Origin of the sequence: Corallococcus exercitus (assembly GCF_003611585.1) — a bacterium.
In the GTDB taxonomy this organism is placed as follows: domain Bacteria; phylum Myxococcota; class Myxococcia; order Myxococcales; family Myxococcaceae; genus Corallococcus; species Corallococcus exercitus.
Genome location: NZ_RAVW01000009.1, coordinates 1 through 53,020 on the forward strand (window position 1 = coordinate 1; position 53,020 = coordinate 53,020).

Sequence of the window (53,020 nt, forward strand, 5' to 3'; positions counted from 1 at the left end):
TTTTTTTTTTCAAGCAGAATACGGCATACGAGTTCTGCGCATGTCTCGTGGGCTCGGAGATCTGTATAAGAGACAGCCCAGGTGCCGCCGCCGGTCCTGCCCGACGACCCGATGGTGCCGCAGGAGGAGCCCCAGTCGATGCGGCGCTTCGTGCCCATCGCCGTGGGCGCGGCCGTGCTGCTCGCGGCCGTGGGCGTCGTCGTCGCCACGCGCGGTGGCGCTGAGACGCCTCCGCCCGTCGTCGCCACGGCGCCGACGCCGCCTCCCGCTCCGAAGGTCGAACCCACGCCGCCTCCGCCCGCGCCGCCGGTCGTCGTCGCGCCCGTGCAGGAGACGCCTCCCGCGCCCATCGCCGAGCCGCCTCCGCCGCCGGCGAAGCAGGCGCCGGTCGTCGCCAGGACCGCCGCCGCGAAGCCCGTCCGCGAAGGGCCGCCCAAGCGCACGGAGTCCGTGAGTGAAGCCACCGTGCGCAATCAGATCCTCGCCACCGTGAGTCAGGTCGAGAGCAGCGACCTGTACGCAGGCAACAAGGTCCACAAGGGGCTCACCCGGCAGGCCGCGCGGAACTACCTGGACCAGCAGCTCAAGCGGCTGGAGAACGCGGACGACGCGGCGGGCCGCACGGAGATCCTCGACGACCTCCGCGGCTGGAAGCTGCACTACCTCAAGTAGCCCTCACGCCATGACCGCACCCCCAGGCCCTGCGCTGCTCGCGGTGGACCTGGGGCTGCGCAGCGGGCTCGCGCGCTTCGGCGCGGACGGGCGGCTGCAATGGTACCGCTCGCAGAACTTCGGCACGCACGCGCGGCTCAAGCGCGCGGTGCCCGCCGTGCTCCAGGACGCGGCCCCGCTCGCGTGGCTCGTGCTGGAGGGCGGTGGCCCCATCGCGGACGTCTGGGAGCGCGAGGCCCTGCGCCGCGCCCTGCCCGTGCTGCGCGTGGCCGCGGAGGACTGGCGCCACCGGCTGCTCTACGCGCGGGAGCAGCGCAGCGGCTCGCTGGCGAAGGACGCCGCGGATGGACTGGCGCGGCGGGTCATCGACTGGTCCCACGCGCCCCGCCCCACCTCGCTGCGCCACGACGCCGCGGAGGCCATCCTGCTGGGCCTGTGGGGCGCGCTGGAGGTGGGCTGGCTTGCTCAGGTCCCCGCCGAGGTGCGGCGCTGACGGCCCGCTACTTCACCGACAGGCACGCCACCGGCTGCGCGATGGCGTTGCGCGCGCGCTCCTCGCTCACCAGCGAGTAGCCCGCCAGGTCCTGCAGCAGCAGGTCGCGGTTCTGCCGGATGAGGCTCGCGTTCTTGCACGCCTTGAGGTCGCCGTAGAACCCGTACGGCGGCAGCGCGAGCTGCAGCTCCGCCAGCTCCGACAACTGGAGCTCCCCCAGCTCACGGCCGAAGAGCTTGCGGGCCGCGTCTTCCACGCCGATGACGCCGCGCTCGAAGCGGATGGTGGACAGGTCGTAGGCGACGAGCTGGTCCTTCTGGAAGAACGCGTGCAGCCGGTGCGCCGCCACGGACAGCTGCAGGTCGCCCTCGATGCCCATCTCCCGCGCGATGCGCATGGCCAGCCACCGCTCGCAGGAACCGTCCCCGGGGGGCGCCGTGCCCAGCGTCACGCCGGCGAACAGGCGCCAGGCCCACGCGCGGCCGTCCTCGCGCGGCGTCTGGAAGTAGGTGGGGCACTCCATCTGCCGGATGTAGAGCGCCACCAGGTCCTTGGGCATCCGTGAGAAGTCCGGCCGCGTGAAGGTCACCGCCGTGCGCTCCCGGCCGCCCTGGTCCATCCGGCCGGCCAGCACGCTCATCCGGTCGCCCTCGATGCGATGGCGCAGCTGGCTCTCGACGTCGAATTCGCTCTCCAGACGCGGCAGCTTGCTGGCCGTGTACAGGTACGTGAGCGGAATCACCACGCCGGCCAGGCCGACCAGGAACATGAACAGCCAGAAAACGGTCTTCACAGGGCCGACTCTAGCAGGGGAGGCACGCGTCAGGAGGACCGGTTAGAAAGCCCCCATGAGCGACTGGCACACCGCCACCGTCACCGCCCGGAAGGCCGCGGCGGATGGCCTCACCGACTGGGTGCTCGACATCGGCGGGACGCCGCTCGTGGGCTCGCACGCCCACCCGGGCCAGTACGTGCAGCTGCGCCTTCCCGGTGGGGAGCCGGGCATGTTCGCCATCGCCTCGCCGCCCGCCCCCAATGGCACGCACTGGGAGTTCCTGCTCAAGGATGACGGCTCGCTGCCGTCCGAGCTGCTGCGCCTGCCATTGGGCGCGCGCGTGGAGGTGATGCGTCCGCAAGGCCCGGGCTTCCCCATGGAGAAGGCGCGCGGCCGGGACCTGCTGCTGTTCGCCAGCGGCTCCGGCATCTCCGCCATCCGCCCCGTCATCGCCGCCGTGCGCCAGGACCGCGGCGCGTATGGCCAGGTGACGCTGTACTTCGGCGCGCGCACGGCGGGCGGCTTCGCGTACCAGCATGAGCTGGAGCAGTGGCAGGCGGACGGCGTGCGCGTGCTGTGCACGGTGAGCCGCCCCGGCGCCAGCGGCTGGCAGGGCCTCGTCGGCTACGTGCAGGCCCACCTGGGCGAGGAGCGGCTGGAGCACGCCATCGCTTTCGTGTGCGGGCCGACGGACATGGTGCAGGACGTGATGGCCCAGCTGGCCCGGCGCGGCGTTCCGAGGAACGCCGTGTTCCTCAACTACTGAGCCGCCGGAGCCGCGCGCGGCTCCACGGTGGGGGAGGCGTAGCGCACGCCCACCACCACCGCCGCCGGGTCGCTCTCCTGGCTGCCGGTGGCCTTCTGCGGCGTCCACGCGGCCACGCCCACCTGGCGCCCATCCGGCGCGAAGCGCACGCGCCGCACGGACCAGCCGAACTCCAGCTCGCCCTTCGCCTCCGGCGCACCGTCGGTGAAGAGGTACACGCGCCGGTCCCATCCGCCCGACGCCAGCGAGCGCCCATCCGGCGCGATGGCCGCGGTGGACACCACGCCGTGGTGCAGCTCCCACTTGCGCAGCACCTGACCGGAGGCCGCGTCCACCAGCGCGCCCGCGTTCCACGGGCCCCGCGGCTCCTCCACGCCCTTGCGCTCGCGCTCGTACACCGTGCGGTTGCGCTCCGCCTTCTCCTGGCTGAAGGCCACGCCCAGGCGCTTGCCCCGCGCGTCCACGGTGACGTCGTTGACGTGCGCCGGGAAGGTGAAGTCCAGGCGCGGCGTGAGCGCTCGCGCCGTCGCCGGGGTGGCCCCTTCCGGCGCGCCGCCCTTGAGCGTGAGCACCGCCTCCGCCGTCGTCTCGTCGAACACCGTGTCCACGCGCTCGCTGAAGGGCGCGCCCAGCACGCCCTGGCTGCCCTGGGGCACGCACGCGTCGCACACCGCCACGTCCACGCCCGGCAGCGTCATCGCCTTGAAGCGCAGCGTGCGTCCGCGCGCCAGCCGCGCCACGGTGTTGCCCAGCGCGCCCGGCACGGTGACGGTGTCCTTCAGGAACGCCACGTCGATGCCGGACGCCGTCGCCGCCGCCGTGGTGAGCACCACCACCGGCGTGCGCGAGTCCAGCGCCAGCACCACCGGCGGCCCGCTGTCCACGCGCCCCTGCACCGCCGCGAAGCCGCCGCGCCGCTCGAAGTGCGTGCGCGCCACATCCGGCCGGAGCGCCTGCTCCGGCGTGTCCGACGCGCGCACGTGCCCGTCCCAGCCGCCCGAGTACAGCGTCCCGTCCGCCGCGAACGCCAGCGCGCTCACCGGCCCCGTGTGCAGCCGCGCCTCCGCGCCGAACGCCAGCTCCGGCACGGACAGCAGGGACACCAGCCCCTGCGCGCTGCCCACCGCCAGCCAGCGGCCATCCGGATGGAAGGCCACCGACACCAGCGGCTCCTCCGTGGCGAGCGCCCCCACCTGCGCGCCCGTCGCCGCGTCGAAGAGCTGCACCGCGCCGCTGCGGCTCACCGTGGCCACCTTCGCGCCGTCCGGCGAGAAGGCCACGCCCTCCAGGTCGTACTGCTGCACGTTGACCTGCGGATCCGCGCGCATCACCGGCGCGCTGGCGTCACCCGACTGCGCGGAGGCCGGCGCCAGGTCCCAGATGGAGACGTGGTACGCCTTGTCGCCCAGGCGCGTGTACGCCACACGGTGGCCCTTCGGCGCGAAGTCCAGCGCCCAGATGAAGTCCTTGCGGTTGAGGACGGTGGGCTCCCCGTCGAAGCCCTCCACCGCGCCGGAGAGGAAGCCTCCGGACGTGGACGCCAACCGCGTCACCGTGTCTGGCGGAAGGCCCGCGGCCGTGTGCGCGCAGCCCGTGAGCGCCAGCGCGCCCGCGAGGACGAAGCCCCCGGCACGCAGGCTCATGAACCCGAGCCGCGGACGGCGGCCTTCTCCTTGTCCACGTTGATCTCGTTGACGCCCTTGCTGTCCACGGACAGCAGGAACAGCTGCTTGTCCGCTTCCCGCTTGTCGTTGAACGACGTGCGGCCGGTGGCGCCGTCGAAGTCCTTCAGCCCCGCCAGGGCCTCGCGCATCGCCGCGCGCGTGTTGGGGCGCTGCTTGTCAATCACCTGCCGCACCATGCGCGCCGAGTCGTAGCCGATGGCCTCCAGCAGGCCCGGGTCACGGCCCGTCTCCTTGTACGCGTCGCGGTAGGTCTTCACGAACTTCTGCGTCGCGGGCCGCTGCGAGTCCACGAAGAAGCCGTCCACGTACACCGAGCAGGTGACGAACTTGCCGCCGCGCTCCAGCAGCTCCGGCAGGCCCGAGCGGCCCTTGGGGCTGGACCACTGGTTGGTGCCGAAGAGCGTGACGGTCTTCAGGTCTTTCTTGCCCGTCGTCTTGCGGATGCGCTCCAGGTCGCGCGGGTCGCACGCGTTGGTGACGATGTCCTCCACCGCGAGCGCGGGCGTCACCAGGCTCACCCGGCGCCAGTCGTCCGGGATGAAGAGGCCCTCGAAGTCGATGATGGGCTCCACGCCGCTCTTCGCCTTCTCCATCGCCTTGCGGCGGCGGTACGCGTCCGTGATGTTCTCACCCTGCACGTCGCGCACGGCCTCCGCCCAGTCGCCGCGGTCCTCCAGGTAGTAGCGGCCCACCAGGCGCTTGGCCTCGCCGGTGAACGTCGTCTGGTCGTACGAGTACGACTCCGCGCCGCGCACCGCGCCGCCGCGCGACACCACGTCGTCCCAGAACTCGTTCGCCAGCTCCACGCCGTAGGGGATGTTCGGGTAGAGCACCGCGAAGCGCTTGTAGCCCTTCACGTTCATCGCGTAGTCCGCGATGGCGCGCGCCTGCGCGGAGTTCGTCAGCATGTTGCGGAAGACGTACGGACCAATGTCCGTGATGCCCTCCTGACGGCTCAGCGTCAGCAGCGGCACCTGGAGTTCCTCCGCCAGCAGCGCCGCGCGCTTGGTGTCGTCCACCAGCAGCGGGCCCAGGGCCGCGATGGCGCCGTCGTCGAACGCCAGCTGCTCCATCGCCGTGCCCGTCTTGTTGACGTCGCCCTGCGTGTCCTTCACCACCAGCTCGATGTCGCTGCCCTGCAGGCCCAGCTTCACGCCGCGCAGCACCGCCTCACCGATGGGCTGGTAGCGGCCCGTCATGGGCAGGAGCACCGCCACGGTGCGCGGACGCACCTCCACGCGGCGGGTGGCGCGCGCGAGCAGCTCCTTCGCCTGCGGCGCGAAGGTGCTGTTGGGCGCCTCGCGCAGGTACGTCTGGAGCGTCTCCTCCAGGCGGGTCCAGTCACGCAGGTGGTAGTAGATGCGCGCCAGCTTGAACTGGAGCACCGGCCACGCGGGGTTGGACGGGGACAGCCCCTCCTGCACGCGCGCGATGTCCAGGAAGCTGGCGCGGCCCTCCACCAGCTGCTCCACCTTCTGCACCGCGGCGGTCTTCTCCTCGGGCGTCTGCGCGTCACCGGCGTCCTTCACCGCGGACGACAGCGCCTGCGAGAACAGGCCCGCGCCTTCCGCCGCGCGCGCGGCCTCCTTCAGCAGCTGCTCCTTCTCCGCGCCCTCCGCGCGCTCCGCCAGGCTGGTGAGCGTCTGGTACGCGTCGCGGTAGGCGCCCACCTCCATGGCGGAGACGGCCAGCTTGTGCTTGGCGTCCTCGGCCTGGGCGTAGAGGGGGTTCTCGAAGAGCAGCTCGTTGAAGGTCTTGCGCGCGTTCGCGTAGTCCTTCGACTCGAAGTAGAGGACGCCCGCGTTGTAGAGCGCGTCCTGGCCGGCGGTGGTGGCGGGGTACGCCTTGCGCACGGACAGGTAGGCCTCCGCGGCCTGCTTCTTGTCCGGGTTCCCCTGCGCCTGGGTGCGGGCCTGGGCGAGCGCCGCGTTCGCGGTGGCGTCCTGCTTCACCTCCACGCGCGGGCGGTTGTTCTGGGTGGTGTCGTCCCCGGAGGTGTCGTCCCGGCTGTCGGTGCGGGAGGGCGACTTGGGGCAGGCGGTCAACGTCAGGGCCAGCGCGGCGACGAGCGCGCGGCGCGATGCGGAGAGGACTTCCATGGCGAGGTGCATAGCAGCGCGGGTGAGGCTCCGTCGACACTTGAGCGGGGGGAAGATTCCCCTGGAACGTCCGCTTCAGTGCACCGCGCATGCCCGCGTGCGTCACCGAGGGGAGCCGCCTCCCCTCCCCCGCCGCGTGCGGCCCCGGAGCCACGCTCGCGCGCGGCCCTGGACGCACGCCCGGCCTCCTAGCCGAAGAGCTCCTTCACCTTGTCGAAGAAGGTCTTCGACTGGGGATGGGTCTCCTCGCCGGACACCTCCGCGAAGCGCTCCAGGAGCTCGCGCTGCTTGGACGTCAGCTCCGTGGGCGTTTCGATGATGACGCGCACGTGCTGATCTCCGCGCTGCTGGCTGTGCAGGTGCGGGATGCCCTTGCCGCGCAGCCGGAACACCTTCCCGGACTGGGTCCCCTGCGGGATGGTCATCTTCACCTTCCCGTCCAGCGTGGGCACGTCGATCTTCGCGCCCAGCGCCGCCTGCGTGAAGGACACCGGCACCTCGCAGAAGACCTCGTACTCCTCGCGCTGGAACAGCGGGTGCTCGCGCACGATGACCGTCACGTACAGGTCACCCGGAGGTCCGCCCCGGTCGCCAGGCTCGCCCATGCCGGACAGCCGCACGCGAGTACCGTTGTCCACGCCGCCCGGGATGGCGACCTCGATGACCTCTTCGGACGGCGTCTTCCCGGAGCCCCGGCACTTGGCGCACGGATCCGGGATGGTGGCGCCCGTGCCGCCGCAGTCGCCGCACGGCCGGGACACCGCGAAGAAGCCCTGCGAGTAGCGCAGCTCCCCGCTGCCGCCGCACGCCGCGCAGGGCCGTGGGGCCGCGCCGCTCTTGCTGCCGGAGCCGGAGCAGGTCTCGCACTTCTTCGGACGGGGGATGGTCACCTTCGGGCGGCAGCCGAACGCCGCCTCCTCGAAGCTGATCTCCAGGTTGTAGCGCAGATCCGCGCCCCGGCTGTTGCGCTGCCGGCCACGCCCGCCGCCACCCCCGAAGATGTCTCCGAAGATCTCCCCGAAGATGTCGTTGATGTTGACGCCCTGGAAGCCGCCGCCCGCGTCCCCGAAGGGGTTGCCCGCGTGTCCGAAGCGGTCGTACTTCGTGCGCCGGTCCGGATCGCTCAGGACCTCATAGGCCTCCGAGGCCTCCTTGAACTTCTCCTCGGCCTCGTGGTTCCCGGGGTTGCGGTCCGGGTGGTACTGCAACGCGACCTTCCGGAACGCGCTCTTCAGGTCCTGCGCCGTAACGTTCTTCTGGACGCCCAGGACCTCGTAGTAGTCGCGCTTCTGCCCTGCGGCCCCTGCCATTGAATCGAACCCCTGGAATTTGCTGGCGTTTTCAAGCTGCGTAGAGAATCGGAGTCACTATAACGCAGCGAAACTCGCCAGCAATCCAGGCCCGGGCCCAACCCACGTGAAGCAGGGCGCCGGGCTACACGGTCCAGACGCGGTTGACGGTCAGCTCCATGCGGGCGAGCCGGCGCTTGAGGGCCGGGTCCACGGGCCCGTTGATGGACCACTTGGGGACCACGAAGTGCAGTTCCGCGTTGTAGAGCTTCGCGGCGCTGGCCAGGAGGCTCCAGCGGTTCTCCGCGGTGGGATCATCCACCATGCCCGGGGTGACGATCTCCAGGATGATGGGCGTCCGGGCGGAGTCGGACTGACGACAGGTGAAGTCCGGCCGGTGATCCTCGATGGTGCCGGAGAGTACGGGCGGCGGCATGAAGCCAGGGAGCCGGGCTTTGATGTCCGAGTAACCGATGGTGCGGAAATACTCGGCCATCAGCCAGAGCAGACGGCGGCGCTCTTCGTCATCCACGACCGACTCGCAGCCGGGATTGAACAGGACTTCTTTCTCGGAGTTGGTTTCCATGGCGCCTCTCAAGCTGTCCGCATGTGTGGGATGCGGCAACGCAGGCGGGCGCGAGCGCTCCCTGACCGGCCGTGGGGCAGGCGGCCATGCACGCCTACGACCCACGTCCCTTTGGCTTGGACGCCACCGTCGCCTCGGTGACAGAGTGCGCCCCCTCCGTGGCACCCCGTCCCTCCGCGCACGTCTATCGCCGGCTCCTGGGCTACCTGAGCCCCTACCGCCGGTTGCTCCTCGCGGGCACGCTGGCCTCGCTCACTGCCGCAGCCGCCACCGCCGCGTACGCCTGGATCGTCGGGCCGCTGCTGCGCGCCGTCCTCACCGGTGCCCCCGTCACCGTCTTGGGGATGACCCTGTCGCCCGAAGCCCTGCTGTCCCGGCTGCCCCTCCTGGTTGTCGCGGTGGCGCTGGTGAAGGCCACCGCCCAGTTCCTCCAGGGCGGCCTTATGCAGCGCTTGGGCCAGCGCGTGATGGCCGACCTGAGGGGCTTTCTCTACGGCCGCCTGCTCGCCCAACCGCCGTCTTTCTTCGAGCAGCGCCATTCCGGCGAACTTGTCTCCCGGTTCACCTCGGACGTACCCCTGGTGGAGTTCTCCGTCACCCAGGCACTGTCATCGTACGTGAGGGATGGGCTGCAGATCTGCTCACTGCTGACGACCTGCTTCCTCATCGACGCGAAGCTTTTTCTCTTCACGTTCGTCGTCGTCCCCGTGACCGTGCTGCCGGTCAACCGCTTCGCGCGCTCGCTCAAGAAGGTGGCGACCCGCTCGCAGGCGAACCTGGGCGCGCTCAGCGCCATCACCGCCGAGCAGCTCCAGAACCTCCCCGTGGTGCAGGCGTACGGGACGGTGCCGCGCGCGCTGGAGTCCTTCGACCAGGAGGCGGAGGCGTACCTGAACGAGATGCGCCGCTCGCTCTTCATCCGCGGCGCGTTCAGCCCGACGGTGGAGCTGTTGGGCATCGTGGGCGTGGCGGCGGCGGTGGCGTGGGGCGCTCGCGCGGTGTCCATGGATCCATCGCTCGCCGGGCGGCTCCTGTCCTTCATGGCGGCGGCGCTGCTGCTCTACCAGCCAGTGAAGTCGCTGAGCGGCACGCTGTCCCAGGTGCTCACGGGGCTGGCGGCGGCGGAGCGGCTCTTCGCGCTCGCGGATGCGCCGGTGCCGCCGGACGTGGGCGCGGAGGCTCCGCCCCTGTCGCGCGCCCTGGAGCTGTCCGGCGTGCGCGCCACCTACTCGGATGGACGGGAAGCGCTGAAGGGCGTGGACCTGACGATTCCCGCGGGCTCGCGCGTGGCGCTGGTGGGCCCGTCCGGCGCGGGCAAGACGACGCTGTTCTCCGTGCTCCTGGGCTTCCTGCCCCCGAGCGGCGGCGAGGTGCGGTGGGACGGCCTGCCGCTGTCGTCGCTGAAGGCCTCCAGCGTGCGCGGCCAGGTGGCGTGGGTGCCGCAGGAGCCGGTCCTCTTCTCCGGCACCGTGCGCCACAACCTGCGCCTGGGGCAGCCGGACGCACCGGATGACGCGCTGTGGGAAGCGCTGCGGCTGGCGCACGCGGAGGACTTCGTGCGCGCGCTGCCCGGCGGCCTGGATGAACCCGTGGGCGAGCGGGGCAGCCGGCTGTCCGGCGGACAACGCCAGCGGCTGGCCCTGGCGCGCGCCTTCCTGCGCCGCCCCTCCCTGCTGCTCTTGGATGAGCCCACGAGCGCCCTGGACGCCACCAGTGAGGCGGCGGTGGGCGCGGGGCTCGCGGCGCTGATGAAGGGCCGCACGGTGCTGGTCATCGCGCACCGGCTCAGCACCGTGCGCGACGCGGACCTCATCGCCGTGGTGGAGGGCGGCCAGGTGGTGGAGGCCGGCACCCACGAGCAGCTGCTCGCGCTGCGAGGCCGCTACGCGCGGCTGCTGGGCGAAGGCGCCGTCGCCGCCTGAACGCCGCCCCCAGGGACCATGGCTTTCGCGGCGGGAGGTGCGTGAGCCTGGGCCCCGTGCCCGTCCGCCCTGCCCCATTCCCGGCCTTGCACGACCGGGCACGCCCTGCGAGCCTTCCGCCCTGGCCCATGCCTCCGACGCCACCCCGCGAACGAGAGCCGCTGTCGCTCAACGCGCTTCTGCTGGTGCCTGCCCTGCTGCTGGCCGCGGGCGCCTGCGTCGCGGTGGCCGCCCGGCACTTCGCGCTGGCCTCGGCCTTCACCGGCACGCTCGTCCTGGTGCCGCTCGTCTTCCGGCTGTGGACGCGGCCCTGGTACCGGGGGCTCGTGCTGCGCGGCCTGGGCCTGTTCATCGCCGGCATGCACGTGCCCATGCTCGCGGGCGGCGTGCTCGCCTACGGGCGCATCGGCTGCGAGGGTCCTGACTGCGGCCAGACACTCCTCTGGGGAATCGTGCTGGCTCCCGTGGCCGGCGCCGTGTGCTCTGTCGTGTACTGGCTCGTGGGTCGTCCCCCCGTCTGAATTACCAGGAATCGACGACACCCTATTCTTACTGGAAATGCTTGTTCCAGTGAGACCCCACGTCGCGCCCGGACTGTTCGTCGTGGCGCTGGCCGTCCCCACCACGGTGTGCGTGTTGGGGGGCACGTTGCCAGCGCTGCTGGGCAGTCCCTCCGGCCTGTTGAGCGTGGTGGCCTCCGCGGGGCCCTTCGCGGTGCTGCTCGGGCTGACCCTGCTGGTGGAGGTGCCGCTGCTCACCTACGCGGCGGGTTCCACGGTGCTGGGCCGCACGGTGCCGCTGGCGGTCATGGTGGGCATGGCGACGGTGCCCTGGTCGCTGGGCCTGCTGGGCACGGAGGTGCTGCTGGAGCGGATGCAGGCGGCGCTGCCGCTGGTGTCCGCCACCGACGCGGGCATCGCGCTCACCGCGGGGATGGGCAAGGCGATGGCGCCCCGGCTTCTCGGCGCCTGGACGAGCGCGATGCTGCTGGGCGCGCTGTCGGTGGCGCTGGGCATGGCGCGCCTCAGCCGCGCGAGCGCGGGCCAGGACGACGCCACGCGCCGCAGCCTGTTGCTGGGCAGCCTGGTGTCGGCGGCGCTGGCGGGCATGGCGGTGGTGGGCACGCTGGAGGCGCACCAGCTCTTCACGCTGCTGTCGCGGCTGTCGCGGGCCCCCGGCGCGCTGCGCCCGGACCTGATGGCGGAGGGCATGGCGCAAGCGGCGCGGCTGCGCACGGTGCGCTGGAGCTGCTTCTCCTGCCTGCTGGTGCTGGGCGTCACCTGGCTGATGACGTACCGCGCGCGGGAGGCCCGGCGCGCGCGCGCGCTGGAGTGGGTGGGCGGCCTGGTGCTCACCGCCGCGGTGGCCGTCCTGCTGGTGCTGGACGCACACCCGCTGCACACGACGCTGGGCCCGGAGCGCGTCACCGCCGGGCGCCGCACGTCCGGCCGCGTGCCCACCGACGCGGACGTGACGCACCTGATGGGCGAGCACTCGCCCGTGCGCCTCAGCTTCCCCGCGTCAGCACGTACAGCATGATGAGCCCCACCACGAAGGCGAAGCCGAAGACGGCCACCATCACCAGCCCCTCCGAGCGGCGCACCACGGGAGGCAGGACTTCGTTGGGCAGCGGCTGACCGTGCCGCAGCAGCACGGGCTCCGGCTCGGGCGCAGCTTCCGGCGCGGGCTCCAGCGCGGCGGCGGGAATGACCTCCGGCGACGGCGGCGGGGCCACCGGCGTGAAGGACACGGCGCGCGTGGGCGCGGTGTCCCGCGTCGTGACAGGCCCCCGGCCCATCAGCTCCGGCGACATGACGCTGGACATCTCCAGCCCTTCGCGCGCCAGCGCCAGCACGCGCTGCATGTGCAGGATGTAACGGTCCTGCCCCTCGTAGGTGGCGAGCGCCTGCGCGGCGCGCACCAGCCGCTGCGGCACCAGCTCCGGGTCCGCGCGCACCTCCGTGGACACGGGGCGCGCCTCGCCGCCTTCCACCCGGCCCGTGCGCACGCCCTGGCCGCTGGCCCAGATGCAGTGCTCATCCAGCAGCGTGAGCTCCTGGCGGCGCACCCGGCCGTCCTCGTCCACCAGCGACATCAACTCCGCGCCCTGGGGAGACAGGTGCCAGACGGTGCGCAGGCCGTTCTCCCCCAGGGGACCCTCCACCGCGCGCGCGCGATAGAGTTCCTGCATCGCGGACTTCAAGGGGTCGGACGAAGGTTCCACGGCCATGACTGCCGCAGAGTAGGGGCGCCCGGCCCGAAACGGAAGCCGCGCCGTCCAGGCGTGAATGCCCCGTGCGCGAATGCCCGCCTTGTGCCTACCGTCCATTTCACGATGAGCCGCTCCAAGAACCGAGCCCCCGACTTCGTCCGCCAGTTCGAGGGTGCACAGACGCTCGACGGACTGCTGGAGCTGGCCGGCAGTCCCTGCGACACCGCCGACGTGCTCGAGCGCATGCGCGAGGCGCGTGCCGACGGCGCCGACTCCAGCGACGTGATTCCCACCCTCTTCGAGGGCGAGCCCCGCTTCAAGGACGCGGAGCTGGCGCGCCGCCTGTACCAGAACCTGCTGGGGCTCTGGGACCTGGTGCTGGAGGGCAAGGAGGTGCGGCTGGACGACGGCCCCCGCCCGCCGCGACCGAAGAAGGAGCGGCTGCAGCCGCCCGCGCCCTTCCACCCCGGCGAGCCCTCCAGCGAATTCGTCGAAGCCGCCTGGCGTTACCTGGAGGACGACGACAAGGCGCGCACGCGGCTGATGCATGCCTACGAGAACCGGCAGGACGGCTTGCTGGGTGCGCTTGACGCCGCTGGCCTCACGGACGAAGGTTATGGGGTCGCCCGTCACCTGCTCTTCGAGCTGCATGCCATGCTGGAGCTGGGCTGGCCGCCGGGGCTCTCGGCCGTGGATGCCAGGGCCCTGGACAGGGAACCGGATGCGCCGCCCGCGCCGGACACCCTCCAGGAATACGTGACGGAAGCGCTGTTCGAGGCGGAGCAGGACGAGGAGCACCCCCTCGCCCCCGAGGAGCTGGCGCAGGTGCGCACCCTCGTCCGGCGGGGACTGGCGGCGCTGTGGCGCGCCCGCAAGGGGAGATGAAGATGGCCCGAGACGACAACGACGGTGGTGGTTTCACCGGCAAGCGCAACAAGTCCTACCGCGAGCTGGACGCGCAGCGCGGCAAGAGCAAGTACCACTCGCGCCAGGACGACCCGGCGCAGCAGAAGCTGGAGCGCAGCGCCAGCTACCAGAAATACAAGACGGCCGCGGACGCCCTCTTCACCGGCGGCGAGCTGCCCGAAGGACTGGCGAAGACCTTCGACCCCGAGGGCAAGCGCAAGGCCCAGAAGGACGCGCTGCGAAAGGTGCAGGAGTCGGAGACGCGCGCGGACTGGGTGAAGGGCGTGGTGGACTACCTGGAGAAGTATCCGGACATGCCCGAGGACGCGTACTTCCTCGACAGCCTCCTGGACCACCCGCGCGAGCGCATCGTGGACAAGGCGCTGGCGAAGCTGGAGGCGCTCCAGGAGGCGGGCACGCTCCAGAAGAAGCTGCCCAAGAGCCTGGACCAGCGGCTGAAGTCCATCGAGCTCACCGGCCTGGACCCCGACATGCAGGGCCGCGCCAAGGCGCTGCGCGAGAAGCTGCGCGCCTGATCAAGTCGCTCGCTGCCGCCGCGCGCCTGACGCGGTCAGCGCGCCCGCTGCTGCCCCGCGCCTGATCAGCGCGCGCGCTGCTGGTAGATGAGCACCACGCCACGCTGGCCGTCCTTGGTGGGCTGGTGCGTGAGCCGCAGCTCCGCGCCGGTCCGTGAGTACAGCCCGGCCTCGTCGCCGCGCTTCCACCCGGCCTTCACCAACGCGTCGTCGTAGAAGGCCTCCACCTGCGGCCCCGTGAGCGGCACCTGGAAGCTGAGCGTGCGCGACCCTTCCGCGTTCACGCGCAGCACCCCGTTCGCCTGGGGCGGCAGCGGCGCGAAGTCCCCCGCAGCTTCGGGCGGACGCGCCAGCGCGTGGTTGGCCTCGCCCAGGTACAGCGTGGTGGTGCCGTCCTGCTGCGGCATCATCACCACCGTGTAGGTGATGCGGCGCTTTGGATCCAACGCGGTGAGCATCACGGCGTTGTTCGCGTACTGCGCCTGCTCCTTGCCGGGCGGCACGTAGAGCCCGCCGTCGCGGAACGCATCCGCGAAGCGCTGCACCAGCTCCCGCACGTTCTCCTTCACGTGCACCGCGCGCAGCGCCACGGGGATGCCGCCCGCCTCCACGATGTCGCTGGACTCCACGTGCGCGATGACCTGGAGCCTGGGCCACGCGAAGCGCGGCGCCTCCGCCACGCCCGCGTCCGGCACCACGCCCGCGTCCGGCACGCCCGCATCAGGGACCCTGGCCCCGGCGGACAGCGTCACCATCAGCGCCAGCACTCCGCCCGCCACGCGCCCGCGGACACCGGCCCGGCTCAATGCGGCACGCCTCCCAGCCACTTGTTGCGCCGGCCGTCGCTCCGGTAGTTGGGGGTGACGTTGGGCGCCACGAAGGGGGTCGTCTCCCAGACGGTCTGGTTGCCCGCGTGCGACGCGCCGATGCTCTGCTCGTAGTTGCTCTCCGCGCCGCGGAAGCTCATGAAGAACTGGTCCTCGTTCACGCCGCCCGTCGCGCCCACGCCCGCCAGCAGCGCGCTGCCGGCGCTGCCGCCGCCGCCGTTCTCGCGGTACACCCGTTCGGCCCAGCCGTAGTAGTCCACGTTCGCGCAGGGCCCGCCGGTGTTGGTGCTGAGCGGGCACTCGCGCCCTTCCGCCACGCCCGACAGGCCCCAGTCATCCAGCAACATGAAGAAGCGCCGGTTGCAGCGCCCGCCCGACGCGCGCCCGGCGGCGCACACGCGGAACTGGTCGCTGGCCAGCCGGTGCGACACCTTGAAGAACTCCGGTTCCATGAAGGTGCCCAGCCGCTCCGCGCGCAGGTTGGTGTACGCGGTGCAGGAGATGCCGTCGGACTGGGTGTTCATGGCCAGCCCCAGCGCCGCCGAGCCCGGATCCGCGTCCACCGGGCGGGTACCCAGGATGTCCACGGGACTGCCCGCGGGCCGCGTGGCCTCACAGTCCACCACCACCCGCGTGGCGCGCGCGATGGCCAGCTGGAAGGTCATCCTGCCGCTCGTCTGGCTGGCCCGGCCGTCGAAGTCCTGGTAGCGCCCGGAGGCCTCCGAGGACGCCAGCGCCTCCGCGTTCGAGCGCTGGAAGACGCCGTTCTGCGGGTTGTGCATCACGTGCCCGGTGGCCTCCCACAACGCGAAGTTGGCGGCCTCCTGCACCTTGAGCGTCAGCGCGCCCACCTCCGCGAAGTAGATGCCGAACAGGAGGATGGTGACGAACACCATGGACCCCAGCGCCGTCTCGACGAGCGCCTGTCCGCGGCGCGACCTGGAAGCGCGCGCGTGCATCAGTACCTCCCGCCCGTGCTGCTGCCGCCCCGGTAGCCGGCGTTGTCCAGCCGGCGCAGCGCGTCCGCGTGCTCGGAGAAGCCCGCCTGCTGCAGGCTTTGCGCGGGCTTGTCGTCGCGGGCGCCCTCGGTGCTCACCAGCGTGGCGCGCCAGAAGGGGTTGAGGAAGTTGGGCGGCTCCTCCCAGCCTCCGCCCACCGCCGCCGGCCGGGGCCGGTGGTAGTAGGCGAGCCCCGCGGCCAGCGCCACCTGGTTGCGCTGCACGTCCTCGCGGCCCGTGGGCTGGATGCGCCCGAGCGGCGCGGCGTTGTCGAACTCCTTCTCCTTGTTCGCGAACTTGAACGTGAACAGCAGGTTCCACGGATCCGGCCTCGCGCGGCGCGAGTCGCTGGCGTAGTCGCGCTGGAGCATCGCGTACAGCTTGGGCTGGCCGTAGTCGTTCTCATCCGCGTTGCCGTGCAGGAGCGCCGCGTTGAAGCCCACCGAATAGGGCCAGATGCCGGGGCACACCACGCAGGCGCCCAGCGTGTGGCGCTCGTCCACGGTGGTGTTGTTCTCCGCGCCCTGGCCGGGGGGCGGCTTGTTCGCGCCGTAGACGTGCTGGTCCTCGGTGGACTGCTTCTCGTCGGACATCACCCAGGCATCCGTCGCCGCGGCGGTGATGGGGGTGCCGTCCGGGCAGGTCTCCGTGATGGCGCGGCCGTGGTCGTGCGCCCACGAGTTGCGGCCGGAGATGGTCTGGTAGGTGGAGGAGTCCATCGCCCCCGCGTTGGCGTAGTGCTGGAAGCCCGGGTTGTGCGCGGCCGCGCCCGAGCCGAAGCCCGCGCTGCCGCTCGGGCGGTTGTGCACCCAGGTCCAGCCCAGGCTGCCCATGGTGGCGTTGCGCGTGGCGTTGCCCTGGCCGCCGCCGGTGGGCATCACCGCGCCGGAGGTCTCCGGCACCGAGCCCGTCTTCTCCTGCTGCATCAGGTCGTCGTAGCTGGAGCCGGAGGACGCGCCGCCGGACACCTCCGCCAGCGACTTGTTGGCGCCCTCGGGCGGAGCGAAGAGCTCCGGGTTGACCTCCTTGGCGATGAGGTTCGTCAGGCCCTGGTTCGCCAGGTGCGTGCCGATGAGCCGGTTGTAGATGGCCAGCGACGCGCGGAACATGTCGCCCGCGCGCCCCTGCAGCGACAGCGTCTGCATGGCCGCCGCCTGGTCCAGGCCGGACCACGCCGGCCCGGGCATGGGGCACGCGGACGTCTGCCGCGCGGCGTACATCTGGCTGCCGTAGCTGATCATCGACTGCGTGCCCGCCATGGCCACCATGTGGGCAATCTGGGCGCGGTTCATCACCGCGATGGCGTTGAACGTGCGCGCCGTGGAGACGGCCTGGCTGTAGGCCGCCGCGTCCGCGGCCATCTGGATTTCGACGCGCTCCTTGGCGCGCATGCCGAAGCCCAGCGTGAGCAGCACCATCAGCGTCAGGAGGAGGAATGTCAGCGAGAACAGCACCAGCGCCTGGCCTCGGGCGCCGGACTTCATCAGAAGCCGTGCAGGCTGCATCCGGCACCTCCATTGAAGTTGGACGCCTTCACCGGGGTCATCATCCGCATGGCCGCGTGGACCTGGATGGGGAACAGGTAGTGGCCCTGCGCGCTCCAGCGCACCATCCGCGCGCCCAGGTCGCCGCCGGGCCAGTCATCCGGCCCCAGCTCCACGTCGGTGTCCGCCCACCAGTCGGACTCCTTCTGCGCCGGGTTGAGCGGGTTGGCGTCCCGGTAGTTGCGCAGGTGGAACTGGGCCAGGAACATCCGGCTCATCACCCAGTCCGCGAACGGGATGCGCATGTAGTACCAGGCCACCATGCGGATCTCGAGCGTGCGCCGCTGCATCTCCAGGTTGGAGTCCGTGGGCGTGTCGAACAGCAGGTCCTCGTCGCCCGCCAGGCTGCGCACCCAGCTGGTGTCCGGGGACTCGCGGACGATCTCCACCATGGGCCCTTCGGTGAAGAGCGTGCCCTTGGAGCCGCGCACGCGCAGGTAGTTGCGCTTGCGGTCTTCAAAGGCGGCGGCCAGCTGCGCGGGCGTGCGGGTGTGCTCCACCGTGGGCAGCATCGTCACCAGCGCCGCGTGCGTCATCGCCTCGCAGCTGCCGTGGTTGAGGCTGCCCGCGCGCACCGCGCGGTACACCGCCACCTGCGCCAGGATGCGGCCCTGCAGCAGCATGAAGAGCTGCAGGGACCCCAGCACCATGAAGACCACCAGCGGCATGCACAACGCCGCTTCCACGGCGGCCTGACCGGACTCGTGCTGCCGACGCTGGGGGCGGGGGAAGGCCATAAGGGGAGGCTGCCTTCCTCCTAGATTCTCGATGATTGGGGAATCGGTCAAATGGCCGGAACGCCGCCAACGCCGATTCCATTATGACACAACTGTTTGCCCTACTTGTTGAGGGTGAACCCGCAGGCGGCGTCCAGCACCACCTTCGCCCCCGCGAGCGCCCCCAGCAGGCGCTCATAGTGATGGCGCTCCGCGTCAACCTGGGCCTCCACCTCTTCCGGGGGCAGTCCCTGGTGGGAGAGCGAGAGGCGCAGGCGGGCAGCGGCGGCGTCGCGCTCCGCCTCGATGGCGGCCCGGGCCTTCTTCGCGGACCGGGCCAGCTCCGCCTCGGCGGCGGCCTGGGCCACGGGCAGCGCGGCGTCCACGAAGGCGCCGAAGCCGGGGAAGGCCTGGTGGACCTCGTCCCCCTTCAGGGCCTTGCCGTCCGCCTCCAGGGCGGGGAGCACGGCCGGGTCGGCCACGGGGCCCTGGGGGCCGTCCACCACGGCGACGGGCAGCAGCGTGCGCGCCAGGAAGCGCGCCAGCTGGCGGCTGGGCACGCGGGCGCCGGGGGTCGTGTCCTGGGGCTCCGGGAGCTGGACGTGGAAGAGCAGCTCCAGGCCGCGCGCGGGCTTCTTCACGCCGCGCTTCTCGATGTGGCGGAAGCCGCTGCGGCCGTAGGGGCCGTCCTTGAGGAAGCCGAACAGCGCCTCCACCAGCGGGTGGCCGGTGGCGAAGTACTCCAGCTCCTCCGCCTCCACGGCGGTGTCGCGCCAGAAGGTGCCCAGCACGGTGCGGTCCTGCATCACGTCGATGCCGGGCAGCCCTTCGACGTTGAGCGCGTGGCCGAACTGGAAGGCCACCTGGAAGGCCTCCACCTGCTCGTCGGTGTCCACGCCGATGCCCACGCGGCGCGCCAGCTCCGTGACGGTCTCCTCCAGGCGTTCATCCAGGTCGCGCGCCACGCTCCACAGCCCGTCCTCCAGCGGCGGAGCCTCGTCCTCGGAGTCTTCTTCCGCTGGCTCCTCGCCCATGCGCTCCTGCGCGCGCGCCACCAGCCGGGCCACGGCGGGCTTGTCGAAGCTGCGCACGTCCAGCAGCGGGTCGTACGCGCGCTTCACCTGCTCGCGCGCCGCCTCCACGCGGGCCTTCAATTCCGCGGCGTATTCGACGCGCGCCTCGCGCGGCAGCAGGGCCAGGTCCGCGATGCGGTCCTCCACCTCCTCCAGCACCGCGTCCAGGCCGCCCACCGTCTCACCGAAGACGCCCACGGCGTCCGCCAGCAGCATCAGCACGTCCGACGCGAGCGTGCCCGCGGGGTCGAAGACGTGGATCTCCACCGGGTGCGTCTGCCCGATGCGGTCCAGGCGGCCGATGCGCTGCTCCACGGTGGAGGGGCTCCACGGCAGGTCGTAGTGGACCAGGTGGTGCGCGAACTGGAAGTTGCGGCCCTCGCCGCCCACCTCCGTGCAGAGCAGCACCTTGGGGCCCTCCGGGTCACGGAAGCGCGCCACCTGCCGGTCGCGCTCCACGAGCGGCAGGTCGCCGTGATAGCCCAGCGCCTCCACGCCCTCGCGCGACAGCTCCGACTGGAGCGAGTCCAGCGTGTCACGGCTCTCCGTGAACACGAGCACCTTCGCGCGCGGCTCCGCCTTCCAGATGCCGCGCAGCACGCCCACGAACGCGATGAGCTTCGCGTCGCGGCCGGTCAGCTTGAGGTCCGCGCCCTTCAGCGCCGGGTTGGACCTCACAGCGCCCGCGAACGCCGCGGGGCTGGACTCCAGGCGCCTGAGCACGTTGGCCAGCGGCGCGCCACGAAGCGTGCCCTGCGCCAGCGTGGCCAAGGCCGCATCGCGCGCCTTCAGCTCCTCCGCCGTGAGTTGCACCGGGTGCCGGTGGAGCCTGCGCGTGGAGAAGCCGCCCACCACCGCGCGCCGGTTGCGCACCAGCCGGTCCGACAGGCTGTACGTCTCCGCCAGGTGCGCGAGCAGCGCCTCCTTCTCCTTCAGCGTCTGGAGCCGCGCGTCCTCCGGGAAGCGCTTCGCCAGCGAGGCCACGGCCGCCTTCGCGTCCTGCCCCTCCATGAGGGCACGCACCGCGGTGGACAGCTCCTCCTGGCGCTGGAGCCGCGCCTCGAAGCCCTTCACGGACGGCGCGGTCGCCGCGTCGATGAGGGTGAGCAGCCCGTGGTACTCCGCCGGATCCAGCTGCATGGGCGTGGCGGTGAGCAGCAACAGGCCCCACGAGTTCGCGGCCAGCCCCTTCGCGGCGGCGAAGGCCTTCTCGCCCTTCAGGTGGTGCGCCTCGTCGATGATGACCAGGTCCCAGAAGGCGTCCTCGGCCGCCACCTCCTCGCGGTGCTCGCGCGTGCGGCTGAGCAATTCCAGGCTCGTCACCACCAGCGGGAAGCGCGCCCACGGGGAGACGTCCGGCGCCTCCTTCAGCGACTGCTCGTAGCGGTCCGAGTCCATCAGCGTGAAGAGCTGGTTGAACTTGTGGAACAGCTCCACCAGCCACTGCACGGTGAGGTGGCTGGGCGCCACCACTAGGCACCTGCGCGCCAGGCCCACCAGCCGCAGCGCGCTGAACACCATGCCCGCTTCAATCGTCTTGCCCAGGCCCACTTCATCCGCCAGCACGAAGCGCGGCCGGCGCGCGGACAGCACGCGCTGCACCACGCCCACCTGGTGCGGCTTCACCATCACCCGGCTGGCCAGGAGCGCGCCCAGCGCGTCGCCCCGGCGCTCGTCATCCAGCACCAGCGCCTGCTTGCGCAGCATGAACGCCTTCGCGTCCCCCACCCGCCCGTCGCGCAGCGTGGACAGCAGGTCGGAGCGCGGCGCCAGCGCGCGGACCTCGGACTCCGGCAGCTCGTCCTCCTCGCCCGTGTCCTCGAAGCGCACCACGTAGCGGCGCAGGCCGCGCGCGCCGGGCTCCTCGCCCAGGACGGTGGCCTTGCGCCCCTTCGGCGTCTGGATGGGTTCGCCCTTGGGCAGCTGGTAAGGCACCAGCGCGCCGCCGCGCGTGGACACCAGCACCGGCGCATCCTCGCGGGACGGGAAGGCGATGAGGGCCTTGGCCCCCTGCTCCTGCAGCGACACCAGATGCCCCACGCCCCATTCGGGCTGCGGGAGGTAGCGGACCTTCAGACCTTCGACGAGAGACGCCATATGCCGTGCAACACCCGGATGCGAGGAGGGGGGCGCTGCATAACGTCCCGGCGCCCGGAAGGCCATTTCACGAGCACCTCCTCCCCTCCCAACCCCTTGATTCCAGGCCCGAGTTCCCGGCGGTCCCAGGGCACTGTCCACCGCCAGACAGCCCCGCCGCGTCCTGCCGGCCGAAAACTTCCCGTCCTGTCAGGTAGGCTCCATGATTTCATGACAAACAGGTAAAAACAGGGTTATAGGATACCCTGCCCGGCAGTGCGATGTCGCTCACCCCACCTTTTCGGTGATGTTGAGGGTCCTTCTGCACAGAAGCGCTCGGTGCCGTCGGGGGGGAGTGCCACATGTTGCGACGTTGGACCTTCGCGCAGAGGGTTGGTGCGGGTCTGTCCGTGTGCCTTCTGGCCGGACTCATCCTGCTCGCCACCCTGGTGTCCGCGACCCACACGCTGGCGGTGGATGATGGGGCCTTCTTCCATCACGTCTCCGACATCCTCACCGGACTGCTGGGCCTGGGCGCCCTCGTCGCGCTGGTCATGGTGCTGCGCAACGCGCTGGGCCCCATGCACGCGGAGCGGCTGCAGAGTGAACAGCGGTTGCACCTGTTCATGGATGGCGTGAGCGACTACGCGCTGTGCTTCCTGGAGCCGGACGGCACGGTGTCCTGCTGGAGCACGGGCGCGGAGCGGCTCACCGGCTGGACGTCGTCGGACATCGTGGGCCAGCGCGCGGAGGTGCTGCACGTGCCGGACGCGGTGTCGCACGGCCTGCCCGCGTCCCACCGTGAGCGGGCCGCGCGCGAGCGGCGCCTGCAGTCGGAAGGCTGGCGGCTGCGCAAGGACGGCTCGCGCTTCTGGGCGGAGACGCTGCTCACCGCGCTGTACGCCGAAGGCGGCACGCTGCAGGGCTACGCGGAGGTGACGCGCGACATCACCGAGCGCAAGCGCACCGAGCGCATGCAGGCGCTGCTCGCCGAGGCCGGCCGCGTGCTCCAGCCCCAGGCCGGCGCCAAGGAGCTGGGAAACGCGCTCACCCGCTTGTGCGTGCCGGAGATCGCGGACGCGTGCGTGCTGTACCTGCCGGACGGCAAGGGCGACGTGCGCCCCGGCGCGGTGGCGTGCGCGGACGCGGCCACCCAGACGCGGCTGTGGGAGCCCCTGATGCGCCGGCCGTCACTGGACGAGCCCGGCCCCGCGCGCGTCGTCCACACCGGCCGCGCCGAGCGCTTCGCGGAGGTGGACCCGGACCGGCTGCCGCCCTCCTTCAGCGACAGCTCCTACGCGGAGCTGTGGCGCGCGCTGGGCGTGCGCTCCGCGCTGAGCGTGCCGCTCATCGTGGACAACCGCGTGCTGGGCGCGCTGTGCCTCCTGTCCACCCGGCCGCACCGCCACTACGGCGCGGTGGACCAGGCCTTCCTGGAGGAGCTGTCCGCCCGGGCCGCGCTGGCCCTGGACAACGCCCGCCTGATGGCGGCGACGCAGAACGCGCTGGAGCTCATTGGCGTGGCCGCGCACGACCTGGGCACCCCGCTGAGCTCGCTCCAGCTGCGCCTGCGCCGCGTGCGCCTGCAGTGCGCGCCCGCCCACGGCGAGGACACGCGCCTGCGCGAGGGGCTGCTCTTGGCCGAGGAGGAGACGAAGCGGCTGGGGCGGCTGGTGCACAACCTGCTGGACCTGTCGCGCCTGTCCGGCGGCCGGCTGGTGCTGGAGGCCCAGCCCATGGACCTGGCGGAGCTGGCGCGCGAGGTCGCCGCCCGCCACGAGGACCAGGCCGCCGCCGCCGGCTGCGCCCTCACCGTCCACGCCCGCAGCGGGGCCCGCGGCCGCTGGGACCGCCAGCGCCTGGACCGCGTCCTCACCAACCTGGTCAGCAACGCCCTCAAGTTCGGCCGGGGCCAGCCGGTGGAGGTGCATGTGGACGTGGATGAGGACACACACCGGATCCGCATGTCGGTGCGGGACCACGGCGCCGGAATCCCCGCGGAAGCCCAGCAGCGCCTGTTCACCCGCTTCGAGCGGGTCACAACGGACAGCCGCGCGCCGGGCTTCGGACTGGGCCTCTACATCGTCCGCCAGCTCGTCGAAGCCCACGGCGGCACCATCCGCGTCCACTCGAGGCAGGGAGAGGGCGCGGAGTTCACCGTCGAACTCCCTTTCACCCCGGAAACCCCGGCAGAAATCGTTTCCTCGATTCGCGCATGACCCTCCCGGGTGGGTTGCGCCCCAGCACCCCTTCCCATTCAGTCACGAACAGTCCGCATTCGCCTCTGACTAGAATTATTCTCAGAAGTTGAATCCTTCTGTTGATTGTGGATATTCTCCGTGCGGCTAGAACTGCTCGTTTTCGGCAAAAGCCGGATTTGAGCGCGACCCTCCGCCAGCGTCCCCCCGACGCAAGGGCACCCGGGTCCACTGGCCGCGACGCTGCTCCGGCAGCCGTCCGCACATACGCGTTCGGAGGAGTCCCCTCATGGGTGGAGCAGACAAGATTCAGGAGCGGTCTACGCGCACTTCGCCTCGCCTGTTCACGGCGGGCCGCGCGAGCCTGCTGGCCACGCTGGCCAGCCTGACGGTGGCGTGCGGCGGTCCGGAGTCCGCGGAGCTGGAATCCTCCGCCGGGCTGGAGCCGGAGCTCGCGGCCCAGGGCCAGGCGCTCTCCGACGATGCCTCCCTCAAGGGCGGCGGCAACGGCGCTTCCGCGCCCGTGGGCCTGGCGCTGGAAGTCGACAACGGCGAGGGCGTCCCCCTGAAGGTGAAGGCCGGGCAGACCTTCTGGGTGAACCAGATCGACCTGCGCGCCTCCATGCTCACCAACAAGGACGAGGGCGTGGACGGCCTGCGTCAGAACAGCGACTTCCTCGCCATCGGGTGGGCCGGTGTGCGTCTGGCGGACCAGGAGTTCGTGGGCCTGTCGAACGCGGACGGCACCTACACCCGCCGCCGCTTCTACCGCGACGCGGCGTGGATGAAGGCGACCAGCCTCTTCACGGTGGAGCCGGTGGACAAGCACGGCCGGCTGACGGGCGCGCCGGTGCTGCTGAACATCGGCAGCGACGACACCCGCCGCACGGAGCGTGACGACTTCTTCATCCGCCGCATGCGCGCCATCCAGTGGACGCGTGACTGCGCCTCGCTCACGGACTGCTCGGGCGCCCAGGCCTACGAGGAAGAGGCCCTGGTGGAGCTGCGCAACGCGTACGACCACGCGAAGCAGAAGACGCTCACCTTCACCTCACGCACGGTGGGTCTGCGCCTGCGCTGGAGCCTGCGCCCGTTCGCCCCCTACTTCATCCCGGTCACGCAGGTCTCCAAGCCGGAGTACGCCTACGGGTTCGGCATCGACATCAAGCCCGTGACGGCGCCCCGCAAGGACGGCACGTACGCGCCCGGGTCGGACGTCACCTTCCAGATGACCCTGAAGGACGGCAAGGGCAAGCGGCTGCACCCGGCCGGGAGCCTTCCAACCTACAATGAGGTCGCACCTCCGGGCGCTCCCGGCAATCCGGCGGGGATCCAGTACTATCAGGCCTTCTTCAACCCCACGACGACCTACTACCGCCGCAAGCACCAGGAACGGATGATGATGACGCAGCTCATCGGGCCGGCGCAGGACATCCAGCCCATCCGGAGCATCGTCGACCTGGAGGCCTTCCTGGATGACTCGCAGGACGTGCAGACCATCGCCACCCCGGCGCGCGACGGCGTCTACGCGCAGTTCATGACCTTCCCCCCGGCGAACAAGCTCTTCGGCGGCGCCTTCTTCCCCAACGACGGCCGCTGGGACGCGCCCGTGAGCGACACCTGGACCTACCACCTGCCCGCGGACGCGAAGCCCGGCACCTACCTGGTGACCGCCAAGGCGCGCCGCGTGTACCTGGGCGAGGACCGGCCGGCGTCGCGCACCATCGAAATCCAGGTGGGGACGCAGACGCACACGGAGGCGGTGCTGACCACCGGCCCCTGCAACACCTGCCACAGCAAGGGCGGCGAGCTGAGTGAAGTGCTGCATGCGAACGACAACCGCGCCGCGTGCGCGTCGTGCCATGCTCCGCTGGGCTTCGAACTGGAGGGGCCCATCTTCGTGCGCACGCACTTCATCCACTCGCGCTCCAACCGCTTCGACGCGCCCCTGGAGAAGTGCTCCTCCTGCCACCTGAAGCAGGAGACCACGCAGCGCACCAGCAAGGCCGCCTGCCTGTCGTGCCACAAGAGCTACCCCGACAGCCACGTGGAGAAGTTCGGCCCCATCGAGAGCATGTACGTCGGCGGGGGCCGCGAGTCGTTCCAGCAGTGCACCGGCAGTTGTCACAAGACACACCCCGGCGCCGGCTTCTAGCCGCCGCCGGTTCGCACGGAGGTCCTCATGGCGCACGTGAAGATGCAGACGGCTCGTTCCACCCTCACGGATCCGGTCGCCGTCGCCGAGGACCTCCTGCGCCAGTTACACGGCCCCCCGCCGAAGCTGGTGACGCTGTTCGCGTCCCGTCAGCGGGACCAGCGCGCGCTCAACCGCGCGGTGCGTGAGCGGCTGCCCAAGGACACCCGGCTGGTGGGCGCCACCACCGCCGGCGAGCTGGACAACAACGGCATCCACGAGAACAGCGTGGTGCTGGGCGCGCTCTCCGGTGACTTCGAGGTGGGCCTGGGCCTGGGCAGCGGCCTCACCGGGGACGCCATCGCCGCGGGCGCCATGGCCATCAAGCGCGCGTGCGAGGAGCTGGGCGTGCGCCAGCAGGACCTGGACGCGCGCCGGTACGTGGGCCTCGTGATTGACGACGGCTTCCGTTACAAGAAGGAAGAGCTGCTGCTGGGCATCCTGGAGAAGAACCAGACCCTGGTGCTCGTGGGCGGCGGCGCCAGCGATTCAGAGACGGACCCCGCGCGCCAGTCCGCGCTCATCCACGTGGATGGCGAAGTGGCCGGCGACGGCGTGCTGGTGGCGCTGTTCAAGACGAACGCCCCCTGGGCCGCGCTGCGCTCGCACTGGTACGTGCCCACCGGCGAGCGGCTCACCATCACCAAGGTGGATGAGACGCACACGCGCGCCCTGGAGATCGACGGCAAGCCCGCCGCCCGGCGCTACGCGGACATCCTGGGCGTGGAGAACATCGCGGACCTGGAGTTCGGCCGGCCGGGTGGCTTCGCGTCGCGCCCCACCGCGCTGAAGGTGGGCCGCGAGTACTTCATCCGCGCCGCGTGGCGTCCCCTGGAGGACGGCTCCATCCTGTTCGCCAACCTCCTGGAGGAGGGCAGCGAGCTGGACCTGATGAAGGCTGGCGACCTGGCGGGCATGACGCGAGACTTCTTCCGGGAGGAGCTGCCCAGGCGGGTACAGAACCCCCAGGCGGCCCTCCTGTTCCACTGCAGCGGACGCATGTGGTACGCGGGCGCCACGGGTACGGTGCCGAGCCTCTCCGAGGCCATGAAGCTCGCACCGTCGGCGGCTGGGATGAACGTGCAGTTCGAGATCTACTCGGGGTTCCACATCAACACCACGCTGACCGTGCTCGCGTTCGGTTCCAACTAAAAGACCATGGCCCACCACCCGTTCGACGTGGCCCACGCGGAAGCGCCCCTCGGTTACACCCTGTCCCTGCTCCTGGTGGGCAGCGAGCGTGAGACGCGCGCCATGCGCGACGCGCTGGAGAAGGAGGACATCCTCTCCATGCTCACGCTGGAGCCCGTCAGCACGCGGGAGGCCCTGGAGCAGGCGCTGGAGCGCCCCTGGGCCCTGGTGCTGGTGGGGTCCGAAGTCCCGGGCATGACCTGGGAGGACATCCAGGCGGCATGGGTGAAGCGCGGCCGGGAGCCGGCCTTCGTGGTGAGCGGGCCCACGTGGAGCGCGGACACGCTGTCCGCGGTCATGCGCGCCGGCGCGCGCGACTACGTCACCGAGGACCGCTACGGCCACCTGCCCTTCGTGGTGGCGCGCGAGCTGCGCCTGCACGCCGAGCGCGCCCAGCACCAGATGACGGGCGTGGAGCTCAAGCGCACCAACTACCTGCTCAGCAACATCATCGACGCGCTGCCCTTCGTGCTGTTCGTGAAGGACGCGGAGACGCGCCGGCTGGTGGTGGTGAACAAGACGTTCGCGGACGCCTTCAAGGTCACCAAGGAGTGGCTGCTGGGGAAGCTGGACCACGACTACTTCCCCAAGGAACAGGCGGACTCGTTCATCGCCATCGACACGGAGATCCTCGAGACGCGCCGCATGAAGACGTTCGAGGAGGTGGCCCGCGCGGACGGCGTGGACCGCATCTTCGCCACGCGCAAGATTCCGCTCCTGGACGACCAGGGCGTCGCGCGCTTCGTGATGGGCGTGACGGAGGACATCTCCGACCGCAAGCAGAACGAAGAGGCGCTGCGCGCCTCCCGCGACGAGCTGGAGGCCGCCAACAAGCAGCTGGCCGCCAGCCTGGAGGAGATCAAGAAGACGCGCGCGGTATCCGCCCGCTCCCTGGCGAGCTACCAGCAGCGCGCGCTGCAGATGGAGATCATCCGTCAGCAGAACGAGGACCTGGACCGGCTGGCCCAGGAGCTCTCCGTCGCCAAGCGCAATGAAGAAGAGCGCGCCCGCGAGGCGGAAGGGGCCGTGCGCCTCAAGAGCGAGTTCCTGGCGAACTTCAGCCATGAGATCCGCACGCCGCTCAACGGCATCATCGGCTACTGCGACCTCTTGATGCGCGAGGAGGGCAGCCGCCTGACGCCGCACGGCCGGCGCGACCTCAACGTGGTGAAGACGAACGCCAAGACGCTGCTGGCGCTCATCAACGACATCCTGGACCTGTCCAAGATTGAAGCGGGCCGCGTGGAGGTCGTCACCGAGCCGGTGGACGTCGAGGAGCTGGCCGACGAGTGCATGGCCACGGTGAAGGAGTACCTCAAGGGCAAGGACGTGGCCCTGACCGTGAACGTGGACCCCGAAGCGAAGGAGATCCGCACCGACGCGCTGAAGCTGCGGCAGATCATGCTCAACCTCTTGAGCAACGCGGCCAAGTTCACCGACACGGGCGAGGTGGCGCTCACGGTGGTGCCCGCGGGCGGGGGCGAGCTGCTCATGACGGTGGAGGACACCGGCGTGGGCATCCCGGCGGATCAGCTCGCCTTCATCTTCGAGAAGTTCCGCCAGGTGGACGGCACCACCACGCGCAAGGTGGGCGGCACGGGGCTGGGCCTGGCCATCGTGCGCGAGCTCACCCGCGTGCTGGGCGGCACGGTGGACGTGAAGAGCACGCTGGGCCGCGGCTCCACCTTCACGGTGCGGCTGCCGGACGTGCTGGCGACGACGGTGGGCGCGGACAGCCCGCACGCCACGGAGCGCCTGGTGCCCGTGCACGACGTGGCCCAGCGGCTGGCGCCCATGGCGCGGCCGGGCAGCACGGTGCTGGTGGTGGACGACGACGTGCTCATCCAGCAGCTCGTCACCGGCCAATTGGAGCCCGCGGGCTTCAAGGTGGTGACGGCGAACGACGGGCTCGCCGCGTTGAAGCTGGCCCGCGAGGTGAAGCCCCAGGCCATCCTCCTGGACATCCACCTGCCGCGCATGGACGGCTGGTCCGTCTTGAGCCAGCTCAAGAGCGACCCGGCGCTGGCGGCCATCCCGGTCATCCTGGTGTCCGTGGAGGAGCAGCGCGCGCGCGGCTTCAGCCTGGGCGCGTGCGAGTACCTGGTGAAGCCGGTGGAGCCGGAGCGGCTGGTGGAGGTGGTGCAGAAGAGCCTGGCCTCCGCGGGCGCTTCCGCCGCCACGGGCGACGTGCTGGTGGTGGACGACGACGCGGCCACGCGCGAGCTGGTCAGCCGCAACCTGCGCCGCGCGGGCTTCTCCACCAACGAGGCGCGCAACGGCGAGGACGCGCTGCTCAAGGCGCGCGTGTCGCCGCCGTCGCTGGTGGTGCTGGACCTGATGATGCCGAACCTGGACGGCTTCGAGGTGCTGCGCCGGCTGCGCGCGGAGAAGCTGTCCGTGCCGGTGGTGGTGCTCACCGGCAAGACGCTCTCCAACGAGGAGGAGACGCTCCTGCGCGACGGCTTCGCCGGCTTCGTGCGCAAGGGCGGCCACGCGCTGGAGGACGTCATCGCGCAGGCCAAGGGGCTGCTCATGTCCCAGCGGGCGGCCAGCGCGGGGAAGCTGCCTCGCGTGCTGTACGTGGAGGACAGCGAGCAGAACCGCGACATCGTCCGCCGCTACCTGGGCGGGCTGTATGACCTCATCGAGGCGGAGGACGGCGAGCAGGGGCTGGAGCGGGCCCGCAACGACGCGCCGGACCTCATCCTCATGGACCTGTCCCTGCCGCGGCTCGACGGCTGGGAAGTCACCCGCAGGCTCCGCGCGTTGCCGGATGGGCAGAATGTGCCCGTCATCGCCGTTACGGCGCACGCGGGTCGCGAATACCAGGACAAGGCGCAGGCGGCCGGTTGCACGGCCTACATGACCAAGCCCCTGGACCGCGATCAGCTCATCGAGACGATTCGTCAGTACCTAGGGAGAAGCCATGGCTGAAGCAAAACCGCGCGTCCTTGTCGTGGACGACGATCCGGACCTGCTCGACCTCGTGCAGCGCTCGCTGAGCGCGTACGGGTTCGATGTGCAGACCCACACGTCCGCCCTGGGCGTGTCCAACATCGTGCGCGCCTCAGAGCCGGACTTCGTGCTCATCGACGTGAATTTCCCCGCCCTCAAGGGGGACAAGGTGGTGGGGCTGGCCCGCCAGTACGCGCCCCCCGGCACCCGCTTCATCCTCTACTCCGCCTCCGACGAGGCCAAGCTGCGCTCGCTGGCCATCGCTTCCGGTGCGGACGGATACATCTCCAAGAGTGTCCAGGGCGCCGACCTGGCCCAGAAGCTCCACGCCATGCGCCTGAAGCCGCGGCCGGCGTCGCAGAACCGGAATTCCTCACCGGTTGAGAGCTGACTCACCCCCCGGGTACGCCCGACCCCTCGGGCTACCCCTCCCTCCGGACGGATGGGAATCTCAAAAATCGATAACCCGCAAGCCCGGTATGACTTGAAGTTCACCAAAAGGGCTGTAAGGTAGTCGCTTCTAGAGATTTACGCGCTCACTGTTCTTCCCTGCTGGGGCGCGCCTCACCCACCACGAACTGCCTGCGTCCCCCCGGAGGCACCTTGCATACGTCGACCGATTACAGCCACGCGGAAAAGCTGAAGCATGAGCTGACTCAACCCATGTTCAACGTCATGTTGAAGAAGTGGGTGGGCAAGGGCGAGCTGGACTACGAGCGCTACCTGCACACGGACACCCTGCTGGCGCTGCAGTCGCCGGAGGGCGAGCTGGTGTCCCACGACGAGCTGATGTTCCAGATCGTCCACCAGTCGCAGGAGCTGTACCTGAAGCTGGCGTCGCGGGAGATGGTGGAGGTGGTGGCGGAGATGGACCGCGACGCGCTGTGGGCGGTGGTGGCCCGGCTGGCGCGGGTGCAGAAGATCCTCGCGGGCATCAGCTCCGAGATGGCGATCCTGGAGACGATGACGCCGGCGGAGTACCAGGTCATCCGCCGCAGCCTGGGCAACGGCAGCGGGCAGGAGTCGCCGGGCTACAACACGCTCCGCCACGCGGCGGACGGGCTGGAGTCCGCGATGGAGCGAATGCTGGCGCGTCGCGGGCTGACGCTGTTCCAGGTCTATTCGGCTGGGGGGCCGAAGGACCTGCAGCACGTCTGCGAGCAGCTGGTGACGGTGGATGAGACGTTCCAGGGATGGCTGTACGCGCACTACCAGCTGGTGCGCCGGACGATTGGCATCGACCGCACGGTGAAGGCGCTGGACGGGCTGCCTTCGCAGGTGCTGCAGGCGCGGATGACGCTGCCGCTGTTCCGCGCGCTGTGGGACGTGCGCGTGGAGCTGACCGCGGGCTGGAAGCGCGAGGGTGGCTACGCGCCGGGTGAGTCGCGCACCGGTGGCGGCTGCCCGATGGCCGCGATCAACGCGATGAATGACTCGGCGATGCACGCGCCGGTGGCCCAGGCGCAGGCCGCGGTGGCCCAGGCGCCCATGGCCCAGGCGCACGTGCATCACACGCCCGTGGCCTACGCGCACGCCTCGGCGGCGCACGCGGCCCCGGCGCATGAAGCGCGCACCGGCGGCGGCTGCCCGATGGCCGCGATGCACGGGCAGCACGTGTCGGCGGCGCACGCCGCGGCGGCTCACGCGCAGCCGATGCCTGCTCACGCGGCGCATGCCGTGGCGGCTCATGCGCAGCCTGCTCCCGCTCACGCGGCGCACGCCGTGGCGGCTCACGCGCAGCCTGCTCCCGCTCACGTGGCGCACGCGGTGGCGGCCCATGCTTCGCACGCCGTGACGCACGCGGCGGTGCCCCACGCGCAGCCTGCTCCCGCTCACGTGGCGCACGCGGTGGCGGCCCATGCTCCGCACGCCGTGACGCACGCGGCGGTGCCCCACGCGCAGCCTGCTCCCGCTCACGTGGCGCATGCGGTGGCGGCTCACGCCCAGCCGGCTCCGGCTCACGTGGCGGCCCACGCTCCGCACGCTCCGGCGCCTCATGCCCCGGTGGCTCACGGGCCGCACGCTCCGGTGGCTCACGCTCAGCCGCACGCTCCGGCACCGCATGCGGCGGTGGCTCACGCTCCGACGCCTCACGGGCCGCACGCGCACTCGCACGCCGCGCATGCGTCGGCGTACGCCCACGCCCAGGAGCTGCGGAGACTGCCGTGACCATGGCGGCACTCCCGGGAGCCCTGCGCGCGGAGTACCCGCTGCTCCAGACCTGCACGTACCTCAACAGCAACTCCACCGGGGCGCTGCCCCGGGCGGCGGAGGGCGTGCTGGCGCAGTACTGGAACACGATGCGCGCGTGGCGCGATGACACCTGGGACACGTGGCTGTCCCAGATGCAGGCGTACGCGGACGGCGTGGCGGGCCTCATCGGCGCGCCCGCCGGCTCCGTGGCGCTGGACACGAACCTGAGCGCGCACCTGTCGCGCCTGGCCTCGTGCCTGGAGTTCACCGGAGAGCGCCGCCGCGTCATCGTCACCGACCTGGAGTTCCCCACGGTGCCCTTCATCTGGAAGGGCTTCGCGCGCTACGGGGCGGAGCTGGTCGTCGTCCCGTCGAAGGACGGCCGCGTGGATGAAGCCGCGCTGGAGGCGGCCATCGACGCGCGCACGCGCATTGTCTGTGTTTCACACGGCGCCTTCGCCACCGGCGCGGTGCTGGACGTCGCGCGCATCGCGAAGGCGGCGCACGCGGCCGGGGCGCTCATCGCCACGGACGCGTACCAGACCGTGGGCGCCGTCCCCGTGGACGTGCGCCAGCTGGACGTGGACTTCCTCCTGGGCGGCGCGCACAAGTGGCTGGGCGGCTCCGAAGCCGCCTTCATGTACGTGCGCCCGGGCCTGTTGCCCACGCTCCGGCCCGCGGCCACCGGGTGGCTGGCGGGCGCCTCGCCGCTGGGCTTCAAGGAGACGGCGGACTACGCGCCGGACGCGCGGCGGATGATGGGCGGCACGCCCGCGCCGCTGATGGTGCTGCTGTCGCGGCCGGGGCTGGAGCTGCTCAAGGGCGTGGGCATGGAAGCGGTGCGCGCGCACTCGCTGAAGCTCACGGACCGGGTGATGGCCCGCGCGGACGAGGCAGGCCTGCACGTGGTGACGCCGCGCGAGCCGCACCGGCGCGGCGGCGTGGTGGCGCTGCGCTTCCAGGGCGACGCCCAGGTGACGCAGCGGCTGGTGGCGCGCGGCTTCATCTGCAGCCACCGGGGCTCCCTGCGCGCCGCCCCGCACTTCTACAACACGCCCGAGGAAGTGGACGCCTTCATGGACGCCCTCATCGAAGAGCAGCGCAAGGAGGCCGCATGAGCATGGCGCCCTTCACGCGCGAGGCGCCCTCGCCCCGCGCCCTGCTGCACCTGCTGTTCAACGGCGCCCGCGCGCTGGACGTCGTGGAGACGGCCCTGAACCTGGGCCTGCTGGACGCGCTGGAGCCGGGGCCCGTGACGCTGGGCGAGCTGTCCGCGAAGCATGGCCTGGTGCCCAAGCGGCTCTACAAGTTCCTCGACTGCCTGGAGAGCCTGGGGCTGGTGCAGCGCGAGCAGACCAGCGACGCGCTGGAGGCGGCGCGCTACCGCGGCGTGCCCGGCCTGCGCGCGGCGGCGGAGGCCGTGCTGGGCGCGAACTCGCTGGAGCGCGACCGCGAGAAGTACGACTGGAAGGCCCTGCACGGCCGGCTGCCGGAGACGCTGCGCGGCCAGCACTCCATGTCCGCCACGTCGTTCGACTGGCCCCCGCGCACGCCCGAGCAGGTGGAGGGCTTCGAGGCCAGCATGGCCGCGGGCCTGGGCCCCATCCTGGAGACGTTCCGCACGCACGCGGGCGCGCTGTGGCCCTCCGGGGCGCGGCTGCTGGACGTGGGCGGCGGGGACGGCACGCTCGCGGAGCACCTGCTGCGCCAACACCCGTCACTCGCCGTGGACGTCTACAACCTGCCCGCCACCGAGGCACTCGTCGCGCGCACGCGCGAGCGCGCGGGCCTGTCCGACCAGCGGATGGGCTTCGTGGGCGGCGACTTCCTGAAGGAGCCCCTGCCCACGGGCTACGACGCGCTGTCGTTCGTGCGCGTGCTGCATGACTGGCCCGCGGAGGTGGCGCGGTCGCTCATGCAGGCCGCCTTCACCGCCCTGCCCTCCGGCGGACGCGTGCTCATCTGCGAGGAGTTCCGCACCCCGGAGCGGCTGGCGGCCCAGTTCTTCTGGTCCTACTTCCTCATCGGCGTGGACACGTGCGTGAGCCGGCTGCGCGAGGTGGAGTTCTACCTGGAGGCGCTCACCGCCTCCGGCTTCACGCACGCGAAGGTGCTCCCCGGTCCCTTCGAGCTCGTGGTGGCCACGAAGCCCTGAAGTCCTGCCCCGGGCCCCCTCCCCGGGGCGTCCTCCCCGTCGCCTACGGCCCTGTCCTACGCTGGACACCCTGGACCTTCCGACAGGTCACAGGGGGAGGCAGCGTGCGCAGACTGTCTTCCAGCCAGACGCTGTAAACAGCCAAACGCAGACGGGAGGAGCCTGTATGACAGGTCCCCGGTCACGAACGGGGTTGAAGGCGGTAGGGCAGGACCACGGGTGGGAAGAAGCGCGGGAGTCGCAAGCGCGGCGTGGTGGCAGACCGGCGGCGCGCACGCATCTGGAGCGCGAGGTGATGGTGCCGGTCGATGACGCCGTCCTCGTCCGGGGACGGCTGGCGGTGCCCGCGGGCGCCCGGGGCGTGGTGGTGCTGGCGCGCGGCAGCGACAGCAGCCTCCAGAGTCCACGGCTCGCGCAGACCTCGCGCCTGTTCCAGGCGATGGGGCTGGGCACCCTGCTCATGGATCTGCTGACCAGCGAGGAGATGGAGGAGCGCCGCACGCGGCAGCTGCGCTTCAACGTGGGCCTCTTGGGCATGCGCATGGCGGGCGCGGCCCGGTGGCTCCAGCGCGAGGGCCCCACCCAGGGCCTGCGCGTGGGCTACTTCGGCGCGCACACCGGCGCGGGCGCGGCGCTGTCCGCCGCGGCCTTCCGACCTGATCAGGTGGAGGCCGTCGTCTCGCGCGGCGGCCGTCCGGACCTCGCGGGCGCGGTGCTGCCCAAGGTGCGGGCCCCCACGCTGCTGCTGGTGGGCGGCGCGGACACGCTGGGCCTGGACATCAACCGGCGGGCCTACGAAGCGCTCCGCGCCGACAAGCGCATGGACATCATCCCGGGCGCCACGCACCACTTCCAGGAGGACTCGGAGCTGGAGCAGGTGGCGGAGCTCGCCGGGGAGTGGTTCCTCCAGCACCTGGGCGCTCCCCGGGACGCCGCGGAGGAAGTCGCGGCACAGTGAAGGCCGGGCCCGAGGCCCACGGGCCTCAGGCCAGCACGGGGCGCGTCACGCCCAGCTCGCACGCCAGCACCGCGAGCTGGGCGCGGTTCTCCGGCCCCAGCTTGCGGTAGATGCTCGTGAGGTGGGCCTTCACCGTGCGCTCGGTGATGCCCAGGTGCGCGGCGATCTTCAGGTTGTCCGCGCCCGCCGCCACGTAGCCCAGCACCTCGCGCTCGCGCAGCGTGAGCCGCGACAGCGCGGAGGCCGGCACCTGGAGGTCCTCCAGGCGCATGGCATTGGCGTGGAGCATGTCCACGGGCAGCAGCCGCTCGCCCCGGGCCACGCGGTCCACGGCGCGCACCACGTCGTCACAGCCCACATTCAGCTTGCACAGGTAGCCCGCCGCCCCCGCTTGGAAGCAGCGCTCCACCACGTCCGGCTCCTTGTGGCCGGACAGCACCAGCGCGCGCACCTGCGGATGGAAGTCGTGCAGGTACTTCAGCGCGTTCAGGCCATCCTCCACGCTCTCACGGCCCACATGCTCCAGCCGCAGGTCCACCACGGCCACGTCGGGGGCGGCCGCACGCAGGTTGGACAGGAACGTGCCCGTCTCCGAGCAGCGGGCCACGACCTTCATCCCCGCCCCTTCGAGCAGGATCGCAAGGGTCTCGCGGAACAGCTGCTGATCCTCCAGCAGCGCCACGCGAATCTCCCGCCCTGATGCGTTCAAATCCATGGATGTAACCCTTGTCTTCCCATCGCTTGTCATCAACCCCCTGGGAGGGCCGCTTGACGCTACGCCATTTCCCTAAGCCCTGGAACCGCTCCCCGCACCTCAAAGCAACCGAAGGACTTCAGCGGACATATTGCCGTTGAGCAGCGAGGCTGGGAGTGCGGTTGGGGGCGGCCTCATGAGGAGGCAATGGAGGTCCTGCCCGGTGGGCCCCCCTGCTGGGGACTAGGGGCTGTCCCTGATCCCCGGCCCGAAAATCAACCTGGTGGCTCAAACACCGGCGTTGGACCCGGCCTTGAGGGGCACGAGGAGGTTGCCAGCCAGCGTCAGGCATGATCAACGCTGGCTGTGCGCCGACATGAACTGAGCGATGCCGAGTGGAACCGCATCAAGCCCCTGCTGGGCTCGCGGAGCGGCCCACCCTCGAAGCGAGGGGACCGCGACTTCCTCAACGCCGTCATCTGGCGCGTGAAGACCGGGGTGCAGTGGCGGGACCTGCCCGAGAGGTTCGGCCACTGGAAGACCGTCTACAACCGCTTCCACCGCTGGGCGCAAGTCGGGCGCTGGGAAGCCATCTTCAAGGCCCTGCGACTTCCGGTGGATGAGCTCGGCTCGCTGGCAGACGCCTCCGTCGTCCGGGCGCATCAGGACGCCTCGGGCGGAAAAGGGGGGTCCGAAGCAATGCTCTGGGGCGTTCTCGAGGAGGTTTTTCAACGAAAGTTCACGCCGTCACAACGACGGGCGGTAAGCCGCTCCACCTCGCGCTGACGCCCGGCCAGCAGCATGAGTCCACGATGGCCGAGGAGCTTCTGGTGCATGCCGAAGGCGAAGCGTTCATCGCGGATACGGGCTACGACGCCGAGCGCATTCGCACCAACGCCCAGAAGCTGGAGATGAAGGCCGTCATTCATCCCCACCCCAGCCGCAAGCAGCCGCCGCCTTTGGACCGCGCCCTCTACCGGCTGCGCTACCGGGTGGAGTGCTTCTTCCACGACCTCAAGCGCTTTCGCGCCGCCGCCACTCGTTACGACAAGACGGCGACCTGCTACCTCGCCGTCCTGCACGTTGCTTCCATGCTTCTTTGGCTGCGGTAATCAGGGACAGCCCCTAGGGGGCTGTCCCTCCAGTGGCTCAAGCAGATACGGGAGCAGGTGGAGAACGAACTCCAGAAGCACGCGGGGGACGTGGACCTCCGCCTCGTTCAGGGTGACGCAATCCTTCACACATTCGCGCGAGTTACAGGGCGTGAGCGCCATTCCTTCGCTATCCTGTCATTCATGAGCAAGACCGAGGCGCGCGGAGAGGAGAACGCCTTCCAGCAGGCGGCCCGATTGGAACGCGAGGAACTCCATCGGTGTATCACCCTCGCTGCAACCCATTTCCAATCGCGTCTCTGGGACGAGGAGGAGGGACAGGAAGCGAGGGATTACATCGCCTCGCGCGGCGTCGCACCGGAGACTGCCCGGTCCTTCAGTCTCGGCTACGCCTCTGACTCGGGGACGGCGCTGGCGGAGACACTCGCACGCGCGGAACTCCTCGGCGCGGGTGAGCGGGCGGGCGTGTTGCGCCATCCGAAGGCCGGCGAGCGCCACACGGATTACTTCAAGCGGCGCGTCATGCTCCCGTTCAGCTCCCCGGAAGGACAACCCCTCTCATTCATCGGCCGGGACCTCCCTCCCCATCAGCGACGCAAGTACGTGGAGGCCCAGGCCTCCCCCATCTTCATCCGCGACACGACGCTCTTCGGGCTGACCCATGCCCGCGACGCCATCCGCGGCGAGGGCTCCGCCATCGTCGTCGAGGGAGGCTTCGACTGCATGCAGTTGCATCAGGCCGGCTTTCCCCACAGCGTCGGCCTCATCTCCGCAGCCCTGAGCACGAACCAGCTCGACCTGCTGCTCGCCGCGGGGGCCCGCGAGCTGGTGGTCATGTTGGATCCAGACCTCGGAGGCTGGCGAGGCATCCAGCAGAACAGCGACCTGTTGCTGCTCTATGTCCCGAGGACTCGCGTGGTGCAGCTCCCCAGCAAGGAGGACCCGGACGAGTTCATCCTCCGCGCCGGAGCCGGGGCCATGCGGCGCCTGCTCTCCGAGGCGCGCCCCCTCACCGACTACCTCCTCGCCACCGTCCTGCCCCAGGGGCGCGGCGCCTCCGCCTCCGAGCGGAAGAAGGCCATCGACGAGCTCACCCACATCTTCCTCCGGCTGCAGGAGGGCCCGGCGCGCACGGCCCTCCTGGAGGCCCTGGCCTCGCACTCCGGGCTCTCATGCCCGGAGCTGGAGTCGTTGCTGCGCCCCCAGGGATGACCCTGGGACCTACCGCACGTCGTACAGGCGGAGCTCCACGCCGACGGTGCCGCCGGAGTGGTTTATCACCTCCAGCTGACTGGAGCTGCTCCCCGAGGGCCAGAGCGACACCTCGATTTTCGAGTGGGTCGGCCCGCTGTAGGAGTAGTAGATGTCATCCTCGTCTCCCTGAGGGACCACCAGCTTCAGTCCCATTGCGATGAGCGGCGGCCGGGTGAAGAGGGGCAGCACATGCGTCCACGGATCGCCGTTGCCGTCCAGCGTGAACGTCCACTGGTAGAGAATCGAGGGGTACCGCGCATCGTGGAGGTGGCTCGTGGAAGCGAATGCCGCGTCCGCTGCCGTTCGCGGGTAGTAGCGCGCGTCGTGGTCCGTGGAGCCCGGCGCCACGTGGGTGTTGAGGTGGTTGACGAGCTGGGCAAGCTGGCTCCAGACCGTGCCCGCCGTCAGGTTCCTCGGCGATCCGGTAACGGCCGCGCTGCCAATCAGGCCCGAACCATTCGACTGAGAGTTCGCCTTGTTCAACAGGGGGATGAGCGAGCCAAGCTGTGACTGCACCGTGTTACCCGACACGTCCGCGTGCGGCTCCGTGCCGACGTATTTCGCCCCCGAGTCCCCCACGGACGGCGACATCAGCCGTGTCAACGATGGGAACCCCTGCGTCCGCTCCGGCGTGAAGGAGCCCGACGCGATGACGCCCAGCTTCACGTAGCGATGCAGGAGCCCCACGGGCTGCGCGCCGCTCAGGATCTGGTCCCCCGCGGCATCCTGTTCGCGCACGGGCGCCAGCCAGTAGTCCCCGGCGACGAAGGTACGGCTGGTGGTGCCCCCTCCCGACAGGTTGAGCGCGAACGCCAGGTCCTGGAGCTCCAGGTGCAGCACGCCGCTTTCGATGCGCACATGGCCATGCACGCCCTGCGCATGGGCCGTGGACAGCGGCGCGCCGCGATCCCTCCCGCCGCTGACGAAGGTCCAGACTCCCGTCGTGGTGTTGCGCGTCAGCGTGCACCAGCCGTCCCACCTGCGCACGAACGGGTACGTGGCCGCGTCGGGCACGGAGACCGGGTAGCCCTCCTTCAACAGGCCGCGCGAGGGGAACCCCGCCTGCAGCGTGCCCAGGTGCACGCCCAGGTGACGCTCCGTCGCGGCGTTGTAGAACTCGTAGAGCCAGTCGTTGCCCTGGTAGTCCTGGGGCACGCCAGGCCCGTTCGCGTAGGCCTCGGCCGCGTTCTCGCTCGACCACTTCAACGTGAGCTCGCTGGGGGCCGTGGGCGAGCCCTTCACGTCATGCACCTCCAGCCGGAAGAGGTAGTTGCCCGTGAACTGGGCGGCGGGCCCCGTGCCCCCCACGCGCTGGGACAAGGTGAGCGGCGCGTTGCCCCGCCCCGGGTTGACGAGCGGGTCCGTGGGCTGCTGGCCCGCGGGGCAGCGCTTGATCTGAAGCATCACCTGCGTGCGGGTGCACGTGTCCGCGCCGTGCAGCCCCGAGTCCTGGAGGTTCGGGTCCTCCAGGAACAGCACCGGCCGCTCCCAGACGTCCGCGTAGAGGCTCTCCCCCACCGCGGGTGTCCCCGGCGCCAACGGGAAGTCCGGCTGGGTGGCGTAGGAGAAGGGCGTCGTGCCGGGCAGCGTGGCCATCAGCCCGTCCGCGTAGACGCTGCCGGGCGTTATCTGCAGCGTGTTGGAGATGAGCAGCTTGCCGGTGGCAGGGCCGCCGCTGCCCACCACGTCGCGCAGCGCGCTGTTGACGCGGTCGTTGATGATGGACACCAACTCGTTCCAGTCCGCGTCGGTGAGCATCCGCCCCTGCTGCTGGTAGACGCCGGAGTAGCGCTTGGAAGAGTCGTGGGAGTCGCGTGAAATCTGGGTCTTCATGTTGAGGAACTCCGCTGGAGTCGAAGCGGGAATCAGGTGGAAGGAGGCGTGACGACGGGCAGGGCCAGTCCGAGCCGTTCATCGGGAACCAGGATGGCGCTCATGCCCGCGGGCAGGGATTCACGGAGCCGGGCGAGCACCGCCTCGTCGCGCAATGCATAGCGACGGTGGCGGTAGGCCCCCAGCTCCCCTCCATCCTCCGCGCCATCGAGCAGCCTCGCGCCGCTGTCGCTCGAGAGCACGCCAGCGCCGGGTGCTCCGAAGGCGGTGGCGCGGAAGCGGGGCACCTCGCTCGTACACGCGTACGCCTCCGCGGGCTGCCCCGCCACGGTATACGCCCCCAGCGCGGCCTCTGGCAGCCGGCAGTAGCGGAAGCAGTTGCCCACCCCAGGGTGGGGAGTGACGGAGCCCGCGAAGAGCGAGTCGTTGGCGAAGCATCGCGCCACGTCCATCGAGCCGAGCACCGTCACGCTCAGCAACGCAATCAACGCCGTGCTCTCGAGTGACCCCAGGAGGCTGTCCTCCACCGTCGCGCCAACCACGTCTACCAGGCCCGCCTCCAGCTGGAGGTGGCCGAGGGCGGAGCGGCGGACGACGAGCTCGTTCCCCAGGTTCTTCGTCACAATCCCCGTGACGATGGAGTCTTCGATGACGTGCGCGGTATCGAAGGCGTCGATGTACACGCTGCCCTGGATGACGCAGTTGCGCATCACCAGCGGCCGATTGCCGACAATGACGTTCTCTCCATCAAGGACGAGGTTCTCGAGGACGTAGTCGCCCGACTCCGGCTCGGGCGGCAGGGGCCCCAGACGGCGTCGGGGCAGCACGCGCGACGACTCCGGGGGCACTGGCAGCGGACGCGTGTCTCCGAACTCCCAGCCCGGTGGGAAGAACCCCACCCTGGGCAGCGTGAAGACCGCGACACGCTTGGGGTGGACCTGTCCCTGCCGCGCGGAGGGCCGGCGCAGGTCCGGTGTCCGTCGCGAGACGTCGTCGAAGTGGCCGGGCGCCGCGGGGATGCCGTGCACGTTCTCCTGCAACGGCGGCCGCGACGAACCATCCCCACGCGGCGGCAGCGCCACCTTGCGGGACCGGTACCGAAGGTCCACCGTCGCCGCGGGCAGCGCCGGGTGCCGTCGCGCTGGCGCCCCCGCCGGAAGCGGCAGGGCCCCGAGCGACTCCGGAGGTAGCAACGGCTGTCCCACGCGCGGCGTCACCGCCACCCGCCTCCAACCCTCTTGCAGGTAGACAGGTTCGGAGGGCTCGTTGCGCGGGTCCTCCGTGTCCCACGCATACTGGCCGACGTCCTGGGCGACCTGCGCCACCGACCCGGGCGTGCCCTTGCGCTGGCGCAGCGACACGGCCTGGGACAGCTCACGCCGCTGCTCCGGCTCCGCGGGCGACAGCAGCTTCACGTCCAGGAGCTCCGCCAGGTACGGCAGCGTCCAGCCCTGGGCGTCCGGATGGTCCGGGAACGCATCCGCCAACCGCTGGGCCATCACCCCGCGGACCAGGTCCAGCACCTCGCCGCAAGACCCGAGGTAGTCGCGCAGGTCGCCGTTGTCGCGCGTGCGGTACACCTCCGGCAGCAGCCCGTAGAGCTGCGCGCCAAGCCCCGTGCCCCCGTTTCCCGAACTCACAGTGAGTACTCCTTGAAGCGCACGGACAGGTCCTGCCCCTCCGGCGCCAGGTAGACGACGTGCGCGCCGGACGGCGCGTCCTTGCGCTGCAGTCCCGGCACCCCGGCCATCACACAGATGGAACTCTCCACACCCGTCACGGCCTCCACCACCTTGTAGACGTCACTGAGGTACAGCGCCTGTCCCAGCCCCCGGTGCCGCAGCGACAGCGCGTCCAGCAGCGCCGCCCGCACCGCCTGCACCACCGCGTCCGGGTTGAAGGCCCGCGTGTCCACCTCCACCTCCACGTCGAGCGTCACCGGCTCGTTGAGGTAGCGGGAGAGCGACACCTCCACGCCCGGCAGCGCGTGGGCGCGCAGGAAGTCCGCCAGGGACTGCTTCAGGGGCCCCAGCTCTCCACCGTCCGCGGGCACCACCACCACCTCCACCAGCTCCATGCGGGAGCCGGGGTTGCGCTTGAGCAGCGCGCGCGCCTGCCAGACGCTGCTGTGGCCCATGGCGAGGCTGGCGAAGTCCTCCGTCGACACCGCGCGCTCCAGCGTCAGCACCGTGGCGGGCGCGGTCCGGCGCAGCGCCTCCACGTCCTCCATGTCGTTGCCCCCCGCGGCGGGCAGCGGCTGCTCCACCGCCTCCACCAGCGCATGAGGCCGGCTCGGCTTCGCGAGGCTGCCCGCGGGCAGGTTGCCTCGCAGCCCCGAGCCCGCGCGGAAGCCCACCCGCACGTTGTTCGCGCCCGTCGGCAGTCGCCGGCCGTTGCGCCCATCACCGAAGACGACCGCCAGCTCTCCGTCGCGAACCAGGCGCACCGTGTAGTGCGGGTCCGTGGGGCCCGACTCGCGCAGGCTCTCCACCGCCTGCCAGCGGCGGCCCGCCACCTTCACCTCCAGGTCCGCGCGCACGCCCGACGCGCGCGTGGAGTCCGCGACGAACGAAAGGCCGCGCTCCCGCAGCACGAACGCCTGCCCGGTCTGGGTGGCGTCTCCGCTGCCCAGCACCTCCTCGGGCTTGCGCTCTCCGTGCCCCACCAGGACGACGTTCGCGTGGAGGACCAGGTTGTCCACCGTGCTGCCGGGAGGCAGCGGGTCCACCAGCGCGACGAAGCCCTCGCCGGTGCCCTGCACGCGCGTGAGCAGCGGCGGCGCCGTGCCGCCCTCCTGCCGCACCACCACGGCGCGGCCGAACGTCAGGCCCCGTGGCACCGCGTCCAACGGCACCTGCGTGCCGGACAGCGGCGTGGCGTTCTCATCCCAACCCACCAGCCGCGCCACCTCCTGGAAGCGGCCGTACACGCGCGTCTCCGCCCGGGGAAACTCTCCCCCGCCCCGGCCCTGCCAGCCGTCCACGGGGACGAGCTCCGTGCGCCCCAGCTCGGCGTTGTTCGCCACCGAGGCCAGGCGCCCCCACGAGGCCTGCACGCCCGTCACCACCACCGCGAAGTCCCCCGCCGCGAGCCCCTTGGGCTTGTCCGCCCACAAGGTCCCCGGCAGCAACGACGCCGAGTCGTCCGCCATCAGGAAGGTGTCCACCTCCCAGCCCCCCGCGGACGCGGGCGGCGGCGCCAGGAAGGACTGGGGGTTGGAGAGCGACTCCTCCGTCTCTCCCGCACCGCGCCGCTGGGTGAGCTTGAGCAGGGTGTAGCCTCGATTCGCCTCCTCGGAGGTCTCCACCGGGACCTCGGCGGCGGACACCACGTGCACCTCGTACTCCCGCACCGGGTCCTCGAAGGCGCGCGGGTCTCCCAGCGTCTCCCCGTTCAAGCGCTGCCAGGCACCGGGGACCTGGACGAAGTACTCCACCGTGGGCGGCTCGCTCGAGGTGATGATCCGCTTCCCCATCTGCCGCGCCACCGGCACCACCACCGGCCGGGCCAGTACCGCCTGCGACAGGGCCAGCTCGCCGACGCTCCGGTCCAACCCCACCTTCTTCCCGTCCACGGCGGTGACGCGCCGGTAGTAGCGCCGCTGTCCGTCCGACACGGTGACGATGTCCCCCGCGAGCAGGCCCCGTGGCTCCACCGCCAGCCGCAGCGTCAGCCCCACCGAGCCTCCCGTCCGCAGCGGCCCCTGGACCGGCAACCGCTCCTTGGGGCGGACATGCACGCGCGTGCGCCCCAGGGTGAAGACGTTGCTCGGCAGCGTGGGGGTCACCCGCAGGGTCGTGGTCCCCTCCTCCTGGAGGACGCTGTCCACCACGAAGGCCACGCACCGCCCATCCACCTCGCTCTCGAGGACGACGGGCTCCCCCGCGTTGATGCCGGAGAGGCTCCCCTCCAACACCAGCTTTTTCGTGGAGTGTCCCAGCGCGTCCGGACTCACCCCATGCCCCGCGGGCCGGAGCAGGTTGAGCTGCGCGTCCACGTCCAGGTCGTCGAGCGACTCGAACGTGACGGGCGCGCCCCCGTCCGGCGGCGAGTGCCGCACCGCGAAGCCGCGCCCCAGCCGTCCCCGCGTCCCCGCCTTCGCGTGCACCACCAGCGGCGTGAAGGCCGACGCGGGAGGCGACGGGTGGTAGTCGATCATCTCCACCAGCCGGCGCAGGCTCTCCCACTGGGTCGCCGTCCCCAGGTAGCCCTCATTGGCATAGGCATCCACGTGCTCGGTGAGGACGTGCGTCGCACGCGCCAGGGCGCGGGCGATCTCCCAACCCCAATCCGGCACGGAGGCACGCGGGGCCTCGTACTGGGCCAGCAGCCGCGCCTGCCGCTCGGAATCGCTCTCCGAAACCGGCGCCTGCATCCCGGGCCAGCGGACGGACGCCTCCGGCCGGTTGAAGCGCTCGTCCAATCGCGCGCGGAGCTCCTCGAGCAGCGTGGCCGCGTTGGCGTCCACGTAGCGGATGCGCCGCAACCCCGCCCGGTTCCACCGGGTGATGTCCGATGACTTGCTCACCCTCGCCTCCCGCCCCGCAGGTTCAACGTGTACGAGCCCCGCTCCGGATGGGCCGGGTCGTTGTCACACGTGGCCAGCTCGATGCCCTTGAGCAGGATGCGGCCGGTGGCGATCTGGTCCAGGTAGCGCGCGCCGAAACGCTTGAGCTGATCCAACTGCACCGTCTCCACGCCCTCCAGCGCGGTGAGCGTCTGGATGAGGTCGCTGGCGTTGACGTCCTCGCCGAAGCGCAGCCGGCCCGGCTCGAAGAACCCTCCCGGGCCGCGCCCGAGGGCCTGCTCCACCGCGGAGCGGACCTCGGACTGGAAGTAGTCCGGCCCCACCTGGAGGGTGAACGCCAGCTGGATGCCCACCGGCACCGCGTCCTGGAGCTGCACCTCCTGGCCAATCATCCGGTACGTCTCCACGTAGCCACCCAGCAACGTGCGCAGGGTGGTGTCCGGCCAGTGCGGCGCATCCAGCCCCCGCTCGATGTGGAAGCGCTCCACGCGCTTGCGCAGGTCCGCGGGCGTGGTGGCCGCCGCGCTCGTGCCCTCCACGGCATCCAGCACCCGGTCATTCCCCCCGATGATGGCCACCCGCACGACGGTCCACGCGCCGCCCCACTCCAGCGAGGCCTGCGCGTGGCGGACCAGCGGGTGCTCCTCCAGCATCCCGCCGTAGTCCTCCACCGTCACCATGCGCCGCTGGACGTGCAGCTCGCGAGGCCCCGCGCGCCGCGCGCCCTCCATCAGGAAGGGGTTCGCCGCCCAGGCCTGCTCCAGCTCCGCCCTCGCCCCCTCCCCATCCGCCGCCGGGTTGGTGCGGATGTCTCCCGCGGCGAAGGCCATGCGCTCCGCGTCGTAGCCGATGAGCCGCAACAGCCGCCGCACGGACTCCGGCCGCCGGGCGGTCTCCAGGAAGGACTCGGCGGCGACCCGGTCCGCCATGTCCGACAGCTGGTCGAGCACCGCGGACAGCACCTCCACCAGGACGACCTCGATGTCCGCCGCCGTCCAGCGCTGGCGCTCCGGGAAGCGCGCCGCCAGCTCCTCCAGCATGAAGCGGCGGAAGCCGTCGAAGTCGCGCACCTGCCAGTCGAAGTCGTTGCCCACGTCGGGGAGCGGCCGGGGCAGTCCCCGCACCACGCGGCGGCCACACCCCGGCAGCCCGGGCTCGAAGAGGATTTCAGGGACGGGAGTGTCAGCCACCGACGCCTCCCACCGCGAAGAGCTGCTGCTGGGGAACACCCAGCGTGGTGAGGCGGTAGCGCACGACGAGCTGGAGCTTCTCGTCCTCGCCCGTCACCTCCAGCTCCAGGCTGCCCGGGTCCACCTCTCCGCGCAGCGCGTCCGCCAGCGCCGCCTGCATGCGCCGCCGCGTCACCTCCCACAGCGGCGTGCCGTTGGGTTCGAACACCAGCATCTTCGCCCCCCCCCCGAAGTCCGGGCGGAACACCCGCTCCCCGGGCGTGGTGAAGAGGACCTGCTCGATCTGCTCCCGCACGTGCTGGCCGCGCCGGCTGATGGCCGGCCCCTGCGCCTCCACGCGGAACGGGAAGGCCAGGCACGGTGGATCTCCCAGGCGCTGACGCTGATCGAATGGCTCGCTCATCCCTCGTCCCTTTCCCTCACTTCGTCATCACCGACGTCGACAGCGTGCTCATCTCGCCCTGGGGGATGGGCGGCGACGTGGGCCCCCCCGGCGCCGACGAGGTGTGCACGTGCGTGGCGAACAGGGCGAGGAAGCTCTGCCCCTTGATGACGGGCTCCCCGCCACTGCCGCCCAGCAGCACCTGCGTCCCCTCCACCACCACCTGCTGGCCCTTCACCTTCACCCCCGAGGACGCGGTCTCGATGGTGTTGCCGTGCGAGTCCTCCACCCGCACGCCGCTGGAGGACAGGACGAGCGAGTTGCCGTGGCTGTCCTCGACGCGCAGCTCCTCGCCCTCCGCGTCCAGCACCACCGTGGCGCCCTTGGCGTCCGTCAGCGCCACCGTCCCCTTCGGGTCGATGCTCAGCTGCGCCCCCTTCGGGTGCTGGAGCAGCACCGCCTCCTCGTCCTTCGCGTCGTCGAACCGCAACACGTGGCCCGCGGGCGTGCGGAGCAGGCGCGTGGTGGGGGGCGTCTTCGCCGCGTCCTCCGGCACGTCCTCCTTCTTCTGCCAGAACGTCCCCGTCCAGATGGGCCTGCGCAGGTCCCCCTCCTCGAACTCCACCCACACCTGGGCATCCACCTCCGGAATGGCGAACCAGCCATGTCCCGCGGCGCCACCGAAGGGCACGCAGGGCAGCGCCCAGGGTGAGGGCTCGGAGCCCAGCACCGACGGCACCCGCAGCTTGAGGCGCCCCAATCCTTCCGGGTCCTGGTTGTCCACGACGAAGCCCCGGTACTTGCCGAAGTACTTGTCGCGCGTATGCCGGACGAGCTCCGTGAGCAGCTCTGACGTCACAGGAGACCTCCCAGCACGTTGAGTGCCCCGCCCCCGAGGTTGTCCCCATAGGCATTGCGCAAGAGGCGCAGCCCCTGCCGGTAACCCTCGTGAGAGAAGACATGCGTGACGGCGTCCACGTAGTAGATGCCGCCCAGCCACTCACCGACGCCGTCCACGCCCACGGGCTGGCCCACCTTGAGGACATGACCGTAGGCCGTGCCGTCCAGCTCCCCTTCCGCGCGCACGCGCAGGGAGAAGTCGTTCACCTTGCGCCGGGCCCGGGCGAGCAGCTCCTCCTCGTCCACGGCCCCCTCGCGGGTGAGCAGCCACGTGAAGTCGCGCCCCTCATGTCCACCGTGCGCCTGCCGGGTCCCGAGCAGCGGGAGGTCCGGCGTCACCTCCTGCCGGCGTGGCTCCGCGCCCGACAAGGGGGCCAGGTCCACCGCCACCGTGTTCGGGCGATGCCCGTCCGTGGTGACGCTCAACGCGCGACAGTGCGTGTCCAGGCCCGCGTAGACGCGGATGGTCGGTTGGGGCTCGGCGTCCAGCCGCATGGGCCCGAAGTAGATGACGCCCCCCCGGACCAGCAGCTCGTACCCGTTGGCCTCGGCCCGGGCACGCAGGAACCGGATGTCGGTGGAGTCCTGCGGCACCACCAATCCGCTCAGGCCGGCGCCGCTGGTGGGGTCCACCGCCAGACCGTGGCGCGCGGCGATCTCCGCCAGCAGCACGCCGTCCGACGTCGGGACCTCCGCGCCCCACACGCGCCGCACGTGCTCGCGGTCCATCGCCAGCGATTCGTCCTGGCAGGACACCGTGACGCGGGCAGTGCCCATGTCCTCGGGGTAGTCCGCGCGCACCTCGCGCACGAAGCCCCGCAGCACCTCCTCGGTGCGCTGACCGAAGCGGGCCTCAATGAGGATGGGCTCCCAGGGGGCCAGGACCTCCGCGTCCTGCACCGTCCAGCGCCCGCTCTCGTCGCGGCGCGTGTCGAAGACGAGCGTCGCCACACCGACGCGGTCGCGGCTCACCTCCACCCTGGCTTCACGCAGGAACGGATAGAGCGAGGTGATGGGACGGCCCCGCACCTCGATGGCGCACTCGACGGGTTCCCGGAAGCGCTCGCTGAACAGGTCGGCCAGCATGGCGCTATTCCGTGGCCCGGGGGATGAGGATGACCTGGCCCACGAAGCTTTCGAGCGTCAGGTCGCCGCCGAAGAGGAAGCCCGGGTTGGCGTCCAGGATGCGCCACCACAGCCTCGCGTCGTTGTAGTAGTGGCGCGCCAGCAGGTCCAGGCGCTCACCGGAGCGGACCACGTGCTCCAACACGCCGGTGGCCGGGCCGATGGCGCGAGGCCTCACGCCGCGGAACACCTCCCCCAACACCGGGTCCTCGTCGAAGGCACGGGCCTTCGCATACCGCGAGTCACGCGGGAACATCACAGCACCCCCTTGAGCAGGTCCGCGGTGAGCCGGCCGCTGTTGACCGCCGCGCCCACGAGCTGACGGGCCTTCTCCCGCAGGTAGAACGGGTTGTTGCCCTCGATGACCTGCAACGTGAGCGACACCGTCGCCCGGTAGGCCACCAGCGATGGCAGGAAGTTCGTCTCCTCCACCCGGACGGACGTGAGGAACACGGGCAGCACCTGGCCACCCCAGACGAACAGCAGCACCGACGCGAACTGCTCGCGCTGGAAGGCCCGCTCCGACCCGAGCCCCAGGCTGGCCAGCAGCTGAAGCCCTCCCGGCCCCTGGGACTTGGGCTCGACCAGCGTGCGCAGCGTGTCCAGCTCCGGCTGGATGCCCAGCGTGGCGGCCACCGCGTCGCCTTCGTGCATGCGGTCGGTGGCGTCCAGGAGGATCTCCAGCGTGAACGACTCCGGCTCGACCGACACGCCCTGTGCCACGCGGAGCGTCTCCGTGGGCAGCGCGAAGTCGTAGGCCCCGCGCAGCCCTGGCGTCCCCGGCGTGCGCAAGGTGAGCGTGCGCGTGCGCGAGAGCGTGCGCGGATTGAAGTCGAACACCAGCGCCACGGGAGGCACGGACAGGCCGTACTCCACCAGCGCGCCCCGGCTCACCCTCACCATCCACGGCCTCCTTCCTCTTCGACCCGGCCAGTCTCCACCGCGCCCCTGACATGGGAGACGAGCGCGTGGGCGATGCGCGAGGCCACCTCCCCATCCGGCAGCGACAGGTCCACGTGCAGCGACAGGTGCGCGGAAGGCACGTGGTGCGTCCCTTCATCCACCACGTGCACGCGAGACAGCTCGCGCGCGACGAGCCGGACGAGCGTGTCCGCACGGCGCTCGAAGCCCGCTGGCAGCCGCAGGTGCAACGCGTCGATGGTCAGCATGGCGCCAGCTCCTTTGGCAGGTGCTTGCGCAAGGGCCCCAGCTCCGAGGCGGACACGTCGCGCCCCTCCTTGCCCAGCTCGCGCCACACCGCGAGCGCGATTTCCCGCATGCCGATGGGGGTCCCCGCGCCCGCGGCGAGATAGGCCGCGTGCAGCGCGGCGTTGCGGATGCCGCCACCGGACAGGCTCACCGCCGAGCCCAGCACCTCCGGGTCCACCTCCGGCGACAACGGCGCGCGCGGCGGCAGCAGCCCCCGCCACAACCTCGCCTGCGAGCGGGCGTCCGGCCGGGGGAACTCCACCACCACCTGGAAGCGGCGGGCGAACGCCGGGTCCAGGTTGCCCTTGAGGTTGGTGGTGAGGATGCACGGCCCCGTGTGTTGCTCGATTCGCGCCAGCAGGTGGCTCACCTCCTGGTTGGCGTACCGGTCGCGGGCCTCGCGCACCTCGCCACGGCGGCCGAAGAGGCTGTCCGCCTCGTCGAAGAGGAGGATGACGTCGCGCCCGTGGGCCGCGTCGAAGAGCTTGCTGACGTTCTTCTCCGTCTCGCCGATGTACTTGCTGACGAGCGCGCCCAGGTCCACGCGGTGCAGCTCCCAGCCCATCGTCGTGGCGAGCACCGAGGCGGCGAACGTCTTCCCCGTCCCGGACGGGCCGGAGAACAACGCCACGGGGCCTCCCATCGCGCGGCCGCCCCATTGCTCCACCACCGTCTCGCGATGCTGGAGCCACAACAGGAACTCCCGCAGGAGCGCCAGCTTCGCCTCCGGCAGCACCAGCTCCTCCCAGCGCGCCGTGCCCGGCACCCGCAGCGCGCCCGGGAGCGACAGGGGCGGCTCCGGGGCTCCGAGCAGGCGCGGCGTGAGCCCCCGGCTCGGCCGGATGGGCGAGTAGGGGCCTCCCTCGTCGCGCTCCAGCAACCCCAGGCGCCGCAGGGGCGCGTCCTCGGACAACACCGACGACAACCTCGCGCCGTCCGCGGGCTGCAATGCGAGCAGTTCCTGGATGAGCGCCGCCGTGGGGTACACCAGCTGTGCCGCGCCGGGCTGGAGCTGCTGGAAGAGCCAGCCGACGCGAGGCTCCATCTCGGGCGCCACCGCGCAGGCCAGCACGTCGTACTCGACCGGAGCGAGCTGGCTCGCGCGGAGCCGGCGCCACGCCGCGCCATCCTCCCGGGCCGCCCGCACCCGCGCCTGGGCCTCGCGCAGCCGCTCCAGCACCGAGTCCTCCAGCGACGCACCCTGCCGCAGCCGCGACAGGCACTGCCCCAGCAACTCCACCCGCTCCACCTCCGCCCGCAGGGGGTCCGCGCTCATGCGCCACCTCCATGCAAGGTGACGAAGACGGGGTTGCCCCGCGCCTCGAGTTCCACGCCCTCCGGCCCGTCCGCGGCGCGGCGGTAGCGGCGCACGGCATAGAGCACGGCCTGTCCCGCATGGTCCGAGAAGGGCAGCGGCACCGGCACACGCGACGCGGCGGGCGGCTGCTCCGGGTCCACCTCCAGCACGGCTGGTGTCATGTCGACCGCGGTGTCCACCGTGCGCCACCCCAGGGCCTGGTCCCAGACGTCCCACCGGAAGTGCACGCTCGCCCCGGCCGCTCCGGCCACCACGACCTCTGGCGTGAAGCCCGCAAGCTCCGGGCTGCCCACCTCGAACACGAGGCTCTGCGTGCAGGTCCCCGCGCGCACGAAGCCAACCTGGGGCGCCCAGTCCTCCAACCGTGGGTCCACCCTCAGCCGAGCCAGGGGCGGCGTCCAGCCCGGCACCGCCGGCACCGGCTCGCGTTGTGTCCCCGTCCGCACGTGTGCCCCCACGGACACCACGCGAGGCGCCTCGCGCGTGCGCGTGCGCGGCACCACCGGCACGAGCGCCACCTCGTAGGCCACGGACGGCCGGTAGACGACGTCCTTCTGCGTGGACCAGAGGCGGTTGATGTCATCCAGGCTCAGCGGCTGGAAGATGAGCTGCAGCCGGACGACCTCGCCGGAGGCGTCCAGCGCGTCCATGACGGGCTTCTCGTGGAAGAAGCGGATGACCTCGCCCAGCAGGCGCAGGTCGTTCTCCCCCGCGCTCACCGTGTCCTCGGCGGCGGCGAACGCCGTCACCAGGCAGTGCACGCGCAGGAACCAGGGCTGACCGGGCAGCACGTCCGCGCCCATGGGCGGTGGCTCGAAGCGGTGGAAGAACAGGTTGACCCGGTGGTCCGTGTCACCTGTGGCGGGCGCGGCGGCGGCGGGCGTACCGATGGGCACGCGGACCGTCTGCCCCTGCAGGCGGAAGCTCTCGCGGACGAAGTCCGCCAGCGAGCGGCAGGCCACGGAGACCGAGGATTCAGGCAGGGCCATCTCAGGCGTTCCGGAGGTAGTGACGGTTGAGCAAGTCCGAGCCCTGGCCCGGAATCGCGGAGGAAGACGCGGGCGCGGGTGCCGGCGCGGTGATGACCACGTGCACCGCGCCGATGTGCACACGGGGCTCCTGGAGCTCGCGCCGCGGCGGCAACGCCGGAGCGGCCCCTCGCGCGGCCTCCCCTGGCGGCAACGCCGGAGCGGCCCCTCGCGCGGCCTCCCCTGGCGGCGGAGCCTGCCGCGCGACGTCCCGGGGAAGCGCCCGCGCCTCCCGCTCGGCGGCGGGCGCGCCCGGCACCGGGCGCCGGGCACCAGAGGGAGTCTCGGACGCGGCGGACTCGGAAGCGGCCCGCCCCTTCGACGATGGGGCTTCTTGAGCGGGGCCCCCCGGTGCCACCGGCCCCAAGGACCGGCCAGGCGCGGCCTCCTGGGACGCGGGCATCGATGGACCTCGGGCCTCCGCAACACGCGGAGGCACGGACGGCACGAAGGCGGGAGGGGTGGCGGATCCCTGTGGCTTTCTCCTGAGCAGACCTGTTGAAGCCAGAGGCGGAACGGAGGAGTGCTCGGTGTCCTGGGACCTGCCTTCTTCCAACCCCGCTCCACGAGGAAGCGTTGTCAGTCCGGGCACGCCTTCAGGCACCTCGAACCCACCCGCCCCACGTGACTTCACGAAGGCCGGTACGGGTAGAGATTCAAGGCTGGCGGGGTCGTCGCCGGTTTCCCGGTCCGGTTCCCCACCCGCCTCCACTGGAACTCGGACGGCACCTGCCAGGATGCCGCCCTGCCCCTGAGGGACCACTGCACTAGCCACCTTTCCCAGACCTCGACTTCCGTTTCCGGAGTCAGGCCTGGCCTCCCAGTCATGGTCCGCGGACCGGGGGGCGGGCACTCCGCCCCACGCCGGTGGTGCTTCCCCGACGACCTCGGACACAGGTGTGTCCTCCCGCTCTTCCAGCGGTGCCTCGGGCACCCGGTGCGGGAGCGCATCGGCAAGGATGTCAGCCAGAAACCCCATCGCGGACTCCAAAGTCGTTTCACGTCGTCACACCCGCGCCCCGTTCCACGAGACGCAGGTACCGCCGCCGCCGGTGCCTCGGGAGCGCGAGGATGTCCCGCTCGCTCCAGTGGTACGTCGACGCCAGCGTGTGGACCTCCTCCAGCAACGCCTCCGGGTCCATGGACAGGCACCCATACGGGTCCAGCTCCACCTCCCGCACGTCCCCGCATGCGGCACAGGGCGCCCGGACCCGCGTCACCACCGCTGGAGACACCGCCTCCAATGCCTCGTCGATGCGCTGCACGTCCGCGGCATCCAGCCGCGTCACGTCCCACGTGGAGGCGTCCAACGGCTCCACGCAGCGCGCCAGCAACGCGTGCGCGTCCATCCGCCCTTCCTCCACGACGGCCTCCTGGTCCGCGCCCGCGGGCACCCGGACCCGGACCCGCCCCTGCCCCGTCTCCACC

The 53,020-nt window shown here is 71.2% G+C and carries 43 protein-coding genes and 1 pseudogene; 19 read left to right on the top strand and 25 right to left on the bottom strand.

Annotated elements, in window-relative coordinates; translation table 11 throughout:
- Window positions 1-81 precede the first annotated feature (81 nt).
- Both D7W79_RS02030 and D7W79_RS02035 read left to right on the top strand, forming a co-directional pair.
- Window positions 82-672, top strand: coding sequence for a hypothetical protein (locus D7W79_RS02030; RefSeq protein WP_208729615.1), 591 nt, complete (start codon window positions 82-84; stop codon window positions 670-672).
- Between the two features lie 10 nt (window positions 673-682).
- On the top strand, window positions 683-1,165 hold the full coding sequence (locus D7W79_RS02035; RefSeq protein WP_120523632.1) for a hypothetical protein: 483 nt from the start codon (window positions 683-685) through the stop codon (window positions 1,163-1,165).
- A 7-nt stretch (window positions 1,166-1,172) separates the two neighbouring features.
- Here D7W79_RS02035 and D7W79_RS02040 read toward each other — a convergent pair whose 3' ends face one another.
- Entirely contained in the window at window positions 1,173-1,958 is a 786-nt protein-coding gene (locus tag D7W79_RS02040) for a transglycosylase domain-containing protein (RefSeq protein ID WP_120523633.1), read from the bottom strand.
- 55 nt (window positions 1,959-2,013) lie between these two features.
- Between D7W79_RS02040 and D7W79_RS02045 the strand changes: the two genes are divergently transcribed.
- Entirely contained in the window at window positions 2,014-2,706 is a 693-nt protein-coding gene (locus tag D7W79_RS02045; protein ID WP_120523634.1) for a ferredoxin reductase domain-containing protein, read from the top strand.
- Here the strand turns inward: D7W79_RS02045 and D7W79_RS02050 are convergent.
- From D7W79_RS02050 to D7W79_RS02065, 4 genes are all read right to left on the bottom strand, one after another.
- On the bottom strand, window positions 2,700-4,349 hold the full coding sequence (locus tag D7W79_RS02050) for an aspartyl protease family protein (protein WP_120523635.1): 1,650 nt from the start codon (window positions 4,347-4,349) through the stop codon (window positions 2,700-2,702). The genes D7W79_RS02045 and D7W79_RS02050 overlap by 7 nt on opposite strands.
- Entirely contained in the window at window positions 4,346-6,490 is a 2,145-nt protein-coding gene (locus D7W79_RS02055; protein WP_244221553.1) for a penicillin-binding protein activator, read from the bottom strand. Before D7W79_RS02055 ends, D7W79_RS02050 begins: the two co-directional genes overlap by 4 nt.
- Before the next feature lie 188 nt (window positions 6,491-6,678).
- Window positions 6,679-7,800 (bottom strand): molecular chaperone DnaJ, encoded by a 1,122-nt coding sequence (gene dnaJ, locus D7W79_RS02060; RefSeq protein ID WP_120523637.1) that lies wholly within the window; start codon window positions 7,798-7,800, stop codon window positions 6,679-6,681.
- 124 nt (window positions 7,801-7,924) lie between these two features.
- The gene (locus D7W79_RS02065; RefSeq protein WP_120523638.1) at window positions 7,925-8,365 is read right to left on the bottom strand and encodes a hypothetical protein; all 441 of its coding nucleotides are present in this window, start codon (window positions 8,363-8,365) and stop codon (window positions 7,925-7,927) included.
- A gap of 158 nt (window positions 8,366-8,523) precedes the next feature.
- Between D7W79_RS02065 and D7W79_RS02070 the strand changes: the two genes are divergently transcribed.
- The 3 genes from D7W79_RS02070 (at window position 8,524) to D7W79_RS43475 (ending at window position 11,826) form a co-directional block, all read left to right on the top strand.
- Complete coding sequence (locus D7W79_RS02070) at window positions 8,524-10,287, top strand: ABC transporter ATP-binding protein (RefSeq protein ID WP_120523673.1); 1,764 nt, start codon at window positions 8,524-8,526, stop codon at window positions 10,285-10,287.
- Window positions 10,288-10,415: 128 nt separating this feature from the next.
- A complete protein-coding gene (locus tag D7W79_RS02075) occupies window positions 10,416-10,808 on the top strand; it encodes a hypothetical protein (RefSeq protein WP_120523639.1) in 393 nt (130 codons plus the stop codon).
- Between the two features lie 49 nt (window positions 10,809-10,857).
- Window positions 10,858-11,826, top strand: coding sequence for a hypothetical protein (locus tag D7W79_RS43475; protein ID WP_158616864.1), 969 nt, complete (start codon window positions 10,858-10,860; stop codon window positions 11,824-11,826).
- Here the strand turns inward: D7W79_RS43475 and D7W79_RS02085 are convergent.
- Window positions 11,795-12,517, bottom strand: a complete 723-nt coding sequence (locus tag D7W79_RS02085) for a hypothetical protein (protein WP_120523640.1) — start codon at window positions 12,515-12,517, stop codon at window positions 11,795-11,797. The two genes, D7W79_RS43475 and D7W79_RS02085, sit on opposite strands and share 32 nt — an antisense overlap.
- A gap of 105 nt (window positions 12,518-12,622) precedes the next feature.
- Here D7W79_RS02085 and D7W79_RS02090 point away from each other — a divergent pair, with 105 nt between their 5' ends.
- Together D7W79_RS02090 and D7W79_RS02095 are read left to right on the top strand one after the other, a co-directional pair.
- Entirely contained in the window at window positions 12,623-13,384 is a 762-nt protein-coding gene (locus tag D7W79_RS02090) for a hypothetical protein (protein ID WP_120523641.1), read from the top strand.
- 2 nt (window positions 13,385-13,386) lie between these two features.
- Window positions 13,387-13,941 carry a hypothetical protein gene (locus D7W79_RS02095; RefSeq protein ID WP_171435580.1) on the top strand — a complete coding sequence of 185 codons (555 nt, stop codon included), beginning with the start codon at window positions 13,387-13,389 and terminating at the stop codon, window positions 13,939-13,941.
- A gap of 65 nt (window positions 13,942-14,006) precedes the next feature.
- Here D7W79_RS02095 and D7W79_RS02100 read toward each other — a convergent pair whose 3' ends face one another.
- The 5 genes from D7W79_RS02100 to D7W79_RS02120 form a co-directional block, all read right to left on the bottom strand.
- A complete protein-coding gene (locus D7W79_RS02100; protein ID WP_244221554.1) occupies window positions 14,007-14,747 on the bottom strand; it encodes a hypothetical protein in 741 nt (246 codons plus the stop codon).
- Window positions 14,744-15,727 (bottom strand): hypothetical protein, encoded by a 984-nt coding sequence (locus tag D7W79_RS02105; protein WP_120523643.1) that lies wholly within the window; start codon window positions 15,725-15,727, stop codon window positions 14,744-14,746. Before D7W79_RS02105 ends, D7W79_RS02100 begins: the two co-directional genes overlap by 4 nt.
- On the bottom strand, window positions 15,727-17,271 hold the full coding sequence (locus D7W79_RS02110) for a pilus assembly protein TadG-related protein (protein WP_120523644.1): 1,545 nt from the start codon (window positions 17,269-17,271) through the stop codon (window positions 15,727-15,729). Before D7W79_RS02110 ends, D7W79_RS02105 begins: the two co-directional genes overlap by 1 nt.
- Window positions 17,250-18,047 (bottom strand): TadE/TadG family type IV pilus assembly protein, encoded by a 798-nt coding sequence (locus D7W79_RS02115; protein ID WP_120523645.1) that lies wholly within the window; start codon window positions 18,045-18,047, stop codon window positions 17,250-17,252. Before D7W79_RS02115 ends, D7W79_RS02110 begins: the two co-directional genes overlap by 22 nt.
- 101 nt (window positions 18,048-18,148) lie before the next feature.
- Window positions 18,149-21,196: a helicase-related protein gene (locus D7W79_RS02120; RefSeq protein WP_120523646.1), complete on the bottom strand. Its 3,048-nt coding sequence runs from the start codon at window positions 21,194-21,196 to the stop codon at window positions 18,149-18,151.
- 341 nt (window positions 21,197-21,537) lie between these two features.
- Here D7W79_RS02120 and D7W79_RS02125 point away from each other — a divergent pair, with 341 nt between their 5' ends.
- From D7W79_RS02125 to D7W79_RS02165, 9 genes are all read left to right on the top strand, one after another.
- Window positions 21,538-23,394 (top strand): sensor histidine kinase, encoded by a 1,857-nt coding sequence (locus D7W79_RS02125; RefSeq protein WP_120523647.1) that lies wholly within the window; start codon window positions 21,538-21,540, stop codon window positions 23,392-23,394.
- Between the two features lie 268 nt (window positions 23,395-23,662).
- Window positions 23,663-25,528 (top strand): cytochrome c3 family protein, encoded by a 1,866-nt coding sequence (locus tag D7W79_RS02130; protein ID WP_120523648.1) that lies wholly within the window; start codon window positions 23,663-23,665, stop codon window positions 25,526-25,528.
- A gap of 27 nt (window positions 25,529-25,555) precedes the next feature.
- The gene (locus D7W79_RS02135; RefSeq protein ID WP_120523649.1) at window positions 25,556-26,719 is read left to right on the top strand and encodes an FIST signal transduction protein; all 1,164 of its coding nucleotides are present in this window, start codon (window positions 25,556-25,558) and stop codon (window positions 26,717-26,719) included.
- A 6-nt stretch (window positions 26,720-26,725) separates the two neighbouring features.
- Complete coding sequence (locus D7W79_RS02140) at window positions 26,726-29,692, top strand: response regulator (RefSeq protein ID WP_120523650.1); 2,967 nt, start codon at window positions 26,726-26,728, stop codon at window positions 29,690-29,692.
- Complete coding sequence (locus D7W79_RS02145) at window positions 29,685-30,104, top strand: response regulator (RefSeq protein ID WP_120523651.1); 420 nt, start codon at window positions 29,685-29,687, stop codon at window positions 30,102-30,104. The genes D7W79_RS02140 and D7W79_RS02145 overlap by 8 nt, the downstream gene beginning before the upstream one ends.
- A gap of 272 nt (window positions 30,105-30,376) precedes the next feature.
- On the top strand, window positions 30,377-31,882 hold the full coding sequence (locus D7W79_RS02150) for a tryptophan 2,3-dioxygenase family protein (protein WP_244221555.1): 1,506 nt from the start codon (window positions 30,377-30,379) through the stop codon (window positions 31,880-31,882).
- 2 nt (window positions 31,883-31,884) lie between these two features.
- Entirely contained in the window at window positions 31,885-33,024 is a 1,140-nt protein-coding gene (locus tag D7W79_RS02155) for an aminotransferase class V-fold PLP-dependent enzyme (RefSeq protein WP_244221556.1), read from the top strand.
- Window positions 33,021-34,061 carry a methyltransferase gene (locus tag D7W79_RS02160; RefSeq protein WP_120523654.1) on the top strand — a complete coding sequence of 347 codons (1,041 nt, stop codon included), beginning with the start codon at window positions 33,021-33,023 and terminating at the stop codon, window positions 34,059-34,061. The genes D7W79_RS02155 and D7W79_RS02160 overlap by 4 nt, the downstream gene beginning before the upstream one ends.
- 295 nt (window positions 34,062-34,356) lie before the next feature.
- A complete protein-coding gene (locus D7W79_RS02165; RefSeq protein ID WP_120523655.1) occupies window positions 34,357-35,019 on the top strand; it encodes a dienelactone hydrolase family protein in 663 nt (220 codons plus the stop codon).
- A 25-nt stretch (window positions 35,020-35,044) separates the two neighbouring features.
- On the opposite strand, the gene D7W79_RS02170 is transcribed toward D7W79_RS02165, so the two are convergent.
- Window positions 35,045-35,734: a response regulator transcription factor gene (locus D7W79_RS02170; RefSeq protein WP_120523656.1), complete on the bottom strand. Its 690-nt coding sequence runs from the start codon at window positions 35,732-35,734 to the stop codon at window positions 35,045-35,047.
- Between the two features lie 345 nt (window positions 35,735-36,079).
- On the opposite strand from D7W79_RS02170, the pseudogene D7W79_RS44720 reads away from it, so the two are divergent.
- Together D7W79_RS44720 and D7W79_RS02185 are read left to right on the top strand one after the other, a co-directional pair.
- Window positions 36,080-36,825, top strand: a pseudogene (locus D7W79_RS44720) (IS5 family transposase).
- A gap of 183 nt (window positions 36,826-37,008) precedes the next feature.
- Window positions 37,009-38,037: a DNA primase gene (locus D7W79_RS02185; RefSeq protein ID WP_147441769.1), complete on the top strand. Its 1,029-nt coding sequence runs from the start codon at window positions 37,009-37,011 to the stop codon at window positions 38,035-38,037.
- Window positions 38,038-38,046: 9 nt separating this feature from the next.
- On the opposite strand, the gene D7W79_RS02190 is transcribed toward D7W79_RS02185, so the two are convergent.
- From D7W79_RS02190 to D7W79_RS43480, 13 genes are all read right to left on the bottom strand, one after another.
- Complete coding sequence (locus tag D7W79_RS02190) at window positions 38,047-39,912, bottom strand: DUF6519 domain-containing protein (protein ID WP_120523660.1); 1,866 nt, start codon at window positions 39,910-39,912, stop codon at window positions 38,047-38,049.
- Between the two features lie 32 nt (window positions 39,913-39,944).
- Window positions 39,945-41,552 carry a phage tail protein gene (locus D7W79_RS02195; protein WP_120523661.1) on the bottom strand — a complete coding sequence of 536 codons (1,608 nt, stop codon included), beginning with the start codon at window positions 41,550-41,552 and terminating at the stop codon, window positions 39,945-39,947.
- Entirely contained in the window at window positions 41,549-44,440 is a 2,892-nt protein-coding gene (locus tag D7W79_RS02200; protein WP_120523662.1) for a baseplate J/gp47 family protein, read from the bottom strand. The genes D7W79_RS02195 and D7W79_RS02200 overlap by 4 nt, the downstream gene beginning before the upstream one ends.
- Window positions 44,437-45,630 (bottom strand): baseplate J/gp47 family protein, encoded by a 1,194-nt coding sequence (locus tag D7W79_RS02205; protein ID WP_120523663.1) that lies wholly within the window; start codon window positions 45,628-45,630, stop codon window positions 44,437-44,439. The genes D7W79_RS02200 and D7W79_RS02205 overlap by 4 nt, the downstream gene beginning before the upstream one ends.
- On the bottom strand, window positions 45,623-46,033 hold the full coding sequence (locus D7W79_RS02210; RefSeq protein WP_120523664.1) for a GPW/gp25 family protein: 411 nt from the start codon (window positions 46,031-46,033) through the stop codon (window positions 45,623-45,625). The genes D7W79_RS02205 and D7W79_RS02210 overlap by 8 nt, the downstream gene beginning before the upstream one ends.
- A gap of 16 nt (window positions 46,034-46,049) precedes the next feature.
- Window positions 46,050-46,871, bottom strand: coding sequence for a phage baseplate assembly protein V (locus D7W79_RS02215; RefSeq protein WP_120523665.1), 822 nt, complete (start codon window positions 46,869-46,871; stop codon window positions 46,050-46,052).
- Window positions 46,868-47,998 carry a phage late control D family protein gene (locus D7W79_RS02220; RefSeq protein ID WP_120523666.1) on the bottom strand — a complete coding sequence of 377 codons (1,131 nt, stop codon included), beginning with the start codon at window positions 47,996-47,998 and terminating at the stop codon, window positions 46,868-46,870. The genes D7W79_RS02215 and D7W79_RS02220 overlap by 4 nt, the downstream gene beginning before the upstream one ends.
- A 4-nt stretch (window positions 47,999-48,002) precedes the next feature.
- Window positions 48,003-48,293, bottom strand: a complete 291-nt coding sequence (locus tag D7W79_RS02225; protein ID WP_120523667.1) for a LysM peptidoglycan-binding domain-containing protein — start codon at window positions 48,291-48,293, stop codon at window positions 48,003-48,005.
- A complete protein-coding gene (locus D7W79_RS02230) occupies window positions 48,293-48,940 on the bottom strand; it encodes a hypothetical protein (protein WP_120523668.1) in 648 nt (215 codons plus the stop codon). Before D7W79_RS02230 ends, D7W79_RS02225 begins: the two co-directional genes overlap by 1 nt.
- Entirely contained in the window at window positions 48,934-49,206 is a 273-nt protein-coding gene (locus D7W79_RS02235) for a hypothetical protein (protein ID WP_120523669.1), read from the bottom strand. Before D7W79_RS02235 ends, D7W79_RS02230 begins: the two co-directional genes overlap by 7 nt.
- Complete coding sequence (locus tag D7W79_RS02240; RefSeq protein WP_120523670.1) at window positions 49,200-50,522, bottom strand: ATP-binding protein; 1,323 nt, start codon at window positions 50,520-50,522, stop codon at window positions 49,200-49,202. The genes D7W79_RS02235 and D7W79_RS02240 overlap by 7 nt, the downstream gene beginning before the upstream one ends.
- A complete protein-coding gene (locus D7W79_RS02245; protein ID WP_120523671.1) occupies window positions 50,519-51,553 on the bottom strand; it encodes a Pvc16 family protein in 1,035 nt (344 codons plus the stop codon). The genes D7W79_RS02240 and D7W79_RS02245 overlap by 4 nt, the downstream gene beginning before the upstream one ends.
- A 1,037-nt stretch (window positions 51,554-52,590) precedes the next feature.
- Window positions 52,591-53,020 (bottom strand): hypothetical protein (locus tag D7W79_RS43480; RefSeq protein ID WP_208729616.1); only part of this gene is annotated, 430 nt, incomplete at its 5' end.

Bases quoted from the DNA above. Each gene is read 5' to 3' on its own strand.
- D7W79_RS02035 (WP_120523632.1), top strand. From the start codon at position 683: ATGACCGCACCCCCAGGCCCTGCGCTGCTCGCGGTGGACCTGGGGCTG.
- D7W79_RS02045 (WP_120523634.1), top strand. From the start codon at position 2,014: ATGAGCGACTGGCACACCGCCACCGTCACCGCCCGGAAGGCCGCGGCG.
- D7W79_RS02050 (WP_120523635.1), bottom strand. From the start codon at position 4,349: ATGAGCCTGCGTGCCGGGGGCTTCGTCCTCGCGGGCGCGCTGGCGCTC.
- D7W79_RS02055 (WP_244221553.1), bottom strand. From the start codon at position 6,490: ATGGAAGTCCTCTCCGCATCGCGCCGCGCGCTCGTCGCCGCGCTGGCC.
- dnaJ (WP_120523637.1), bottom strand. From the start codon at position 7,800: ATGGCAGGGGCCGCAGGGCAGAAGCGCGACTACTACGAGGTCCTGGGC.
- D7W79_RS02065 (WP_120523638.1), bottom strand. From the start codon at position 8,365: ATGGAAACCAACTCCGAGAAAGAAGTCCTGTTCAATCCCGGCTGCGAG.
- D7W79_RS02075 (WP_120523639.1), top strand. From the start codon at position 10,416: ATGCCTCCGACGCCACCCCGCGAACGAGAGCCGCTGTCGCTCAACGCG.
- D7W79_RS02085 (WP_120523640.1), bottom strand. From the start codon at position 12,517: ATGGCCGTGGAACCTTCGTCCGACCCCTTGAAGTCCGCGATGCAGGAA.
- D7W79_RS02090 (WP_120523641.1), top strand. From the start codon at position 12,623: ATGAGCCGCTCCAAGAACCGAGCCCCCGACTTCGTCCGCCAGTTCGAG.
- D7W79_RS02095 (WP_171435580.1), top strand. From the start codon at position 13,387: ATGGCCCGAGACGACAACGACGGTGGTGGTTTCACCGGCAAGCGCAAC.
- D7W79_RS02105 (WP_120523643.1), bottom strand. From the start codon at position 15,727: ATGCACGCGCGCGCTTCCAGGTCGCGCCGCGGACAGGCGCTCGTCGAG.
- D7W79_RS02110 (WP_120523644.1), bottom strand. From the start codon at position 17,271: ATGCAGCCTGCACGGCTTCTGATGAAGTCCGGCGCCCGAGGCCAGGCG.
- D7W79_RS02115 (WP_120523645.1), bottom strand. From the start codon at position 18,047: ATGGCCTTCCCCCGCCCCCAGCGTCGGCAGCACGAGTCCGGTCAGGCC.
- D7W79_RS02120 (WP_120523646.1), bottom strand. From the start codon at position 21,196: ATGGCGTCTCTCGTCGAAGGTCTGAAGGTCCGCTACCTCCCGCAGCCC.
- D7W79_RS02125 (WP_120523647.1), top strand. From the start codon at position 21,538: ATGTTGCGACGTTGGACCTTCGCGCAGAGGGTTGGTGCGGGTCTGTCC.
- D7W79_RS02130 (WP_120523648.1), top strand. From the start codon at position 23,663: ATGGGTGGAGCAGACAAGATTCAGGAGCGGTCTACGCGCACTTCGCCT.
- D7W79_RS02135 (WP_120523649.1), top strand. From the start codon at position 25,556: ATGGCGCACGTGAAGATGCAGACGGCTCGTTCCACCCTCACGGATCCG.
- D7W79_RS02140 (WP_120523650.1), top strand. From the start codon at position 26,726: ATGGCCCACCACCCGTTCGACGTGGCCCACGCGGAAGCGCCCCTCGGT.
- D7W79_RS02145 (WP_120523651.1), top strand. From the start codon at position 29,685: ATGGCTGAAGCAAAACCGCGCGTCCTTGTCGTGGACGACGATCCGGAC.
- D7W79_RS02150 (WP_244221555.1), top strand. From the start codon at position 30,377: ATGTTCAACGTCATGTTGAAGAAGTGGGTGGGCAAGGGCGAGCTGGAC.
- D7W79_RS02155 (WP_244221556.1), top strand. From the start codon at position 31,885: ATGGCGGCACTCCCGGGAGCCCTGCGCGCGGAGTACCCGCTGCTCCAG.
- D7W79_RS02160 (WP_120523654.1), top strand. From the start codon at position 33,021: ATGAGCATGGCGCCCTTCACGCGCGAGGCGCCCTCGCCCCGCGCCCTG.
- D7W79_RS02165 (WP_120523655.1), top strand. From the start codon at position 34,357: ATGGTGCCGGTCGATGACGCCGTCCTCGTCCGGGGACGGCTGGCGGTG.
- D7W79_RS02170 (WP_120523656.1), bottom strand. From the start codon at position 35,734: ATGGATTTGAACGCATCAGGGCGGGAGATTCGCGTGGCGCTGCTGGAG.
- D7W79_RS02185 (WP_147441769.1), top strand. From the start codon at position 37,009: ATGAGCAAGACCGAGGCGCGCGGAGAGGAGAACGCCTTCCAGCAGGCG.
- D7W79_RS02190 (WP_120523660.1), bottom strand. From the start codon at position 39,912: ATGAAGACCCAGATTTCACGCGACTCCCACGACTCTTCCAAGCGCTAC.
- D7W79_RS02210 (WP_120523664.1), bottom strand. From the start codon at position 46,033: ATGAGCGAGCCATTCGATCAGCGTCAGCGCCTGGGAGATCCACCGTGC.
- D7W79_RS02220 (WP_120523666.1), bottom strand. From the start codon at position 47,998: ATGCTGGCCGACCTGTTCAGCGAGCGCTTCCGGGAACCCGTCGAGTGC.
- D7W79_RS02225 (WP_120523667.1), bottom strand. From the start codon at position 48,293: ATGTTCCCGCGTGACTCGCGGTATGCGAAGGCCCGTGCCTTCGACGAG.
- D7W79_RS02230 (WP_120523668.1), bottom strand. From the start codon at position 48,940: ATGGTGAGGGTGAGCCGGGGCGCGCTGGTGGAGTACGGCCTGTCCGTG.
- D7W79_RS02235 (WP_120523669.1), bottom strand. From the start codon at position 49,206: ATGCTGACCATCGACGCGTTGCACCTGCGGCTGCCAGCGGGCTTCGAG.
- D7W79_RS02240 (WP_120523670.1), bottom strand. From the start codon at position 50,522: ATGAGCGCGGACCCCCTGCGGGCGGAGGTGGAGCGGGTGGAGTTGCTG.
- D7W79_RS02245 (WP_120523671.1), bottom strand. From the start codon at position 51,553: ATGGCCCTGCCTGAATCCTCGGTCTCCGTGGCCTGCCGCTCGCTGGCG.